Raw genomic sequence first — 52,768 nt, forward strand, 5'->3', positions numbered from 1 at the left:
TGACGAAGGACTGCCAGGCGGTGGAGGAGAAGACGAGCGCCGGGCCGGAGGGGTCCTTGGAGTCACGTACGGGCATGACGCTGGTGAAGCCGTCGGCGACCTCGATGCAGCCGTTCTGCCCGCCGCTGTAGGTGCTCTTGCGCCAGCCAGCGTGGGTCAGGTCAACGTCCATCCTCATAGCCCTTCCGTACCGCACGGATCATCTCCATCGATGCGGCCTGATTCAGTGCTTCGATCTGCAGCCGATCGTAGCCCCTGGACAGGGGAAGAACAGTGTCGATATCGCGATCAAGGTAACCGCGGACTTCGGTCTCACCGTATCCGAGTAGTTTGCGATCCGGCATGGTCAGCAAGGTCACATGGGAGCTGAACGGCCGCTCCTCACCCAGGGAGTACGGCGCCACCTGGATGATGATGTTCGGGGCCGTTGCGAGTTGCTCAAGGCGCAGCAGCTGCTCGATCATGATTTTCGTCCCGCCGACAGGTCGGCGTAGGCAGCTCTCGTCGAGAACAGCGTGAAGTAGCGGAGCAGGCGTGCGGGCCAGAAACTGCTGGCGCGTCATGAGGAAGTTGACCCGTTCCTCGGCCTGTTCGGGGGTTGCGGTGCCACGTCTGACGTTGCCTGCTTCCCAAGCGCTGGCGTATGCCGGAGTCTGCAACAGCCCAGAGACGATGTCGATCGAGAACAGCCGGACCTCTGCGGCCCGGTTCTCGTAGTTGGCGTACTCGGGGAAGCCCGGCACCAGGGCCGTGTGCTTGTGCTGCCACCACATCAGCATCAAAGTCCCGCCCGTTTCCAGGACTTCGTCGGCCTTGGTAGCAAACTTTTCACTCGGCGGGCGGCGTGCAAGTTCAACGAACGAGACGTACGACGCGCTGACCCCGCACTTGCGGGCGAGCTGGTGCTGCAGGAGGCCCTTCGCCCTGCGTGAGTTGCGGAGTTGGACTGCGAAGGGGGCCCAGGGGCCGGAAGCCGGGTCGATTTCCTTGATGTTCACCATGGCTGCTCCAAAACAACGTGCCCGCGAGGTCAAGTCGTTTGACGCTTCCGATGCTAGGTGACGCTGGGCCACCATGTGCACAGAACGTGAAACATCGATCGCGGAGGGTTTCCCCCATGGCTCCTGAACAGGTTCCCCGCTCCCACGGGTACGGGGTGCGGTTCGACCCCGACGCGCAGCGCTACCGGGTCCGTAACGAGATCACGGGGGAGTGGCTGCGCGATGGCGCCACCGGCGAGTTGACCTCGTTCACGTTCTTCGGGGACGCCTACGCCGCGTGGCGCCAGTTCGAGGTGCACCCGAGGCCGGGGGAGCGGTGATGGGATCGATGCTTTCCCGTGCCACCGCCGAGCAGCGGCGGCAGGCGGCCTGCGTCGTGGAAGACCTCGTCTCCGTGCTTGCGCTCGGTGGGGTCACGTTGCCGTCGATCGCCGTGGACTGGGAGTACGGGCGGATCACCGGCAACTACCTGGTCGACCTGGGCTCGGCCCGCCCCCTGGACCTGCTGCGTCTGCTCGACCTGCTCCGCAAGGGGCTGCGTTACGAGCGCCTGACGTATGACGACTGATCACCTCGTCCGCCTCACCTGGCTGGCCTGCTTTGCCCTCCTCCTGTCCCGCACGCTTCGAAAGTGAACCGCCCGATGCGCGACCCCCGCCTTCTCGCCAAGCCGCCGGTGTGCCGGCTCGGCTGTCTCGTCCTCGTGCGCAACCGGCGCGGCGAGGTCCTGCTCGTCGACCCGGACTACCTGGACGGCATGATCCTGCCCGGCGGCTCCGCCAAACCCAACGAGCCGCCGCACGTGGCCGCCGCCCGGCACCTGCACGCCGAGACCGGCCTGCACCTGCGCCTGAACGACGTGATCGCCGTCGACTTCACCCCCGCCGACCGCCACCTGGAACGCCTCAACCTCGTCTTCGACGGCGGCACCGTCCCCGACGGGACCACCCTCACCGTCCCCGCGCAGCAGCGCAGCGGACTGCTCGGCGCCCGCTTCGTCCCCGTCCGCGACCTGCCCGCGCGCATGGCTCCCGCCCAGGCCGCCCGCGTCACCGAAGCCCTCGCCGGCCGCGCCCTGCCCGTCCTCCTCCACGGACAGCGCCCCACCTGAAGCACCTGAAATACCTCTCACTGAGAGCTAAAATGGGGGCCATGGCCGTCACGGAGCCCGCACCACCGTCCACGACGCCGGCCGACGAGTTCTCCGCCCTCCTCGTCGGCATCCAGCGCCTGGTCCGCCGCCGCCTGCGCAAGACGGCCGACCGGCCCCGGCTGCGCGGCGCCCAGGTCGAGCTGCTGCGCCTGGCCACGGAAAGCCCGGGCCTGCGGGTCTCGCAGGCCGCCGAGGAGCTGTGCCTGGCCGGGAACTCGGTGTCCACCCTCGTCAACCAGCTCGCCGCGCAGGGCCTGCTGCGCCGCGAGACGGACCCCGCCGACCGCCGTGCCGCCCTGCTGTTCGCCACCGACGCGGCCGTGGAGCGGATCGAGGCGTGGCGCCGGCGCCGCCGCGCGCTGATGGAGGACCTGGTCGCCGGCCTGCCCGCCGACCAGCAGCAGGCCCTGACCGCCGCCCTGCCCGCGCTGCGCTCCCTCGCCCGGGGCCTGCGCGACCTGCCCGAGGAGCCGTGATGAGCGAAGCGCAGGCCGTGGTGTGTGAGGGCCTGGAGTACACCTTCGGCGGCGGCGGCGGCGGCCGCCGGGGCCGGGGCCGCGGGACGAGGGCCGTGGACGGCATCGACCTCACCGTGCGCACCGGGGAGGTGTTCGGCCTGCTCGGGCCGAACGGCGCGGGCAAGACCACCACGATCCGCGCGATCACCACCCTGCTGCCGGTGGGCGTCGGCATGGTGCGCGTCTTCGGGAACGACGCCGCCCGCCGCCCCATGCAGGTGCGCCGCCTGCTCGGCTACGTGCCCCAGCAGCTGTCCGCGGACTCCGGGCTGACCGGGCGCGAGAACGTCGCCCTGTTCGCCCGGGTCTTCGACGTGCCGCGCGCCGAGCGCGCCGAACGCGTCGCCCAGGCCCTGGCCGCGGTCGACCTCACCGACGCCGCCGACCGGATGGCCGCCACCTACTCCGGCGGCATGGTGCGCCGCCTCGAACTCGCCCAGGCCCTGGTCAGCGCCCCGCGCCTGCTGGTGATGGACGAACCCACCATCGGCCTGGACCCGATCGCCCGCACCGGCGTGTGGGAGCGGGTGGACGCCGTCCGCCGGGCCACCGGCATGACCGTCCTGGTCACCACCCACTACATGGACGAGGCCGACCGCCACTGCGACCGCATCGCCCTGATGGACCGCGGCCGCATCCGTGCGCTGGGCACCCCCGCCGAGCTCAAGGACCGCATCCGCGGGGCGGACCCGCACCACGACGACCCCGCCCACGACGGCTCCTCCCACGACGACCCCACCCTCGACGACGTGTTCCGCCACTACGCCGGCCGCGACCTGGCCGACGCCACGGAAGGAGACTTCGGCGATGTCCGCCGTACCCGCCGCACCGCAGGCCGCGTCGGCTGAACCCCCAGGACATGGCCCCGGACCCGGCCCCGCCGACGGGCCCGACCTGGGCCTGCTGCTGGTGCCCCGCGCGCCCGCACCGGCTGGCGCCTGGTGCCCGCCCGCATCAGCGCGATGTGCGCGGTCGAACTGCAGAAGCTGCGCCACGACCGCACCGAGCTCTACACCCGCGCGATCCAGCCCGCCCTGTGGCTGCTGATCTTCGGCCAGACCTTCACCCGCCTCAAGGCCATCCCCACCGGCGGCATCCCCTACCTCGACTACCTCGCACCCGGCATCATCGCCCAGTCCGCGATGTTCATCGCGATCTTCTACGGCATCATGATCATCTGGGAGCGGGACTCCGGCGTCCTCACCAAACTGCTGGTCACCCCCACCCCCCGCGCCGCCCTGGTGACCGGCAAGGCCTTCGCCGCCGGCGTCAAGGCCGTCCTGCAGGCCGCCGTCGTCGTCCTGATCGCCGCCCTCCTCGGCGTCGCCATGACCTGGAACCCGCTGCGCCTGCTCGGCGTGGTGGTGGCGGTGCTGCTCGGCTCGGCGTTCTTCTCCTGCCTGTCGATGGCCATCGCCGGGATCGTCCTGACCCGCGACCGCCTGATGGGCATCGGCCAGGCCATCACCATGCCGCTGTTCTTCGCCTCCAACGCCCTCTACCCGGTGGAGCTGATGCCGGGCTGGCTGCAGGCCGTCAGCAAGGCCAACCCGCTCAGCTACCAGGTCGACGCGCTGCGCGGCCTGCTCATCGGCACCCCCGCCCACCTGCCGCTGGACTTCGCCGTCCTCACCGCCGCCGCCCTGGCCGGCATCGCCGCCGCCTCCGCGCTCCTCGGCCGCCTGGCCCGCTGACACCCGGCGGGTACGTGCGGCCCGGCGTCCTTGAGGGTTCAACCGCCCCTTCCGCAGCGCCCGTTCCGCAGCGCCCGTTCCCCGGGAGGAACGCGAGCCGAACCGGGTCTAGCGTGGAGAACGGAGAGAACCCGCGCGGACACCGCGCGTCACGACCCGATGGTGCAGGAGGCCCGGCCATGACGGCACAGCACGACGGCGACGGCACCGACTTCACCGACTTCACCACGTTCACGCACTCCCTCGCCTCCGCCCGCTACGAGGACTTCGCGCGCAGCCCGGCGGCGGCCGCCACCAGCGCCGAGGACTTCGCCGCGATGACGGAGTACCTCGGGAACCTCTACCGGGGCATCGAGGTCACCCGCAGCTTCGCCGACGACAACGGGCAGGTCTTCGACTGCGTCCCCATCGGCAGCCAGCCGGCCCTGCGGGGGAACTCCCCCCTGCCCCCCGAGGCCCCCGACCCCCCGCCGGTGGCGCCCGGGCGCCACGGCGGCGCCCAGAGCGTGCCGGTGCGGCCGCAACTGCACTCCGAGCGGCTGGACCGGTACGGCCACCCGATGTCCTGCCCGCCCGGCACGATCGCCATGCGCCGCATCACCCCGGAGGAGATCGCGGCCCGGGGCAGCGTGCGCGACTTCCACCACAAGCACCCGCGGGGCGCGGGCCGGCGCGGTCCGGGCGCACCGGCGGCGGGGCTGCGCCAGCACACCACGGGCGTCCAGGAGGTCGCCAACCTCGGCGGCCACAGCTACGTCAACATCTGGGACCCGCAGGTGACGGGGGCGGCCTTCACGGTCTCCCAGCAGTGGTTCGGCACCGTCGACTCGACACCCGTGCAGACCGTCGAGTGCGGCTACCAGGTGTACCCGGGCAAGTACGGCACCGCCCAGCCCGTCCTCTTCATCTACTGGACGGCCGACGGCTACCAGCACACCGGCTGCTACAACCTCGAATGCACGGCGTTCGTCCAGACGAACAGCGCCTGGCTCCTGGGCGGCACGCTCGGGCAGGCGAGCGTCACGGGCGGCGTGCAGATCGAGCTGGAGGTGGCCTGGTACCTCGCGGGCGGGAACTGGTGGCTCTACCTGGGCGGCGTCCCGGTGGGCTACTACCCGGCCTCGCTGTTCGGCGGCGGGCCGCTCGCCACCGGCGCCGGGCGGATCATCTGCGGCGGCGAGGTCTACAACGTCGCGGGGTGGCCGCCGATGGGCAGCGGCGCGTTCGCCGCGGGCGGCTGGCAGTACGCCGCCTACCACCGCGACGTCCAGTACGTCGCGACGAACAACACCCCCCAGTACGCGAAGCTGACCGCCTACCAGCCGGCGCCGAACTGCTACACCTCGCTCGTCAACAGCGGCCCCACCCCGTGGTACGAGTACGTCTTCTTCGGCGGCCCCGGCGGCAGCTCCTGCTCCTGAACCCCGCCGCCCACACGCGAGCGCGCGCAGCCGGGCATCGGCCGGCTCCGCGCGCCGGAACGTTCGCAGGCGATGAACCAGGCCGGGGCGCAGGCCCGTTGGGGCGAAAGGGGGGGACGTTCACACCCCCGGTCACCATCAGGGCCCCGCTACCGGAGGTTTCTTGCATGACGATCAACCGTAGGACCCTGCTCAGGGGCGCGGCACTCGCGGCCACCACCGGCGCCCTGGGCATCGCCGGCTCGGGCGTGGCCTCCGCCGCACCGGACCGCCTCGTCCACCGCCCCACCAACAAGTGGATGTCGCTGCTGGGCGACAACGTGAAGCTGTCGCAGCTGACGATCCCCGGGACCCACGAGACCTGCGCGCTCTACGACAGCGGCTCCTTCGGCTACGCCCAGTGCCAGGAGTGGCGCATCCCCCAGCAGCTCCAGGCGGGGGTGCGCTTCCTCGACATCCGGTGCCGGATCGCGGGCGACGTCTTCACCATCCACCACGACAAGGTCTACCAGAAGATCAACTTCGGCGACGTGCTGAACCTGTGCATCGACTTCCTGAAGTCGAACCCCGGCGAGACGATCATCATGCGGATCCGCAAGGAGTACACCGAGGGGCAGGACTACCGGTTCAGCGAGATCTTCAACTACTACATGGACGGCTATGACGGGAAGGGCAACTACCGGCCCTGGTTCTGGCTCCCCAAGACCGGCTCGCTCCCCACGGGACTGCCCTCGCTGGGCCAGGTCCGCGGCAAGATCATCCCCATCATGTCGGACTTCACCTGGGGCGACGGCCGCTACGACCCCCTGCGCTGGGGCGACGGCTCCCGGATCTGGCTGCAGGACTACTTCGGCGACAGCTCCAGCCAGAAGGTCCAGCGCGTCAAGTGGGGCCTGGACCAGGCGTTCTACGGCCAGGACGACAAGAGGCTCTACATCCACTTCGCCAGCGCCAGCGCCTTCCCCGAGGACCCGTACAAGATCGCCAAGGTCGTCAACCCCTCCATCCAGGAGTACCTGACGCCGCGCATCTCCCAGCGCGCGCACTACGGCGTGATCGCGATGGACTTCGTCGACGAGCGCAAGGACCTGCTGCAGATGATCGTCGACTGGAACTTCGGCCTCTGACCGCACGGCCCCCTCGAACCCGACGGCGCCGCCCACACGCGAGCGCGCGCGGAACCGGGCGTCGGCCGGCTCCGCGCGCGCAGCGCAGGCAAAGGGCGGGTCAGGAGGAGACGGCGCCCTGGTGGGCCCGCACACTGGACACCAGCTGGTCACGGATCCGCGCCGGCACCTCGGGCGCGAAACGCGCCAGGTAGTGGTTCAGATGGGTCTCGTCACCCGTCAGGAACGGCAGATCGAACACCAGCAGCTTGCGCACCGCCAGCAGCGGCACCGGCGCCCGCAACGGCCGGAACGTCCGGTTCCACAGACCCGGCTCCTCACACACCGGATGGAACTGCCCGATCATCAGGCCCTGCTCGACGAACTCGTCCTTCGCCTTGCGCTGCGCCTCGTCCAGCGCCGTCGAATCGCCGCGGTCCAGCGCGGGCAGCACCAACAGCACCGTCAGCAGCTCACGGTCCGACTCCTCCGTCAGCCCGGCCAGCAACTCGTCGTAACGGGCCCGCAGTTCACCCACCAGCGCCGGAAGATCCCCGTCCCCGTCACCGTCGGCGACCGCGATGTGGAACAGGCCCCGGCGCAGCGACGGCTGGGTGTACGGGCACACCGGGCCGCTGCGCCCCAGGTCGGGGTGGGCGGTGGTGAGGAAGCGGCGGGCCCAGTCGAGGACCTCCACGGCCTCGGGGTGCGCGGCGGCGTGGCCGGCGTCGATGTGCTCGGCGCTGAACAGGCGCAGGGCGCTCTCGGCGGCGGGTGCGGGCGCGGTCATCGGGGCCCCCGCCACACCGGGGCCAGGCGGGGTCCGCCGCCGGGCAGCGCGATGGCCTCGCCGAAGCGGGTGAAGCCGTGGGTCTCGCACAGGCGGGCGCCGCCGGTGGAGCTGGTCTCGGCGTAGGCGGCCTGCCCGGCGGCGTCGACCTCCGCGAGGACGGCCTCCAGCATCGCCTCGCCGGCGCGGGCCGAGCGGGCGTCCGGGTGCACGCCGATGAACGCGAAGTAGTAGTGCGGGCGGTGACGCGGGTGGCGGCGCTGCTGCAGACGGGTGATGGCGTCCAGACGGCGGGCGCACTCGCCGTGCCGTCCGGCGTCGATGGCCTCGGCCAGGGCGCGGGTGGCGGCGCCGTCGGCGTGCCCCGGCTCCTCCCACACCCCCGCGGGCAGGAACAGCAGCGCCCCCAGCAGCGTGCCGGCCTCGTCGGCGGCGACCACGACGCCCCGGTGGGCCAGGCACTGTTCGAGGTGGACACGGAAGAACGCGGGCATCACCCGGGCGCGGTGCTCCGGGTCGGGGAAGGCCCACAGCATCAGCGCGTCGTCGGCGAAGGCCTCGGAGAACAGGGCGGCCAGGGCGGGCGCCTCCTGCGGGCGGGCCCGGCGTACGGCGACGCCGGCAGCCGCGGTGGCGGCGGTGGTATCGGGGGCCCCGGCGGCGGGCCGCGGGGCGGTGCCCGTGGCAGCGGGCAGGGTGGTGACGGTGGTCAACGGGCACTCTCCTCGGGCGAGGTGACGGACGAGGGGGCAGGGCGTGCAGGCGGTACGACAGGCGTGGGGGCAGACGGTACGACGGGCGTGGGGGCAGACGAGGGGAAAGAGGAGGACGAGGGGGCGGGGGAGGGGGCGGGCGCGGCCACCGCTTCGGCGACCGCCTCGGCCGCCAGCTCCGCCACCCGCGCGTGCAACCGCGGCAGCCACGCCTGCGCCTCCGGCTTGATCAGCACACTGCGCAGCACCCGCGCCCCGTCCGCGTCCGCCACCACCCCCCGGTGACGGCGCGCGAAGTCGCCGGCGTCCACCCGCAGCACACTCAGGAACACCGGGTCCTGCTCATCGGCCATGCCCCGGCGCAGCACCCGGTCACTCGCGGCGTCCACCGCCGACAGCGCGGGCACCCCCACCGGGGTCGGGAAGTACGTCACGATGTCCAGCTGCGGCCGCTGGAACAGCGTCAACTCACCACTGGCATCGATCAGATCGGCCCAGGCCAGCGCGGCCCGCCGCCCCGCCACCAGACCGGCACCCAGCCCGTCCACACTCAGCGGCAGCAACTGCAGCGTCAGCCACAGCGCCGCCGCCGAGGCACCCGCCCGCGAACACTCCAGGCTGATCTCACCCAGGTGCAGCTCGGCATCGGTGAAGTAGGTGTACGGCGAGTCATGGGCGAAGTGCCGGCCGATCGCCGGGTCCGCGAACAGCACCGCACCGCACCCGTACGGCTGCAGGCCGTGCTTGTGCGGGTCCACCGTCACCGAGTCGCACCCGGCGATCGCCCGCCACGGCGCCACATCGACACCCAGGTCCGCCGCCACCGCGTCGTCCGCGGCCAGCAGCGCGAAGAACCCGCCGTACGCGGCGTCCACGTGCACCCGCGCCCCGTACCGGCGCGCCAGCGCCAGCACCTCGTGCACCGGATCCACCGCACCCGCCCCGGTGGTCCCGCACGTGACGACCACCGTGCCCACCCGCCCGGTGCGCAGCACCTCCTCCAGCGCCCCCGGATCCATCCGCCCCTCGGCGTCACACGCCACCGCATGACCCGCCACACCCAGCACGTGGCACATCCGGCTGTGCGTGTAGTGCGCCTGCGCGCTGTACGCCACCCCCTTGCCGGGATGGCTCTGCCGCGCCACGTACAGCGCCTCCAGATTGGCGATCGTCCCGCTGCTGGTCAGATGACCCACGTGCGCGGGCAGGCCGAACATCGCGGCCAGCTGCGCCACGCACTCGCGCTCCATGTCGTTGGTCGCCGGCCCGCCCTCGTAGGCGTGGTTGTTCGGGTTGAAACGCATCGCCGTCAGATAGCCCACCACCGCCGCCGGGTGCGGCGGCTTGACCATCTGCCCGGCGTAACGCGGATGGAAGAACGGGTAGTTGTGCTCCAGACGCTTGGCGAAACGCTCGAACGCGGCGGCGAAGTCCGCCTCGTCCACCAGGTGCGAGGGGTGCGCGGTGAAAGCACCGAACCGCTCGCCCCACCGCTCGGCCACCTCGGCCGCCCTCGGCAGCCAGTACCGCAGGTCCACGCTTGGGCCCTTCCCTTCGAGTCCTCTGCGAGCCCACCGGGCCCGGGGCTGCCTCGTGCCGCGAGCCTTCCTCGACCGCACCCCGAGCCACCGTGAAGGCGCCGCGCAACGCGCCCGCAACACCCGCAGCTCACCGCCGCCCGACCCCCCACCGCCCCCACCCGCCCCCGCCCGCACCACCCCCGCCCGCCCCCCGCCCGCCCGCACCGGCCCAAGCCGGACCCAAGCGGCACCCAAGGCGGCGCTGCTGCAATCACCCCCGGACAAGGCCGCCCCGCACCCGCAGGGCAGGCGGGGGAGCACGCGGGAGGAACACGCGATGGTGAGCAGACGCAGGATGATCGGCGCCGCCCTGGCGACCGGAGGAGGGGTCCTGCTCATGCGCACCACGCTGCGCCCGGCCGCCTCCGCCGACGCGGCCTCCGCCGCCTCCGTCCAGGACGCGGCCGCCCACACCCACCCGGCGGGTACCGACGCCCCCGACCCCGGGCCGGACGCCGGCCCCGGCCTGGTCGAGAAGTTCACCACCGCGCTGCCGGTGCCCCCCGTGCTCAGCCCGGTCTCCACCGACGGCGGCGCCGACACCTACTCCGTCACCATGCTCCGCTCCTACGCCCGCATCCTGCCCGGGCACCGCACCGAGGTCCTCACCTACAACGGCGCCTTCCCCGGCCCCGTCATCCGCGCCCGCTCCGGGCGTCCGGTGATCGTGCGCCAGACCAACCTGCTGAACGACGCCGTCTCCGTCCACCTGCACGGCTCCCGGGTGCCCGTCGCCAGCGACGGCGGCCCGATGAACCTGCTGGACTCCGGGGCCAGCCGCACCTACACCTACCCCAACGACCAGCCCCACGCGAGCCTGTGGTTCCACGACCACGCCCACCACATGGAGTCCGAGCACGTCTACCGGGGCCTGGCCGGCACCTACCTGCTCACCGACGAGACCGAACGCGCCCTGCCGCTGCCCACCGGCCGCTACGACCTGCCCATCGCCCTGCGCGACGCGCGCTTCGACGCCTCCGGCAACCTCGTCTACCGCATGGACGACCCCTTCAACCGCACCACCATCCTCGCCAACGGCCGCCCCTGGCCCAAGGCCGAGGTCGCCGCCCGCCGCTACCGGCTGCGCCTGCTCAACTCCTCCAACCTGCGCTTCTTCTCCCTGCGCCTGGCCGACGGCGGCCCGATCACCCAGATCGGCTCCGACGGCGGCCTGCTGGAACGCCCCCACACCACCGACACGATCGACCTGTCGCCCGGCGAGCGCGCCGACGTCGTCATCGACTTCTCCCGCTACAAGGTCGGCTCCACCGTCGTCCTCACCAACTCCATGCCCCCCGGCCCCGCTGAACACGTCGGCCAGGTGATGCGCTTCGACATCGTGCGCTCCGCCGCCGACTCCAGCAGCGTGCCCGACACCCTGCGCACCCTGCCCGCGCCCGGCCCGGCGGTGCGCGAGCGCACCGTGGTGCTGAAGGTCGAGGAGGGCACCGGCGGCGCCGCGCCGCGCGGCACGATCGACGGCAAGGTGTACGACCCGGACCGCGTCGACGCGCAGATCGCCTTCGGCACCTCGGAGATCTGGACGGTCGTCAACGCCAACACCGACGTCCCGCACAACTTCCACCTGCACCTGGTGCAGTTCCGCGTGCTGGAGCGCAACGGCAAGGCGCCCGGCCCCGAGGAGTCCGGCCTCAAGGACACCGTGCGCCTGCTGCCCGGCGAGAGCGTGCGCCTGCACGCCACCTTCGACTCCTACCGCGGCCGCTACCCGTACCACTGCCACCTGCTGGACCACTCGGCGATGGGCATGATGGCGCAGATGGAGATCGGCTGACACCCGGGGCCGGCCGCGCGCGAACGGCGCACGGCCGGCCCCCTGTCCGTCAGACCGGGTGGACGCCCTTGTCCGTCAGGCCGTGTGGATGCCCTGGCCCGGGGCCAGGATCCCCGCCGGGTCGAACCGGCGCTTGGCCCGCACCACCCGCTCCCACAGCCCCCCGTAGTGACGCCGCCAGTCCGCCCCCGTCATCCCCGGCACCGCCCCGATCAGGTACCGCTTGCCGCCCAGCTCCACCGCCCGGTCGTACAGACGCCGGTTGCGCTCCAGCATCGCCGCCGTGTCCGCCCCCGGCCCCGGGAACGCCAGCAGGTCGAAGTGCCAGCCCACCGCACCCTGCGGCAGCACCGCCAGCGGCGCCTTCACCCGCTCGCGCAGGTACGGGTAGAACAGCAGCAGCCCCGCCCCCAGATCCGCCGGCCCCAGCAGCGCGGCCGCCTCCGCCATGAACACCCCCGCCGTCGAAGCCGGCAGGAACACGCTCAGCCACGGCTTCGGCAGCCCCCAGAACCCCGCCGCCCGCAGGTACCCCGCGAACGCGTCCACCCGGAACGCGTACTCGCGCCAGCTCTGCTCCACCACCGACACCCCGCCCGCCGCCGGCCGCAGCCCGGCGAGGAGAGCCTCGCGGTCCACGGCCCGCCCCCCGTCCGCGAACGCCACCAGCTCCGCCTTGTACCGCCACCGCGACCCGTCCGCGCTGCGCTCCACGTCGCCGACCTGCAGGTCGAAGCGGCCCTCGGCCATCACCTTCTCCTGGTCGGCCAGGTAGGCGTCCAGGTCGTCGTAGTACAGCGAGAAGACGTGGGCGCGCTCGCGCACCGGCACCAGCGCCAGCGTCGCCCGCACGATGATCCCCGCCTGCCCGCCGCCGGCCAGCACCGCCTCGAACAGCTCCCGGTTGCGTACGGGCGAGGCCGTCAGCAGCTCGCCGGTGCCGGTCACCACCTCCAGCTCCAGCACCCGGTCCGCCTGCAGGCCGTAGCGCTGCACACCGCCGCCGATCCCGCCCACGCTCAGCGTGCCGCCCACCGACAGGTGCAGGTAGTCCGTCAGGCACGGCGGCACCCAGCCCTGCGCCAGCCCCGCCTCGACGACCTGCGCCCACGTCGCCCCGGCCTCCACCACCGCGCGCCCCGGGCGCACCGACACCACCGTCGACAGGCCGCGCGCGTCGATCGCGATCCCGCCGCGCGCATTGGCCTGCCCGTAGCTGGAGTGCGACTCCAGGCCCGCCTCGCCGACCTGCGCCGCGTCCCCGCTCTGCCCGTTGACGGCCACCGGGATGCGGTGCCTGCTCGCGAACGCCACCACCTGCTGCACGTCGCGCACCGAGCCGGGCCGCAGCACCGCCCGCGGCGCCTGCGCGACCAGGTGCCCGAAGTCGGAGGAGAACCTTTCCAGGCCCGCGCCCTGCAGCGTCACCGACCCGTCCAGCGCGGGCAGTTCGGCGACGTCCGCCCCGGGCTCGGCGGCCCACGCCCGGGCGGAGGTGTCCCAGCCGACGACGACGGCACCGGCCGCGGCGGCCGCCCCGGCCAGGAGGGAACGGCGGGACAGTCCCGACCTGCTCATACTTCTCTCCGATCAATCGTCAAATAGGGATCGTTGTACCGCAACCATCCCGCGACCGCCTACTGTCCCGCACGCCCCACCTGCTGCTCCGTCAGCCGAAGATCCGTCACCGCGTACTCCCACATCCGCCGCTGGTACGCCGGCGCGTCGGCCGGGATGCGGGCCGCCGCCGCCCGGGCCTCCGCCAGCAGCGCCTCCCGCGCCTGCGGCAGGCCCGCCACCCGCGGCCCCTCGGCCGCCTCCCGCAGCACCAGCGCCAGCCGGTAGGCGTACACGTGCGGCGTCACCGCGAACAGCGTCCGGTACACCCACAGCCCCTCCTCGCCGTGCAGCACCCGCTCGTTGTGGCTCAGCAGCCGCACCCGCGCCCTCAGCGCCAGGTCCCCGTGCACGTTCGTCCCGCTCATGTCCTGCGTCCCCCTTCGTCGCTCTGCTCCGCACCACCGCCCCCCCGGGCACGGCGGCAGCACGCACCGGGCTGCCCGCAACGGGGGCGCCGGCACGTCAGGCCGTGGAAGGGGGTGGGATGTTGCACGAGTCTGCGGCCCGCGCCCACCGCGCCGCAAGGGCGAAGAAGGGTGTGCTGAGTCCTACCGGAACCTTGCCTGACCTGGCAGGATGGGGGTCGACAACCTCCCGGCGCCGGTCTTCGGGCCGGTCTTCGGGCCGGCGGAGCGGGGGGACGGAAAACCCTTTGCGGCCCGGCACGGCGCTGCGGCACAGTGGGGACGTACCGCGCCGGACGGCGCCGGACACCACCGCGCAGCGAAAGGGGAGTTCGCCATGACCGCCGTACCGGCCCGTGGCCGCGGTTATCACCGCCCCCCGTACGCCCGCCGCGCCGCCGCCGCCCGCCCGTAGCCGGGCCTGCCCGGTGGCCCGGGCGGCTGCCGTTCTCCTCCTTCCTCCTTCCGTGTCGTGCACGGGTGTCGACGCCCCCCGAGGGCGAGCTGGGCACCGGCGAGCCCACGGGCCTGTAAAGCCCCCGCTTCGGCTGTGGCGGTTCGAATCCGCCCTCGCCCACCCCTGTCGCGACCGCCTTCCCGCCCGGGTCTAGCCTGGGCGCATGTTCGTACTGGAGCTGAGCTACACCGCCCCCATGGAGCAGATCGACGCCGCGCTGGCGCAGCACGTCCAATGGCTGAACGCGCACTACGCGGCCGGCACCTTCCTCGCCTCCGGGCGCAAGGTGCCGCGCGAGGGCGGGGTGATCCTGGCGGTGGGGGAGGACCGGGCCGTGATCGAGGCGCTGGTGGCCACCGACCCGTTCGTGCTCGCCGGGCTGTGCGCCTACCGGGTCACCGAGTTCCTCGCGACCACCACCGCGCCCGCCCTGGAGGGCTACCGCCAGCAGCTGCCGGGCTGAGCGGCAAGACTTCACCGGACCGCCGTGCCCCGGACCGCCCGCCGCGGTTCGGGGCACCGTCGTCTTCTGGCTACGATCGGTGAGCACGGGGCTAGGACTGTGAACGTGGAACCGGACGCAAGTCGGAACTGGCGGGAGAAGACGGATGGCACACGCACGGGCCGGGCAGCCGGCGCAGCCCGGTGACCTGGTGGACGTGGCGCGGCTGGTGACGGCCTACTACGCGCTGCACCCGGACCCGCAGGAGCCCGGGCAGCGGGTGGCGTTCGGGACCTCCGGGCACCGCGGCTCCTCGCTGGACGCGGCGTTCAACGAGGACCACATCGCCGCGACCACCCAGGCGATCTGCGAGTACCGCGCCGAACAGGGCGTGGCCGGGCCGCTGTTCCTCGGCGCCGACACCCACGCCCTCTCCGAGCCGGCGAAGGTCACCGCCCTGGAGGTCCTCGCCGCCAACGGCGTGCACGTGCTGATCGACGCCGCCGACGGCTACACCCCCACCCCGGCGGTCTCGCACGCGATCCTCGCCCACAACCGGCGCAGCCCCCGCGCGCTGGCCGACGGCATCGTGGTCACCCCCTCGCACAACCCGCCGCGCGACGGCGGCTTCAAGTACAACCCGCCCAGCGGCGGGCCGGCCGGGTCCGAGGCCACCGGCTGGATCCAGGACCGCGCCAACGAGCTGATCCGCGAGGGCCTGCGCGGCGTCAAGAAGGTCCCCTACGCCCGCGCCCTGGCCGCGGCCACCACCGCCCGCCACGACTACCTCACCGCCTACGTGGAGGACCTGCCCTCCGTCCTGGACCTGGACGCGGTGCGGGCGGCGGGCCTGCGCATCGGCGCGGACCCCCTCGGCGGCGCGTCGGTGGCCTACTGGGCGCGCATCGCCGACACGCACCGCCTGGACCTGACCGTCGTCAACCCGCTCACCGACCCGACCTGGCGCTTCATGACCCTGGACTGGGACGGGAAGATCCGCATGGACTGCTCCTCCCCGTCCGCGATGGCCTCCCTCATCACCCGCCGCGCCGAGTACGCCATCGCCACCGGCAACGACGCCGACGCCGACCGGCACGGCATCGTCACCCCCGACGGCGGCCTGATGAACCCCAACCACTACCTGGCGGTGGCCGTCGACTACCTCTACCGCCACCGCGCCGAGTGGCCCGCCGACGCGGGCGTCGGCAAGACCCTCGTCTCCTCCTCCATGCTCGACCGCGTCGCCGCCGACCTCGGCCGCACCCTGGTGGAGGTCCCGGTCGGCTTCAAGTGGTTCGTCGACGGCCTGCTGGAGGGCTCGATCGGCTTCGGCGGCGAGGAGAGCGCCGGCGCCTCCTTCCTGCGCCGCGACGGCGGGGTGTGGACCACCGACAAGGACGGCATCCTGCTCGCCCTCCTCGCCTCCGAGATCACCGCCGTCACCGGCACCACCCCCAGCGCCCGCTACGGCGAACTGACCGAGCGCCACGGCGCCCCCGCCTACGCCCGCGTCGACGCCCCCGCCGACCGCGAGCAGAAGGCCCGCCTGGCCCGGCTGTCCCCCGAACGCGTCGGCGCCGGCGAACTCGCCGGAGAGAAGATCACCGCCGTCCTCGCCAACGCCCCCGGCAACGGCGCCGCGATCGGCGGCATCAAGGTCTGCACCGACAACGCCTGGTTCGCCGCCCGCCCCTCGGGCACCGAGGACGTCTACAAGATCTACGCCGAGTCCTTCCACGGCCCCGACCACCTCGCCCGGGTCCAGGACGAGGCCCGCGCCCTGGTCGGCGAGGTCCTCGGGAACTGACGGCCCCTCCCGTACGGCCCCTCCCGCACGGCCGCCCCCGGCACGGGGCGGCCGTGCCGGGGGCGGTGCGGGGGCGCTGCGTCCTACTTCTCCTCCGGCTCCCAGGCGCGGAGCAGGTCCAGCAGCCCCGCGTCGCCGTCGACGCGCAAGGACTCGGCCTTGATGCGGTCGTACAGGTAGAGGACCAGCTCACTGGCCGTGCCGTGGACGGAGGCACCGGCCGCGTCCACGCCCTCGCCGGCCGCGTCCTCGCCGGCCGCGGCAGCGGGCGCGGGGATGCCGGTGATGCGCGCGCCGTCGCCGTCGACCGTCAGGCGCCAGGAGAGGCCCTCGGCGGCGTGGAAGTCGAAGGCCGTCGGCTTGTGCGGCCAGGCACTCGGCGTGGCGCAGACGGTGAACAGGAACTCCTCCACACCGTCGAGCGCCAACTCCACCGGCAGCGGCTGCGGGTCGCCCCCGGCGAGCTGGGCGTCGTACGTGTGCACCGCGCTCTCCTGGACCCGGTGCCGGGCGACACCGCCGGAGGTCTGCGGCGACTGCGACGCGGGCCACCACGTCCAGCAACCGCTCTCCGGTCCCGCCTCGCGCAGGGCGTCCAGCAGAAGCTGCGTCGACGCGTCCAGCCAGGCCAGCAGCGCCTCACGCTCCCGCGGCAGCTCCAGAGCGGCGCGCGCGGCGGCGGCCTCGGCCGGGGGAGCGTCGGCAGGCCCCGCGCCGACGATGGCGGCCCAGAAACGGTCCCCCCCGCCCAGGTGCTTCACCAGATCGAACAGCGTCCACCCGGGGCAGGACGGCACCGGTGCGTCGAGACCGGGCGCGGCGGCGACCGTGGCACGGAAGGCGGTCGACCGTTCGTCGATCAGGCGCAGCAGCTCGGGGAACTCAAGATTCTTTTCCACGCCGGATGTCTTATCACCGCACTCCGATGATCGGACAGCGATTTATGCACCGTCGCCGCCGCCGGTCGGCCGGTTGCGGACGCCGTCCCCGCCTCCCGCCGCCCGGGTGGAAGCCGCGCAATGCTGCTGCGAGGACGCCGGGGTGACGGCACGCCAGGCTTCCTTCCTGCGCGGCCCTTCGGCCTCGTCGCGCGTGGTCGCCGCCGCCACCGCGCACGCCGCCGCCGCCAGCACCGCCGCCGCCAGCGGGAACCACCGCCCGCCCAGCACCGCGACCGCCGCCGAACCCGCCGCACCCCCGGCCGCCGTCCCCAGGTACAGCGCACTGCTGTTCAACGAGATCAGCAGCGGCGCGTTCCCCGGATCGATCGACGCCAGCCGGTGCGGCAGCGCCACCGACACCGCCCACCCCGCCAGCGGCACCACCGCCGCGTACACCAGCGCCCCCGGCATGCTGCGCCCCAGCCACGGCAGGGCCGCGAACGCGCACGCCGCCACGGCCGAGCCGGCCAGCAGCACCCGCCGCACCCCCGCCCGGTCCACCAGGCGCCCGCCCAGCCAGCTGCCGGCCACCGACATCACGCCGGTCGTCAGCAGGATCACGCTGAGGCGGTCCGCGTCGCCGCCGGTGGCCCCGGAGACGGCGGTGGCCAGGTAGATGTAGACGCTCTGGAAGGCGAGGAAGAACACCAGGGTGGTGCCCGCCGCGCCCAGCACCCGGCGCTTGCCCAGCGGCGCCAGCCGGGCCCGCAGGGTGGGGGCGGCGGCGGGTGCGGGCGGCAGGCCGCGCAGCAGCGCCGCCAGGCCCGCCAGTGCGGCCAGGCCGAGCGCGGTCACCAGCCACATGGTCAGCCGCCAGTCGGCGCGCCCCACCCAGGTGCCCAGCGGCACCCCGAGGGCGGTGGCCACCGTCATCCCGCCGAGGACGGTCGCCAGCGCCCGTCCGCGCCGCTCGGGGGCGACCAGGGTGGTGGCCACCGCGTTGGCGGTGGGCGTGTAGAGGGCGGCGCCAGCCGCCGCCAGCACCCGGGTGGCCAGCAGCAGGCCGTAGGTGGGGGCGAGCGCGCTGAGCGCGTTGGCCGCGCTGAACACCGCGAGCGCGGTCAGCAGCAGGCGCCGGCGCGGCCAGCGGGCGGTGAGCGTGGCCAGGACCGGGGCCAGCAGTGCGTAGCCGAGCGCGAAGACGGTGACCAGCTGGCCGGCGGCCGGCACCGACACCCCCAGGTCGGCGGAGACCGGGCCGAGGATGCCGGCGACGACCATCGAGTCGGTGCCCACGGCGAAGGTGCCGAGGGCGAGCAGGAGCAGACGTACGGGCACGGGCGGGCCCTCCGGGGCGGAATGGTTGGATGGACGTGCAACAGTTTGACGCTCGCCAAACATTCGGGGATTGGTGGATGATTGTCAAACCATTCATTCCCCCGCCGTTCCCCGCACCCCGGAGGCCGAGCGCCATGAGCGCCACGAGAACCGCGAGAGCCACCAGCGCCGCGAGAGCCACCAGCGCCGAGCGCACCGAGAAGGCCGACGGTGCCGTGGGCGCCGTGGGCGCCGTGGGTGCCGTGGGTGCCGCGGGTGCTGTGGGCGAGGGCGAGCGGCTGCCCCAGCCCGCCACCGCCGACATCGACCTCGTCACCGTCCTGCACGCCCTCGGCGACCCGGTCCGCCTCACCCTGCTGCTCAGCTACGCCGACGACGCCGAACACTCCTGCGACCCCCGCGGCCTGGGCCTGGAGCACCTGCACAAGTCGACGGTCTCCCACCACATGCGCGTGCTGCGCGAAGCCGGCATCACCACCACCCGCGTCGCCGGCCGCAACCGCTTCGTCCGCCTGCGCCGCGCCGACCTCGACACCCGCTTCCCCGGACTGCTCGACGCCCTCCTGGCAGCCGCCTCGACACACCCTGGGGAAGCAGGAGCCACCCCCTAGCGGGGGCCCGGGCCCGGTCCGGCGGCACACGTAGGGTCCGGGAGCGGAAACGGAAACGGAAACGGAAGCGGAAGCGGAAGCGGGAAGGACGGATCGTGCCGATCAGGGGTGTGCTCTTCGACGTCGACGACACCTTGTTCGACTACTCGGGGTCGGAGGAGGCCGGCATCCTCGCCCGTCTGAGGGAGCTGGGCCTGGCGGAGCGCTTCTCCGGCCCCGCGGCGGCGGTGGCGCTGTGGCGGGACGTCACGCAGGAGCAGTACGCGCGTTTCCTCGCCGGGGAGCTGACCTTCGCGGGCCAGCAGCGCGAGCGCGTCCGGCAGTTCCTGGCCCGCCTCGGGGAGGAGGGCGCCGAGCGGCTGCCGGACGAGCAGGCCGCGGCCTGGTTCGCCGGGTACGCGGCCCACCGCGACGCCGCCCGGGCCGCGTTCCCGGACGCCGCCCCGGTGCTGGCCGCGCTCGCGCCCACCCACCGGCTGGGGATCGTCTCCAACTCCTCGCTGCGCCACCAGCGCGACAAGCTCCGGGCGGTCGGACTGCTGGGCCACTTCGGCGACGAGGTGCTGGTCTGCTCCGACGAGCACGGCGAGGCCAAGCCCGCCCCGGGGATCTTCCGGGCCGGGTGCGAGCGGCTGGGGCTGGAGCCGCACGAGGTCGCCTACGTGGGGGACCGGTACGACCTGGACGCGCTCGGCGCCCGCGACGCGGGCCTGCACGCCTTCTGGCTCGACCGCGCCTCCGCCGGCGCCCCGGTGGCGCCGGGCATCCGCGTCCTGCACTCCCTCGCGGCCCTGCCCGCCGCCCTGGGCGGGCACTGACCCGCCGGGCCCGGGAGCAGGAAGTCGGCCCGGCCGACTTCCTGCTCGCCTGCTTACCCGCTCGCCTGCTTGCCCGTTCGTTCCCCGGTCCGCCGGAGTGTCAGCCGGCGATCCCGAGCAGCTCGCGGCAGCCGTCCGTCAGCCCGGTGGCGGCCACCGGGGTCTGCGCGTGGCGGGCCCAGTCCTCCCGCGACAGGCGCAGGCGCAGGGACTGCACCACCTGCCCGTCCAGCACGTCGCGCTCGATGCCGTCCTCGCGGTAGCCGAGCTTGCGGGACACCGCGAGGGAGGACAGGTTGTCCGTGAACGACAGCGACGTCGCGAACTGCCCGCCCAGCTCGGCGAAGAGCAGGTGGAGCATCGCGGCGCGCATCTCGGTGCCGAAGCCCCGTCCCTGGTGCTCCAGGCCGATCCAGGAACCGGAGACGACCTCGCGCCGGATCCCGAACTCCTTGGCCCGCACGTCCTGGACGCCCACCGGGCGCCCCTCGTGGAAGGCGACCAGGTTCAGCGCCCACTCCTGCGGCGTCCACCGGCCCAGGCGCCGCCAGTGCATCTGCGCCACGTGCCGGGCGCGTTCGGCGGGCGGCAGCTCGCCCCAGGGGAACAGGAACGGGCGGGCGTCCGGCGGGTGGATGCCACGGGCGGCGAGATCGGCCACCTCCGCCAGTTCGTCCTCGGTGGGCAGCCGCAGCTCCAGGCGGGGCGAGATCACGCGCAGCCCGATCAGGGGCCAATGTTCGATGAGCATCGGAACAGTCTGCCCGGCCGCCCCCTGCGTCCGCACCGGAGTTTCCCGCGCCCTCACCACACCACCCCCCGCGGTGACCTGCCGTCATGCCCGCGCGTGCACACACCGGTACGGTCCGGGGCCGGGCTGGGCCGGGGCCCGGGGTCGGGGGGCTACTCCTCGAACCAGACGACCAGGCGGACGTGGTCGTCGCCGTGGACCTCGGCGAGGGTGCGCATGACGCTCCACACCGGCCGCCAGCCGCCGTCGGCGGGCACGGCGTCGCGGCGCCGGTCGCGTTCGGCGCGGAAGACGGTGGTGCCGACGTCCCAGGTGGTGCCCTCGGCCCACAGGTCGCCGATGCGGCCGGGGTCGACGCTGCGGGTGTCGATGCCGCTGGCCCGGGCGAAGCCGCGGCTCCAGTCGTCGCGGTGCCGGAGCGTCAGGGTGCCGTCCGGGTCGCGGCGGTAGCGGGCGATGGTGGTCGCCCGGGGCAGCGCCGGCTCGTCCCAGTCGACGGCCAGCACCTCGTCCCAGGCGAGCCAGGTGGCGCCGAACGCCGCCTCGCCCCACGAGGCGTGCCCGGCGCGGGTGCGCTGCGACACGTCGCCGGGCAGCCCCCGCCCGGCGCCGACCGGCCGCCAGCGCCCGCCGGGGTCGCGGACGCCGAAGAGGCAGGCGAAGGCCGGGTAGTCCCGGGTCATGCCGAGCAGGGAGAGCTCGACGGCGCCGTGCCAGGCCTTCGCGCCGCTGTCGTCCCACGTGCGGCATTCCACGAATCCCCGGATGTCCGTCCCCATGGGGGGTGATTGTGCCCGGCGCCAGCCGGCGCGCCCGCAGCGGGCCCTGCCCCGCGGCCGCCTCGCCGTGGCACCCGCAGCGCCCGGGCGCCCCGGTCCCTCACCGGCCGCCGCGGGCGCAGCCGGCGGAGGTGACCTCGCGCGCGGCGGCGGCGACGGCGCGGAAGTCCTTCTTCAGGATCGCGCCGTGACTGCTCGCCACCTTCGCGCTGATCTCGATGTGCGGGTTGCGGGCGGCCACCGCCGTCAGGCTCGCACGGATGCGCTCCTGCTCGTCGCCGCGGCTGCCCAGCGACGACCCCGAGGCGACCACGTACCGCGTGGGCACGGCGACGGCGTCCAGCACGGGGGCCAGCGCGCGCTCACGGGCGACCCGGCCCAGCTCGATGTTGCACTGCGCCATCTCCTCGCCGTTCATCCGCGGGGTCAGGCCGGTGGGCCGCAGCAGCGGCAGGAACCGGCCCCACCGGCGGAACTGTTCGCGGATGCGCTGCTCCATGGCGTCGTCGAGCCAGTCGTGCGGCTGCGCGCCGTCGACCAGGACCGCGCCCAGGGCGCGCCGCGGGTTGCGGCTCGCCCAGTGCGCGGCGACGAACGCCCCGTAGGACCAGCCGATCACCAGGGCCCGGTCCACGCCCCGGGCGGCGAGGACGGCGTCGACGTCGCGCACGCACGCTTCGAAGGAGTAGTCGGCGGAGCGCCCGGACGTGCGGCCGCGGGCGCGCTCGTCGAAGGTGATGTGCCGGTAGCCGTCGCCGAGTTCGGCGATGACCCGCTTCCAGTAGCCCTGGGTGGCGAACTGGCCGTTGCAGTAGAGGACGGGGGTTCCGCTACCGCCGGTGTCGGTGACGGCGAGGGTGGTGTCGTCGACGGGGACCGTGCCGCTCCAGGCGGACGGGCGGGCGGTCGTCTCGGTGCTCATGGGGTGCCTTCCTGCGGCCGCTGGGGACGGAGGGGGGACGGGGGAGGGGGTCAGAGGCTGCGGGCGGTGATGTCGCCCTGGGCGGTGGTGGCGCGGATGTCGAGGGTGGTGGTGCCGTCGTTGCGCAGGGCGTTGGTGATGCGGCCGTGGCCGGTGGCGGCGTCCAGGGCGGCGGAGGCGCCGGGGGCGGTGTCGACGGTGATGTCGCCGAGCTGGGTGCTGAGTGCGAGGGTGCCGCGGTGGGCTTCGGTGATGCGGATGTCGCCGCGGGCGGTGCTGATCTCGGCGGGGCCGGTGAGGCGGCCGATCTCGACGTCGCCGTCGACGGCGGTGAGGCGCACGCTCGCGGCCTCGTCGATCTCGATCAGGCGGTGGGCGCCGTCGAAGGCGACGTCGCCGAGGCGGCCGGTGGCGTGCAGCGCGCAGGCCTCGGTCCTGGCCTCGACGCGGGAGCCGGCCGGCAGGTGGACGATGACCTCGACGCCGCCGGCGCCGAACAGCGGGTTGTCGGCCGGGGCGCTGCGGACCGTCAGCACGCCGTCGGCGTAGGTGACGGCGGTGCGCTCGGCGGTGCGGGCGTCGCGGTTCCTGGCGGGGTCGGCGGGGCGGACCTCGACGGTGGTGTCGGCGCGGTCGGCGGCGACCAGCCGTACGAGCCCGGCGGGGACGTCCAGGACGGCGGTGATCGCGGCGGGAGTGTCGAAGGTCTGCATCGTGGTCTCCGGTGTTCGGTCGCGGTGTGCACGGTGTCCGGCCGGGGTGTCCGGCCGGTGTTTCTGACATCGGAAACGCTACGTTGCTTTCTGGGAAGCGACAATGCTGTCGTTGCATCAGAATGCCATCGCTGCAGGTGAAGTGCGGGAAAGTGTTGCAACGGTTCTGTCGGTAACGCAACGACATGAGACTTGCTCATTGCAATGGGTGAGAAGTGAACGCTATGGTGGGGATCAAGGACCACCACGAGGCACCACCGAGGAGACCGCGATGCCGGGAGGCCGACTCACCCAGCACGAACGCCAGCAGATCGCGCTGGGACTGGCCGACAGCCTCCCCTACGCCGAGATCGCCCGACGCCTGGAGCGCCCGACCTCGACCGTCACACGCGAGGTGATGCGCAACGGCGGCCCCACCGCCTACCGCGCCGACCTGGCCCACCGCGCCACCGAACGCCGCGCCCACCGGCGCAAGCCCGCCGCCTCCCACGGCCCGGACGCCGCCGCCCGCCCGCAGGGCCGCGACGCCGAGGCCCTGGCCGACTACGAGGAGACGCTCACCACCGTCCTCATGGGCTCGGGCCTGTCCCGGATGACGGCCCGCGTCCTGACCTGCCTGTTCACCACCGACGCGGGCAGCCTCACCGCCTCCGAACTCGCCCGGCGCCTGCAGGTCAGCCCGGCCTCCATCTCCAAGGCCATCGCCTTCCTGGAGAGCCAGAGCCTGGTGCGCCGCGAACGCGACGAACGCCGCCGCGACCGCTACATCGTCGACGACGAACTCTTCTACCAGGCGACCGTCGCCAGCGCCCGCGCCAACGACCAGCTCGTCGCCACCGCCCGCCAGGGCGCCGCGATCCTGGGCGCCGACACCCCCGCCGCCCACCGCCTGGAGAACGTCGCCCGCTTCCTCGACTTCATCAGCGAGAGCATCATCCGCGCCGCCGAACAGGCCCGCGCCGTCCTGCACACCAGGCCCGCCCCCGTTCCCGGCGCCACCGCCGGCAACGACACGGCCGGCGCGGCCCCGGTCGGCGCCGCCGCCGTCAAGAGCCAGGGCGCCGCCGCGAGGTGATCACCCGTCGGGCCGCTCCCGGAAGCCGTCCAGGAGCCGGTGCGCGTACGCGTCCCGCGCACCGAACTCCCGCACCACCCGACGGGCCTGCGCCGCCCGGCCCGTCTCGCCCAGCAGCCGCACGAGCCGGTACAGCGCGCCGCCGTCCCCGGCCGCCGCACGCTCGCGCAGCTGCGCCGCCATCCCGCGCTCGCACAGCGCCCGGGCGAGCCTGCGGCGCGCATGGACGTCCCCGCCGTTCCCGCCGTTCCCGTCGGCCCGGTCGGCCCGGTCGGCCCGGTCGGCCCGGTCGGCCCGGTCGGTCCCGTCGGCGAGGCCGGCGAGCTCTGCGAGGCGCCCGGCGCGGGCCAGCAGGTCCAGGTGCCACAGGTGGTGGGCGTGGGCGAGGTGGTCGGGGGAGTAGCAGACGGCCCGCGCGGCCACCAGGGTGATCGCCGTCTCCCAGTCCTCCCGCTGCTCCGCCTCCAGGGCCCGCGCGTACCAGTCCCCGGGCGGGGCGCTCACGTGGCCGGCGGCAGGTGGCGGGCCGCCGCGAGCCGGGCCACCTCGCGCAGCCGGGCGAAGTAGGCGGCGCAGTACGCCTCGTCGATCAGGGGCACGACCCTGGAGAGGTCGGCGATGCACTGCCACAGGACGGCGATGCCGTCGTCGTCGAGTCCGCCGTTCAGCTCCCGGTGGACGAGCCCGGCGACGTACACGTCCAGGAGGACCAGGTCCGCGCCGTCGACGTCCACCCCGCGGAAGCTCGCCGGGAACGGGGCCCGGGTGTACTCCTGCCACTGGCGGGCGAGGTGCTCCAGGTGCCCGCCCGGGCCGGGCCCCGCCGGCGCGGGCGTCACCGGGCGCAGCGCCAGGGCGACGGCGTCGAACACGGCGCGCAGCAGGACGACGGCCCGCGGCGGGTAGAGGGCGGCGCTGCTCGCCTCGCCCCGGGCGATCCGCTCGCGCAGCCGGACGGCCTGCTCCAGCTCGCCGTCCGGGTCCGCCGGGAGGAGCCCCGCCTCCCCGGCCCGCCGGACGAGCTCGCGCAGCGGGGCGGTGGCGCAGGTGCTGTCGTCGGCGCCGGCGCTGTCGTGGCCGCCGTGGTGGCCGGTCCGCTCGGCGAGGACCTGCTCCAGGGCCAGCAGGGCGTGCGCGACGGCGACGGTGGCGAACTCGTACCGGAAGTAGGAGTGCCGGACGAGCTCGCGGGAGGTGTCCAGCGCGCTCGTCACGGACATCGGCGCGCCCTCGGGCAGCACCAGGTCGGCGACCAGGGCGTGCATGGCGGCGTAGTCGGGCACGACGGTGTGCATGCGCAGGTCCGGTACGGCGGTGTCCACCCGGGCAGTCTCGCCGCCCGGAGCCCGCCCCTGCCACCGGTTTTGCCCGCGGGCCCACCCGCACGCCGGGCCCGGCCGAACAGGGCGCAGCAGGAGCACCGGGCGCAGCCGTGCCCGGCGGCCGTGCTACGACTGCCGGGGGCGCAGCAGGGGCAGCGGGCGCAGGTGCGGCCAGCGGGCGAGCATGGCCCGGCGGACGTCCGCCGCGAGCAGCCCGAGGGCGCGCAGCCCGCCGCCACCGTCACCGCTGCCACCGCTGCCACCGCGACCGCCGCCGGCGGCCCCGTCGGCGGTCAGCCGGGCGACGACGTCGAGGCGGTGGGCGAGCCGCTGGCGGGCGGTGGCCGTGCCCCAGGTCCAGTCCTGCTCCACGGCCCTGGCCAGGTGGTCGACGGTGCCGCGTTCGGCCCGCTGGACCAGCGCGTCGCCCCGCAGCAGCCAGCCCGCGCACGCGTCGGTGAGGTCGTCCCCGGCCTCGGTGCCCGTCGCGGCGCGCCACGCGGCGCGGTAGGCGGCCTCCGCCTCGTCCAGCAGGGCGGCGGGCGGGGCGGTGGAGCACCAGCAGGTCGGGAACCCGATGCGCAGGTAGGCGAGTTCGACCAGGCCGCTGCCGAGCGAGGCCTGCTCGAAGTCGACGAACCGCACGCCGTCGCCGGTGTGCAGGTCGTTGCCGGGGCAGGGGTCGCCGTGCAGCAGCGCGTGGCCCGGTGCGGTGCGCAGACGCTCCGTCAGGGCGTCCATTTCGGCCCGTACGGCGGGCGCCGCCGGGACGCCGAGGGCGGTGGCCAGCGCGAGGAAGGAGTCGGTGTCGCCCGGGCCGGGGGCCGGCCAGGCGGGCAGCGCGCCGCCCGCGTCGGCGGGGCCGGTGGCGGCGTGCAGGCGGGCCAGGGCCGCGGCGTAGTCCACCACCCAGTCCTCGGCGGGCGGCCGGTGCTCCAGGTACTCCAGGACCAGGACCCGCCGGGCGGGGTCGGTGCCCAGCAGCCGCGGCACCACGGGCGGCTCCACCCGGGCGGCGAGGGCCAGCGCGGCCGCCTCGCGGGCGTAGCGCTCGTCGGCCTCCGGGGCGTCGACCAGCTGCTTGACCACCACCGGAGCGCCGGACAGCTCCGCCCGCCACACCCGCGACCGCGGGCTGCTCTCCAGCAGGCGGGCCTGGCGGGGCGTGCCGAGAGCGGCTCGCAGTTCCTCTCCGAACGGCAGTGTCGACTTCATGGCCCCATCCTGGCACAGGAGTGAACGGGGGTTCCCGTGAAGCGAGTTGGCGCCGGAGAGGCTTCGACTTCGGCTGCGTACGGTCAGGCCGGCTGCCACAGTTCGATGCGGTTGCCCTCCGGGTCGGTGACCCAGCCGAAGCGGCCGACGCCCGCCATGTCCTGCGTCTGCTCGGCGACCTGCGCCCCCTTGGCGCGCAGCTGCGCGAGCATCGCGTCCAGGTCGCGGACCCGGAAGTTGAGCATGACCTGCTGGGCGGGGGAGCCGAAGTAGTCGGTGTCGGCGTCGAACGGCGCGAACACCGTCGGCCCGCCCTCCTGGCACCACAGCCCGTTCACGTCGGCGTCCAGCCCCAGGCAGTCGCGGTACCACGCGCCGAGCGCCGCCGGGTCGGCGGACCGCAGGAAGTACCCGCCGATTCCAAGCACACGTTCCATGCCGCCCCATCCTGCCAGCCGGCGGGCCGTACGGACGGGCGGGCGCGCCCGGACCCGCATCTGGCGGTGTATCAGCCCCCTGATATAACGTAGAACCCTCACAGTCCATGACCCGGGGGGAGCCAGGGAGGCGATCACCATGACCGACCACAGCACCGACCCGGCGGGCGAAGCGGCCCCGGCGGCCCCGGCTCCGGCCAACCCCCACGACCGCCTCGGCCACGCCATCAAACGCGCCGAACAGGCCCTCATCGGCGAGAAGACCCGCGCACTGCGCACCGTGGACCTGACGGTGCCCCAGTACGTCACCCTGCTCCTCCTCCAGCAGTCCACCGGCATGTCCGGCGCCCAGCTCGCCCGCGGGTGCATGGTCACCCCGCAGACCATGACCACGGTCCTGGCCAACCTGGAGACCAAGGGCCTGATCACCCGTGAGACCTCCAGCGTCCACCAGAAGGTCCTGGTGGCCAGGCTCACCCGCTCCGGCCACGCCCTGACCAGGAAGGCCGACGCCCTGGCCCGCGGCGTCGAACAGCGCCTCACCGACGCCCTCGACCCGGCCGAACAGGCCCAGCTGCGCAACCTCCTGGACCGCTCCACCGCCGCCCTGCGCGGCACCGACGGAGGCGCCGACCGAGGCACCGACCGAGGCGCCGACTGAGCGTCCACCCGCCACCACCCGCCCGCCACCGCCCACCCGAGGAAGCCCCGATGACCGACCGCCCCGCCCCCTTCGGCCCCGCAACCGCCCCGGGCACCGTCCTGGTGCTGGTCGACCTCCAGCAGTGGATCGTCGACCGCCCCTCCGCCCCGCTGGCCGGCGCCGACGTCGTGCGCAGCGCCGCCCGCCTGAAGGCCGCCTTCGAGGACGCCGGCCGGCCCGTCGTCCTGGTCCGCTACGCCCGCCTCGACGGCAGTGACGGCGGCCCGGACTCCGTGTTCAACCGCTTCGCGCCCGAGGTCGCCGCCGGCCCCGGCAACGAGGTCGTCACCAAGTACGGCATCGACGCCTTCGAGGGCACCGACCTCGCCGAGCGCCTGCGCCGCCTCGGCGCCGCCCGCCTCGTCGTCGCGGGCATCACCACCGAGTACGGCGTCGGCGAGACCGTGCGCACCGCCCTCACCCTCGGCCACCCCGTCGCCGTCCCCGAGGACGCCGTCACCGCGCTCGCCGCCCCCGCCCACACCGCCGCCCTCCACGCGCTGCGCGGCCTGGGCGCCACCGTCACCACCACCGACACCCTCCTGGCCACCGCCCGCAACTGACGGGGCGTCGCGTCGCAGGGTCGCGGAAAACCCGTCGCGCGGGCATCCGGCGCCTTGGTGGGATGACGGGCATGAACTCCCACCGGGCCCCCGCACCCGCCCCCGCCCCCGCCCCCGCCGTCCCCGTGTCCCTCTCCGTCCCCGTCCACGTCCGTGACCTGACGCCCGCCGACCTGCCAGCCTGCACCTGGTCGGGATCCGCGACCCACCTGCGCCAGGTCGCACGGGAGTTGGAACGGGCGGCGGCCGGCGAGGTGGACTACCTCGCCGTGTGCACCGGCACCGGCCTGCCCGTGGCGATCGGCGGCGTCGACTACCGCAGCGCCCCCGGCGCGGGCACGCTGTGGCAGCTCGCCGTGCTCCCGGCCCTGCAGTCCCACGGGCTCGGCTCGCTGCTCGTGCGCTGCGCCGAGGAGCGCATCCGCGCCCGGGGCCTCGGGCGGGCCGAACTCGGCGTGGAGGACGACAACCCGCGGGCCCGCGCCCTGTACGAGCGGCTCGGCTACACGGCCTTCGACCGGCGGCCCGACGCCTGGGACGAGGAGGCGCCCGACGGCTCCATCCGCCGCCGCGAGACCATGTGCACGATCATGCGAAAGGACCTGGCGTAGCGGACACCGGCCCGGCCCCGGGCCCGCCGGTTCAGGGCCCGTCGGTTCAGGGCCGTGTCACCGTCACCTGCACGGTGTCCTGCCCGGGGTCGGCGGTGAGCTGGAGCAGCCGGGCGCCGGGCGCGGACACGACGGTGGCGCCCCGGCTCTCCACCCGGTAGCCGTCGGGAAAGAGGGACTGCGGCAGGAACACCTCGGTGCGGGCGCCGGCGGCGAACGGCGCGCCGGAGTCGGCGCGGCGGGTGCTGTAACCGAGGGTGAACGTCCCGGTGGTGGCGTCGTACCGCCACTGCTGCGGGGTGCCGGCGACCGCCTGCGGATACGGCCGGACGATCGCCGGGTCCATCAGGTTCGGGCCGGTCGGCGGTTCCTGGGGGTGCCCCGGCGTCTGGTCCTGCGCCAGGGACCAGAACATCCAGGACGCCGTGTTCTCGTCGAACCGGTCGGTGAGGCGGGTCAGCCTCGCCGCGTCCGTCGTCGCGCCGAACTCGGTCACCACCCCGACGGCGCCGTCGGCGGCGGCGCGCTCCAGCCCGTTGGTCACACAGGTGTCGACCGGGCCGAAGCAGTAGTCGTGGAAGCTCAGCCCCGCGTCCGGGTCGCCGGTCGGGTTCGGCACGAAGTCCGGCGTGCCGAAGTCGTTGGTCAGGGAAGGCTCGTAGAACAGGAGGTGGCGGCGGTCGACCCCGCGGATCGCCTCCATGGCCTTCGCCTCGAACGGCGCCAGCACACCGCGCTCGAACGCGGGGCAGCCGTCCGGGAAGCACGTCGGGTAGTCCCAGCCGGGCCACGGCTCGTTGATCAGGTCGTAGCCCAGCACCGACGGCTGGTCCGCGAAGCGCTGCGCGACGTGCGCCCACATCGCCGCGTAGTGCTCCTGCACCCCGACGCCGTCGGGCGCGGCGTGGTCGTGCCAGAAGTTCGCCCACGTCTGGTTCTGCGCGGGGCTCGTGAAGTACACCTGCGGGAAGCCGGGATTCGGCTGCACCGGGTAGCCGTCGGCGAACGTCGCCCAGTCGGGGAACCCGTTCCAGCTCGCGCCCACCGACTCGTTGAACGCGTCCTGGTGGGAGTCGACGAGGCTGAGGATGCCGTACCGGGCCAGCAGCTGCTGGGTCCGGCGGATCTGCTCGACGTAGGCGTCGTCGTACACGCCGGGCTGCGGTTCGACCGCGCTCCACGCGAAGCCCAGCCGCACCGCGTTGAAGCCGTTCTCCGCCAGGAACCGCGCGTCCTGCTCGCCGAAACCGCCGGCCGCGGGGAAGTACGGCGGCTTCTTGTCGACCAGGTTCACGCCGTGGACGGTCACCACCCGGCCCTGGTCGTCGGTGAGCCAGCGGCCCGCGTGCCCCAGCGCGCCGGCCTGCGCGGCCGGCTCCGTCCTTGCCGCCGTTGGCGCCGTCGCGGCCGAGGCCGGTGCGGTCAGCCCCAGCACCAGCACGGCCGCCCCGAGACACCGCGCCGCCGAAGAAATGACAGTCATGGCACGAACCTTCCGACGGGAAAGCGCCCGCGGAAATGCCCGCGGCGCCGACGACGGGAACGGAGAAGCTGCGGACCGGTCCGCCGCACAACGGGGCCGTCAACGAACGGTCGACACGGCGGAACTGACGCGCAGATGCTATCCACCGCCGCCCGGAACGGCTCACGACACCCCGCCGGACCGCCCCCGCGCACGGCACCACCGCACGGACGGCCCCGGGGACGGGGACGGGAAGCGCCGGTCATACCCGCGCGGGCATGGCCCCATAGCCGTATTGGTCTTGGAACACACCGGCCCGCCGGTCATAGCGTCGAGGGAGTTCGCACACGAGTCCACAGCGAAGGGAATCCACCATGCCCGCCGACCCGAACAGCAGCCGCAGGCACCTGACGGTCAACCGGCTCCTCGCCGCCACGCTGGCCACCGCCGCGATCGCCGTCGCCGCAGGGGGAACCGCGGACGCCGACACCCCGCGCAGGAGCCACGTCGAGGTCCTCGAACTCAAGATCCACAACGAGCAGTACCAGGCCGTGGACCTCGCCCCCGCCGGGCCCAGCCTGGGCGACCTCGACGTCTACTCCGGCACCGCCCTCAAGGACGGCCGCAGCGTCGGCCGCGGCGGCGGATCGTGCCAGGTCATCCAGGCCGACGACACCGGCGTCACCGCGCAGTGCCTGCTCACCATGGAAGTCGAGGGCGGCTCCCTGACGATGCAGTCCCTCTGGACGAAGGGATCGACCGCCCCGCTCGACATGGCCGTCACCGGAGGCACCGGCACCTACGCCGGCGCCCGCGGCACCATCCGCTTCTGGGACATCGGCACGCCCGACGAGAGGGCGCGGGCCGAGATCCAGCGCTGACCCGCGACCCGGCCCGCGAGGGGATCAGGCAGCGGGGCGGGCAGCGGGTCACGCGACCGGCGAGAGCTGTTCACGCACCCAACCGGGATCGGGGTTGGTGTGCGCCCGGCCCGCCACGAAGACCGTCGGCACCGTCTCGTTGCCGTCGTTCACCGCCCGCACGGCCGCCGCCGCCTCGGGATCGCGCCGGATGTCGACCCAGTGCAGCCGGCCGGCACTGCGCCCCAGCCGCAACCGCAGCCGCAGGCAGTACGTGCACCCCGGCCGCCAGAAGACGACCGGCCGACCGTCGGCCGCACTGCGGCGCTGCGCCTCGGCGGCGCTGACCGACCGCGGGAAGACCAGCGGGGTGTTCACGGCGGCGAGCAGCAGGAACACCAGCAGCAGGGCCGCGGCCGTACCGATGTCCCCGTCGGCGGCCGGCCGCGCCGCAACGACCGCGCCGGACAGGACGATCAGGGCCGGCAGGATCCAAAGGCGTGTCATGGGTCCGCAGACTACCGATGACCCGCCCCGGGCAGGCTTGTGGCGGCTGAGGCTGCGGCGGCTGCCCGGCCACGGTGACGGGCTCCCCGCCCGCGACGGTGACCGGCTCCCCGCCCTCCCCAGCTGCGAGGCGGGCGAGGACGAGGTGCCATGGAAGGGGGAAGCAGCGAAGGAGAAGCGCCATGACGAGGAGCGCCGTGACGAGGAGCGAGCACACCCGCCGCCCGGGGAAGCCGCAGTCCACGCCCCGCAGGGCCAGGCGGTTACCGCGCGGCGGGCGGCTCACAGCGCTGGCCGCCGCCCTGGCCGGCGCGGCCACGCTGCTGTGCGCCGCACCCTCGGGCGCCGCCACCACCGCGGTCCCGCACTACTCCCAGCAGCTGGCCAACGACTGCGAGGCGGCATCGCTGCGCATGGTGCTGGCCTCCCGTGGCGTCCAGGTCGGGGACCAGGCCATCCTCGCCCGGATCGGCGTCGACCGGGTCCACTACCAGTTCGGCGTCTCCGGTCCGCTCTCCGGCGATCCCTACCGCGCCTTCGTGGGCGACCCCAACGGCTCGGAGACGGCCGGCACCGGCTACGGCGTGTACTACCCGCCGGTCGCCCGGGCCGCGGGCTCCTACGGCCTGGCGGTCATGCAGGCGGGGCAGGGCATCAGCCCCTCCGAGCTGCGCGCGCAGGTGGCGGCGGGCCATCCGGCGATCGTCTGGGTCGACTACGGCTGGCGCGACGTCGCGGCCGGCTCGTACACCGCCTACGACGGCCGCCAGGTGCTCTACGCCGGGCCGTCCGAGCACACCGTGGTCGTCTCCGCGGTCCGTGACGGACAGTTCCTGGTCGAGGACCCGGCCCGCGGGGAGTCCTGGATCAGCGAGGGCGCCTTCGACGCCGGCTACGCCACGTACCAGGACATGGCGGTCATCGTCCGGTGACACCGCGCCGCCGCTCCACCCCGGGCGACCCCGGGCGACGGGACGCGAAGTCCGTGCGCCCGGAGGACCGGCCACCGCAGCGCACGACCCCCGGTCCCGGCCAGGCCCCCCGGCCCCGGGACCGGGGGTCGTGTCAGCGCTTGACGATCCGGTCGAGGACGGCGGCGACGGCGGACTTGACCGCGTCACGGTGGGCAAGCGGCTGCGCGGGCTGGTCGGGCGCGGGACGCACGCCCCGGTCGGCGAGGACGTAGAGCAGGCGCAGGGTGCGCAGGCAGTTGCTGAGGTGGGCGGGCACCGGGGTGCTGAGGCGGTCGGCGCCGAAGCGGTCGGCGATCGGCTCCAGCCAGTCGACGGCCTCGCGCTCGGTCAGGTCGGTGCGGGTGAGGACGCGGGCGACGGCCCGGGCCAGGCGGTCGTCCTCCAGCTGGTCGAAGACGTGGTCGGTGGGCGCCGTCAGCCGCGTGGCGGCCAGCTCCAGCATCCGCACCGGCGCCACCTCGCGGTGGCGGCCGAAGGAGGCCAGCAGGTCCGCGCCGTGGGCCACCGCGTGCAGCCAGCCGAGCACGTCGTCGTGGCCGCGCAGGTCGTGCTCCGCCGGGTACCAGCGCTCGAACGCGTCCACCCAGCCGGCCTTGAAGTCCCCGGCGGACACCAGCATGTCGAGGACCAGGGGCGCGAAGGCGCGGGCCTCGATCCGCGGGTCGGTGAAGCGGGCGGCCATCTCGTCCCCCAGCTCCAGCCGCCGGGAGGCCCCGATCACCCCGCGCGATATCCACGTCGCGAGCACGGCGTAGGGCGCGCCGTCGCGCACCAGCGGATCGGGATCCGCCAGCGCGCGGGACAGCTCGTCGACGACGTCGTCCACGGGCGGTCCGGCGGGCACGGCACAGTCGGCGGCCTCGATGCTCTTCCAGTCGATCATGACGCGCAGGATAGGGCGCCGGCGATGCCGTACGCCTGCGAATAACGCCCGGGGGTCCGGCCCTTCCCGGGGAAAGGTGGCACGCCGTCAGGCCGCGGGCCGGGCGCCTGCGGCCGAGTAGTTGACCTCCGGGTCAAATACTCACTACGGTGACGGCATGGGCAGACCGAAGGGCTTCGAACCGGACGTGGCCGTCGCGCAGGCGATGGAGACGTTCTGGACCAAGGGCTACTCGGCCACCTCGCCGGCCGACCTCGCCGAGGCGACCGGAGTGGCCAAGGGCAGCCTGTACCACGCCTTCGGTTCCAAACGGGAGCTGTTCGCCAGGGCGTTGGACCTCTACGGCCGGCTCGGCTCGGGACTGACCGAGGAGTTCCTCTCCCGGCCGGGCACCGCCAGGGAGCGCATCCACGCGTACTTCGTGCTGCTCGTGGACACGGACCTGGACGGGCCGGTGCGGCGCGGATGCCTGGCCCAGAACACGGTCGAGGAGCTCGGCGGGCAGGACGAGGAGGCCGCCCGCGCGGTGCACCGCATCGAGGAGCGCATGATCGCCCTGTTCACCGCCCGCATCGAGCAGGGGCAGCGGGACGGCGACGTCGACCGGAGCGTCGACGCCGGGGCGCAGGCCCTGCTGCTGCAGACCACCCTCGCCGGGCTGCGGGTCATGACCCGGACCTTCGAGCGGCCGGTGCTGCACCGGATCATCGACACGGCCCTGGCCGGCCTCTGAGGCGCTGCGCCGCCGCGGGCGGCGCCTTTTCGCGCCCTGATTTTAGACCTTCAGTTCAAGAACCTGTCATTCCTACAGTGGGGGAGAGCATGGACCTCGGTATCAGCGGGAAGACCGCCCTGATCACCGGCGCGAGTCGCGGCATCGGCCTCGCGATCGCCCGGAACCTGGCCGCGGAGGGGGTCCGGGTGGTGGGTGCCGCCCGGACCGTCACGCCCGAGCTGGAGGAGGTCGCCGTCGCGGCCCTGTCCGTCGACCTGAGCACCCGCGACGGGGCGCGGTCGGTCGTCGACCGGGCGCTGGCCGCGGTCGGCGGGATCGACCTCCTCGTCAACAACGTCGGCGCGGGCGACCCGGAGAACCTGTCCCTGAACGGGTTCGCGGACAGCGACGACGAGCAGTGGCAGCGGATCTTCGACCTCAACCTGTTCAGCGCGATGTGGACCACCAAGGCCGCCCTGCCGAGCATCCTGGAACGCCGGGGCGCGATCGTGAACATCTCCTCGATCAACGCCCGCATGCCCGCCGGCGCGCCGGTCGGCTACGCGGAGGCCAAGGCCGCCCTGACCCAGTTCGGCAAGCGGCTCAGCGAGGAACTGGCCCCGCGCGGCGTGCGCGTGAACACCGTCTCCCCGGGCCCCACGACCAGCCCGCAGTGGACCGACCCGGACCGTCTCGGTGGCAAGGTGGCCGCCGCCGCCGGCGTCGACCACGACGCCCTGCTCGCAGGCCTGCCCGGGAAGTTCGGCATCGCCTCGGGACGCCTCACCGCGCCCGAGGAGGTCGCGGACCTGGTCGCCTTCCTGCTGTCCGAGCGCGCCGCCAACATCCACGGCGCCGACCACGTCATCGACGGCGGCACCATCAAGACCGCCTGACAGCCCCCGGCCGCGGGGGTTCCCTCCGGCCGGGCACCTCGCACAGGAAGTCGGCCCCGCCGACTTCCTACGCGGGGGTGGTGAGGCGGTGGCCGTCGTGGGAGCGGATGCGGGGAGGGCCGGGGTTCAGGGCATCGAGGATGCGCACGGCGTAGACCTCGCCCATGTGGTCGGCGACTTCGTCAGGGGTGAGCCAGGTGATGGCGGTGGATTCGGGAGAGAGCTGTTCGGTGCCGTCTTCGGGGTGGCAGCGGAAGACGAGGGCGACGATGCCGCGGGTCATGTTCTTGTAGACGCCGGTGAGTTGGTCGACGCCCACTTTGAGGCCGGTCTCCTCGTGGATTTCGCGGCGCAGGCCGTCTTCGATGGTCTCGGTGAGTTCGAGGACCCCGCCCGGCGGCTCCCAGGTGCCGTTGTCGGCCCGGCGGATTGCCAGTACACGCCCGTCCTCCCGCACGACCGCTCCTGCGACCGACACGGAGTGAAGGGGCGACGGGCTGGCGTGGCTGCTCATGGGTGCGAGCGTAGGGACTCCGGGAGGCAAAGAAGCAGAAGGCCCGCCCGGCCGCGCCTCGCAGCGGCCGGGCGCCGAAACCCGGTCAGCTGCGGGCATCCGTGCGGATGTCGCTTCCCCGGGACCAGAGTTCCTCGACGTGGTCGGCGAAACGGTCGAACATGCCGTGCTCCTCGCTGCGCCGCAGATGCATCAGCGGCGAGTCGTGGCCGACGGTGCGGGCGAGGTGGGGTGTGACGAGGGCGTGCTCGTCGAAGCGGAAGACGGAGAGGCCGACGTGGTTCGGGCCGTCCTCAGGGGCACTGAACCGGGCCTCGACCCCCGGGACACCGGCGAGCTTGGCGAGGTTCTCCAGCGTGACCCGGATCCGGGTGGACACCGTGAGGGTCACGTCCTCGATCTGCTCACGCTGGCGCGTGGTGTCGGAGTCGGGATCCCCGAGCAGGAAGCGCACCCGGCAGCCACTCTCGGCCTTGTGCCGCAGGGTCTGCAGCAGGGCGGGCTGCTCCAGCCAGACGAAGTAGTTGGTGTACCCGGCGAGGAAGATCTCGGACCGCGCCTCGGCGATCAGCTGTGCCCACACCGAGCGGGGGCAGGCCGATCGGTACGGGTAGACGGCGAACACCTCCCGGTCGTGCCCGGTCTTCACGTTCGCCCGGACGCTGTTGGGCCAGATCACCCGTTCATCAACCCCTAAAGCCGCGCAGACATCGAAGCGGTTCCGCTGATGCGGCACGAGCGACGCATCAGAGAGCCAGCGTTCCACCGCCTTAGGTGTAACACCGACCCGGGCCGCCAGCTGCGAGCTTCCCGCGCGCATGGCTCCCGCCCAGGCCGCCCGCGTCACCGAAGCCTTCGCCAGCCGCGTCCTGCCCGGGCAGTTCAACATTGCCTCGGGACGTCTCACCGCGCCCGAGGAGGTCGCGGACCTGGTCGCCTTCCTGCTGTCTGAGCGCGCCGCCAACATCCACGGCGCCGACCACGTCATCGACGGCGGCACCATCAAGACCGCCTGACACCCCCCGGCCGCGGGAGCCTCCCGAGAGGTCCCCTGCGTAGGAAGTCGGCCCCGCCGACTTCCTACGCGGGGGTGGTGAGGCGGTGGCGCAAGGAGGCCGGTCAGTTACTCCACGGGCGGTGTGCTGTAGCGGCCCAGGGTTTCTTCCGCAGTGGATTTGTCGAGCAGCCGGAGCTCCCAGGGGCCGGTGTTCACGTCGAATTCCTTTCCGAATCCGACCCACTTTCCCGCCATGCGTCGGCCGGTCGGGTCGATCAGCAGCTGAATGGCCCCGTGGTACCGGGCGCCCTGGTAGTAGCCGTCAGGTGCGGTCTGCTCGACCCAGGTGCCAGTCACGATGTTCCGGTCGACGGTCAGGTCGAAGGACAGCGGAGAGTCGGGGTTGGACGAAGCGCCAGGGAGTGAACGCCCCGTGATGCGGTTCCCGCGCTGGGTCAGGACGACGTGGTGAAGGCCGGTGAAGGAGCCGTCGCGGCTGCTGCTGAAGAACTCGTAGCGGCTCAGCCATACCCCGGTGTGATCCTCGCCTGCCGGGACGGGAGCCGCCTGCACCGGTATGCCCGGTTCGCTGTTGGCCATGTCGTGCCCTCCTGTGCCATCCAGGGTCGCCCCGGAAGGTAGCTGCGGTGTTTCGAACCCGAGGCGGTCCACAGGAAGATTGGTGACAGCCTCAAGAGCACGAACGTACACCGGTCGAGGGGCTCGTACCTCCCCGGATTCCCAGCGTTGGACAAGGCGTTTGCTCGCTTCGCCCGCAGAGCCTCGTTGGGCGTCGTCATGGCAACAGGCTAGCTCCAAATCGTTTTCTCCGACGCCTAAATGATGTCTTGTCATGGCTCCGGAGCGACGCCTTCCCGTCATCGCAATGGCTCCGCATCCACCGGCACGATCTGACTGTTCCTGCGGCGCGCGATCTCGTGCCGCAAGTCCGATCGAGATGGTCGAAGTTCGACTGCGGAAGGCTGTTTTCCCATGATTCCTGAACAGGTTCCCCACTCCCACGGGTACGGGGTGCGGTTCGATCCCGACGCGCAGCGTTACCAGGTGCGTAACGAGATCACGGGGGAGTGGCTGCGCTGCGGCGTGACGGGCGAGTTGGCCTCGTTCACGTTCTTCGGGGACGCCTACACCGCGTGGCGCCAGTTCGAGGTGCACCCGAGGCCGGGGGAGTGGTGATGGGATCGATGCTGTCCCGTGCCACGGCCGAGCAGCGGCGGCAGGCGGCCTGCGTCGTGGAGGACCTCGTCTCCGTGCTCGCGCTCGGTGGGGTCACGTTGTCGTCCATCGAAGTCGACTGGGAGTACGGGCGGATCACCGGCAACTACCTGGTCGACCTCGGGTCGGCCCGGCCGCTGGACCTGCTGCGGATGCTCGACCTCCTGCGCAAGGGGCTGCGTTACGAGCGCCTGACGTATGACGACTGATCACCTCGCCCGCCTCACCTGGCTGGCCTGCTTCGCCCTCCTCCTGTCCCGCACGCTTCGAAAGTGAACCGCCCGATGCGCGACCCCCGCCTCCTGGCCAAGCCGCCGGTGTGCCGGCTCGGCTGCCTCGTCCTCGTGCGCAACCGGCGCGGCGACGTCCTGCTCGTCGACCCGGACTACCTGGACGGCATGATCCTGCCCGGCGGCTCCGCCCAACCGAATGAGCCGCCGCACCTGGCCGCCGCCCGGCACCTGCACGCCGAGACCGGCCTGCACCTGCGCCTGAACGACGTGATCGCCGTCGACTTCACCCCCGCCGACCGGCACCTGGAACGCCTCAACCTCGTCTTCGACGGCGGAACCGTCCCCGACGACGTCCTCCTCACCGTCCCCGCGCAGCAGCGCAGCGGACTGCTCGGCGCCCGCTTCGTCCCCGTGCGCGACCTGCCCGCGCGCATGGCTCCCGCCCAGGCCGCCCGCGTCACCGAAGCCCTCGCCGGCCGCGCCCTGCCCGTCCTCCTCCACGGACAGCGACCCACCTGACTCAGGGCGCCCGCATCAGCCGCCCCCGCGCCCGAGCCGGCGGTCCGCCGCACTGGCCAACCGGGCGGCGCTCACTGCGGCTTGGGGGCGGTCACGGCCGCAACCGGCCGGGTGCGGGCTCGTTGTCCCGGGCGGGTCAAACGGCCCGGCCGGCGGCAGCAGGCCGTCCGGCCCCCGAGCGAGAGGACCTTTCATGACCGACACCGACACCCAGGCCGGCGCCGCCGTGCGCAGCGGCAGCCCGGACTCCGCCGTGGACCGGGTCGCCGACTTCTACGGTGCCTACATCGACGCCGTCTCCGACGGCACCGACGACCTGGGCGACCAGCTGCGCGCCCACTACCTCACCGAGGACCTGCGCCGGCGGCTGGCGGCCTGGGAGGAAGCCAACCACGCCGACGGGGTGCTGCGCGCCCAGGACGTGCCGACCCGCTGGGAGGTGCGCTACCACGACTCCGGCGCCGGGCACCTGTTCACCACCGTCACCCTGACCTGGGGCACCGGTCCGGACGCCGGGCACACCCGGCTGGCGGTGCAGAGCGACCTGAGCACCAAGCTGATCTCGGACATCGAGGAAGGCTGAGGCCCCACGCGTGAGCGCCCCCGCCCCGCGCGGAGTCGCCGTCCGGGGGGTGTTCCCTTCCGGCCGGTCCCGTGCACAGGAAGTCGGCGGGGCCTACTTCCTGTGCGGAGCGGGGCGGGGCAGGGTCGGGGTCAGGTGCCGAGGGTGTGGCCGGTGGTGGCGTCCACGTGGTCGGGGATCTCGTCGTGGCGGTCGCCGACGGTCGGGGTGCCGGTCGGTTCGAACATGAGGATCGCGGCGCCGTCCGGGGCGGACGGCCTGTGCTCCGTGCCGCGCGGGACGGTGAAGACCGACCCGCGCGGCAGCACGACGGTGCGCTCGCCGCCGGGTTCGCGCAGGGAGATGCGCAGTTCGCCGTCGAGGACGAGGAAGAACTCGTCGGTGTCGTCGTGGGCGTGCCAGACGTGGTCGCCGTGGACCTTGGCGATGCGGACGTCGTAGTCGTTGACGCGGGTGACGATGCGGGGGCTCCACAGCGCGTCGAAGGAGGCCAGGGCCTCGTCCAGGGGGATGGGCAGGCTGTTCATGGGGCCCATCCTGCGGGTACCGGCCGGCCGGCGGGAGTGCTAGGAATCGCACATGTCGAAAGAATCCTCGCACCGGGGCGGCGCGGCGGGCGTGCACCGGGTGGTCGTGATCGTGGACGAGAACTCCAACCCCTTCGAGCTCGGGTGCGCGACCGAGGTGTTCGGTCTGCGCAGGCCGGAGATCGGCCGCGACCTCTACGACTTCCGGCTGTGCTCGCCCGGGCCCCGCACCCTGATGCGGGACGGGTTCTTCACGCTCACGGGCGTCGCCGGGCTGGAGGCGGCCGATGACGCGGACACCCTGATCGTGCCCAACCGCCCCGACCCCGAGGTGCCCCGCCGCCGCGCGGTGCTGGACGCCGTCCGCCGGGCGCACGCGCGCGGCGCGCGGCTGATGGGCTTCTGCAGCGGGGCGTTCACCCTGGCCGAGGCCGGGGTCCTCGACGGGCGGCGGGCCACCGCGCACTGGCAGTGGGCGGATTCCTTCCGGGCCCGCTTCCCCTCCGTCCGCCTCGAAACGGACGTGCTGTTCGTGGACGACGGCGACATCCTCACCGCTGCGGGCAGCGCGGCCGCGCTCGACCTCGGGCTGCACGTGGTGCGGCGCGACCACGGGGCGGAGGTCGCCAACGCGGTGAGCCGGCGGCTGGTCTTCGCGGCCCACCGGGACGGCGGGCAGCGGCAGTTCGTGGAGCGGCCGATGCCCGACCTGCCGGACCAGTCGCTGGCGCCCGTGCTGGCCTGGGCGCAGGAGAGGCTGGACGCGCCGCTCACGGTGGCCGACCTCGCCGGGCGGGCGGCGGTCAGCCCGGCGACGCTGCACCGCCGCTTCCGGGCGCAGCTGGGAACGACCCCGCTGGCGTGGCTGACGGGGGAGCGGCTCGCCCTGGCCTGCCGGCTGATCGAGCGGGGCGAGCGGCGCTTCGAGGTCGTCGCCCGGCGCAGCGGGCTGGGCACCGCGGCCAACCTGCGGGCGCTGATGCGCCGCGAGACGGGCATCACGCCGTCGGCGTACCAGCGCCGGTTCGGGGCGGGGGCGGGGTGAGGGCCGGTCACCACGCGCGCCCGGCCGGGGAGGCCGGGGCGGTGGCCGGGAGCGGGGCCGGGGCGGCCGGGTAGGTCAGGCGAGGGCGGCGGCGAGGCGTTCGGGCAGGGTGGCGTACGGGCGGCAGTCGAGCACCGGCAGGGCGTGGGCGGCGGCCTGGGCGGCGAGCCAGGCGGAGTAGCGGGCGCTGACGGCGGCGCGTTCGGGCTGGGGGCCGCAGTCGGGCTCGCGGTCGGCGTAGTTGGCGGCGATGCGGGCCGGGTCGTCCTCGTGGAGGAAGACCGCCCGTACCCGCCGCCCCTGCCCGGCGGCCTCGGCGGCGGCGCGGGCGGCGGCGGCCGGGGTCAGGTAGTCGCCCTCGACGACGGCGGGCACGTCGACGGTGAGGCGGTTGCGCACGACGCCGAGCAGGGCCGCCTCCAGGGCGCGGGCGGTGGCGATCTGCAGTTCCAGGACGCGCTCGGCGCCCCCGGCCGGGGCCGGGCCGGTGAAGTGGTGCAGCCCGGGGTGGGTGGCCGCCGTGGTGGCGGCCTGGAGGGCGGCGACGACGTCGTCGAACTCCACCGTGAACGCCCCGTGCCGGGCGGCCAGGCGGGCGGCGGCGCGGCTCTTGCCGACCCCGGAGGCCCCGCCGATCAGCAGGACGTCCCACGGGCTGTCGTCGGTGTGCATACGGCCACGGTAGGCGCCGGGGGCATGCACGAATCCGGCGGGGTGCGGGCGGCGGACCCCCGGGGCGGGTCCCCGGGGGGCGGGTCAGTCCTGGTCGTGGGTGGCGGCGCGGCGGACGGACCAGGGCAGCACGAACCACAGGCCGGTGAAGGTCAGCGCGATGACGCAGGCGATCGGGACGGCCACCGCAGTGCCGAGGACGACGTCGAGGACCAGCAGGACGGCGCCGGTCAGGGCGCTGGCGAGCAGCACCAGGCCGATCTGCGCGATGCGGGTGGAGACGGTGACGATCCGTGTCTTGGCGGGGTGGTGGTACAGGCCGCGGTGCAGGGCGACGGGGGTGGCGAGGACGGCCGCGGCGACGACGGTCAGCAGCAGGGTGGCGATGTAGATGTCCTGCTGGTCGTCGGTGAGTTCGGTGAAGCGCGGGGTGAAGGCGATGCCGAGGAGGAAGGCGAAGACGATCTGCACGCCGGTCTGCAGCACCCGCAGCTCCTGCAGCATCTCCACCAGGCGCCGGTCGGCCCGTACGGCGGGGTTCTCCCAGCCGGGCGGCATCGCCGGGGAGGGCTGCGGGGCGTCCGGGGGCGGCGGTGTGCTGGTCATGGGTCACATTGTCGCCGGGCGGAGGCGTCGGCCCCCGCAGCCGTCGGCCCCCCGCGGGCGTCCGTCCGCGGTCACCGGTCGTGGCGGTCCTGCGCGGTGTCGTCCAGGCGGTCCTGCCAGGTGGTGAGGAGGGTCTGCAGCGCGGCGGCCTCCTCGGGGGCGAGGTGGGCGAGTAGGCGATGCTCGTTGTGGATGTGGGCGGTGAACGCCTCGTCGAACAGGCGCAGGCCGGCCTCGGTGAGGGCGACGACGCGCCCGCGCCGGTCGTCCTCGGCGGGGCGGCGGGCGACCAGCCCGGCGCGCTCCAGGCGGTCGATCCGCTTGGTCATCGCGCCCGTGGTGACCATGGTGTGCGCGGCCAGTTCGCCGGGGGCCCGCTCGTAGGGGGCGCCGGCGCGCCGCAGTGCGGCGAGCACGTCGAACTCGCCTTCGCCGAGGCCGTAGCGCTGGTAGACGAGGGTGAGTTCGGCGGTCAGGCGGGCGGCGAGGCGGTGCAGACGGCCGATGACGGCCAGCGGGGAGACGTCGAGGTCGGGGCGTTCGCGCCGCCAGTCGGCCTGGATCCGCGCGACGTGGTCGGTGCGATCGGCGTTGCCGGTGCGGCGGGCGTGCTGCCCGGGGTCCTGTCCTGGGTGTTCCACGGCATCCACCCTACCCCTATAGCTTCCAGGGAAGCTATATTGTCTTCCATGGAAGTCAATGTGCGATGGGTGCTGCCGACCGCCCTCGCCCCGCTCGCCTGGGGCGCCAACTACTACGTGACCCACGCCTACCTGCCCGCCGACCGCCCCCTGTGGGGCGCCGCACTGCGCGCCCTGCCCGCCGGACTGCTGCTGCTCGCCCTGGCCCGCCGCCGCCCGCACGGGCCGTGGTGGTGGCGCAGCGCGCTGCTCGGCCTGCTCAACACCGCGCTCTTCTTCGTCCTGCTCTACCTCGCCTCCCAGCTGCTGCCCACCAGCGCCGCCGCCACCGTCATGGCCGCCTCCCCGCTGGCGATGCTGCTCACCGCCTGGGCGCTGGCCGGCCGCCGCCCGCACCGCGCCCACCTGGCGGGCTCGCTGGTCGGCCTCGCGGGGGTCGCGCTGACCCTGCTCGGCAGGGGCGGCGCGATCGGCTGGACGGGACTGGCGGCGTCCACCGGGGCGATGCTGGTCTCCTCCGTCGGCTACGTGCTCGCCGCCCGCTGGCGCGAGGGCGCCGACCCGCTGGCCGCCACCGCCTGGCAGCTGACCGCTGGCGCCTTGCTGCTGCTGCCCCTCGCCGCCGCCGCCGAGGGTGCGCCCCCGGCGATGGACGCCCCCGCCCTGCTCGCCTTCGGCTACAGCACCCTGATCGCCACCGCCCTCGCCTTCACCTGCTGGTTCACTGGGCTGCGCCACCTGCCGGCCGGGACGGTGGGGCTGCTCGGCCTGCTCAATCCGCTGGCCGGGGTGCTGCTGGGCACCGTGCTGGACGGGGACCCCTTCGGGGTGCGGCAGGGGGCGGGGCTGGCGCTGGTGGCGGCCGGGATCCTCCTCGGGCGGCCGCGCGCCCGCGCCGACGAGGAGCCCGCCGACGAGCCTGCCGACGGGCCCGCTGCCGAGCTCACCGACGAGCCTGCCGACGGGCCCGCTGCCGTACCCTTCGTCGAGTCCTCCGCCGCGCCTCCCGTGCCGGGGCGTGCTTGCCCGGGCGCGGGGTGACGTGATCTGCTGGCGCCGGCATCGCGTGCCGGTGACGGACTGCGTCAGGCATGGAGGTGCACGACCGAAAGGGACCGCCCCCCGTGGCCTCCCCCTCCGACGGCCGTACGGCCGCCCTCAGCCTTGAACTCTCCCGCGCGCACCAGGACTTGCGCCGCCGTCTCGCCGCCGTCCGCGCCGGCCTCGGGCACCGCCGCCCGGACGGCGACGACACCCTCCTCACCCACTGCCTGGCCTTCTGCACCGCCCTGACCAACCACCACCAGGGCGAGGACGACGGCCTCTTCGCCCAACTCCTGCGCGAGCGGCCCGACGTGGCGCCGACCGTGGCCAAACTCGTCGAGGACCACGGGTTCATCTCCGCCATCCTCACCCGGGTGCGCGACCTCGCCGAACAGGCCGCCGCCCTGCCCGAGCCCGCGAGTGCCACCGACCCCGCCACCGCCCCCGCGAGTACCGCCGCCCCCGCCGACCTGGAGGCCATCGGGCGCGAACTCGACGGACTGGCCGCCATCATGGACTCCCACTTCGGCTACGAGGAACGGGCCATCGGCGCCGCCCTCGACGCCGGGGTGCGCGACGACGGCTGGTCCGAGCCGGTCCTGCGCTTCGGGACACCGGCCCCGTAGAACCCGCCGTAAAACCCGTCGCCAAGGGCGAGCGGCCTTCCCTACACTCGCCACGCGGCCGCGCCCCGACGCGCGGCCCACCGAGCCGACGAACGAGACGAGAGAGGGGGCGAGCGGCCGTGCCGAAGCAGTGCGCCGCCGCCCCCTCTCCCGCGTCGCGGTACGAGGTGATCCTGGTGTCCCCGTCCTTCCGGTGCCCGCTGCGCGGCCGGCACCGGAACGGTGCCGCCACCGTCTGAACCCGGCACAGCCAGGCACAGCCAGGCATGCCCCGGCCGGTCCCCGCCCCCGCGGCCCCCTGCGGCCCCTGCGGGACCACCCGGGTCCGACGGCCCGCCGGCACCGGCAATCGCGCGCCCACCCCGTACCGAAACGCCTCGAAAGGCAACCGGGCCATGCGCACCCACACCACCAGCACCACCACCGCCACCGGCGTAGCCACCATCGCCGCCGTCCGCAACCTCGGCATCCTCGCCCACGTCGACGCCGGCAAGACCACCGTCACCGAGCGGATCCTCTACCTCACCGGCACCACCCACAAGCGCGGCGAGGTCCACGACGGCACCACCGTCACCGACTTCGACCCCCAGGAACGCGACCGCGGCATCACCATCTTCGCCGCCGCCGTCAGCAGCGCCTGGGCCGGCCACCGGATCAACCTCATCGACACCCCCGGCCACGTCGACTTCGCCGACGAGGTCGAACGCTCGCTGCGCGTCCTGGACGGCGCGGTGGCGGTGTTCGACGCGGTCGCCGGCGTCGAGCCGCAGAGCGAGTCCGTCTGGCGCCAGGCCGAACGCCACGGCGTGCCGAGGATCGCCTTCGTCAACAAGCTCGACCGCGCCGGCGCCGACCTGGACACCGCCGTCGCCTCCATCCGCGAACGCCTGCACCCGCGCCCGCTCGCCGTCCAACTGCCCATCGGCACCGAGGAGTCCTTCACCGGCGTCGTCGACCTGCTGCGCCTGCGCGCCCTCACCTGGCACGACGACGGCACCCCGGCCGCCGAGACCCCGGTGCCCGCCGGCCTGGCCGCCGAGGCCGCCGCACGCCGCCGCGCCCTGGAGGAGGCCGTCGCCGAACTGAACCCCGAGGCCCTGGAGGAGTTCTGTGCCCACGGCACCGTCACCGCCGCGACCCTGGCCACCGCCCTGCGCGAACTCACCCGCACCGGCGAGGCCGTGGTCGTGCTGTGCGGCTCCGCCTACCGCAACCGCGGCATCGAACCCCTGCTGGACGCCGCCGTCGCCTACCTTCCCTCCCCGCTCGACGTCCCGCCCGTACGGGCCGCCGACCACGGCGAGGACGGCACCCGACAGCAGCGCACCGCCGACCCCGAACAGCCCCTGACCGCCCTGGCGTTCAAGGTCGTCGCCGCCCCCACCGGCCGCCTGACCTACCTGCGCCTGTACGCCGGCACCCTGCACAAGGGGGCCACCGTGCTCGACACCACCACCGGCCGCACCGAACGCGTCGCCCGCATCCTGCGGGTGATGGCCGACCGCCACAGCGAGACCGACCACGCCCGCGCCGGCGACATCGTCGCCGTCATCGGCCCCAAGGCCGCCCGCGTCGGCGCCACCCTGTGCGACCCCGACCACCCCATCCGCCTGGAGGCACCCGTGAGCGCCGAACCGGTCGTCACCGTCGCCGTCGAGGCCCGCCGCGCCACCGACACCGACAAGCTCGCCGCCGCCCTGGCCCGCCTCGCCGAGGAGGACCCCTCGCTGCGCCTGGCCACCGACCCGGAGACCGGCCAGCGCACCCTGTCGGGCCTGGGCGAGCTGCACCTGGAGGTCGCGGTGGAGAAGGTGCGCCGCGACAGCGGCATCGAGGCGGTCACCGGGGCGCCGACGGTCGCGCTGCGCGAGGCCCTGGTCGAAGGCGTCGGCGGCTTCGTGTACCGGCACGCCAAACAGGACGGCGGCGCAGGCCAGTTCGCGCACCTCGTGCTCGACGTCCGCCCGCTCGCGGACGACGCCGACGGGGAGTTCGCGTTCGCCTCGACCGTCACCGGCGGGCGGGTGCCGCGCGAGTACGTGCAGGCCGTGGAGGCGGGCTGCCGCGACGCCCTCGCCGAGGGCCCGCTCGGCGGCCACCCGGTCACCGGCGTAGCCGTCACCCTCACCGACGGAGCCACCCACCCCAAGGACTCCTCCGAGCTCGCCTTCCGCACCGCCGCCCGCCTCGCCCTGCGCGCGGCGCTGCGGGCCTCGCGGATGCGCCTGCTGGAGCCGGTCGCGGAGGTGACGGTCACCGTGCCCGAGGACGCGCTGGGCACCGTCCTCGGCGACCTCGCCGCCCGCCGCGGCCACGTCCGGGCCACCACGGCCGGACACGGCGGCACCGCCCGGGTGAGCGCGCTGGTGCCGCTGGCCGAACTGTTCGGCTACGCGGGCCGCCTGCGCAGCCGCACCCAGGGCCGCGGCACCTTCACCAGCCGCCCGGCCGGCTACGCGCCCGCACCCGCGAGCGCCGGCTGAGCCCGCTGCCCGGCCCTCCCCGCCCCGGGGAGGGCCGGGTGCGGGTGCGGGTCCGGCGCGCGTGCGGGGCGGTGGCGCGTGCGGCGGCGGTGGCGCGTGCGGCGGCGGGTGCGCGTGAGCGTCCGCTACAGCGCCCCGGCCTCGGCCGCCGCCCACGCCGACGGGTACAGCGGACGCCAGCCCAGCTCCCGGCGCGCCGCCGCCGTCGACACCTGCCCCTCCCACGGGTCGAACGGCGCCTGCGGCGAACCGCCCGGGTGCGTACGGCCGTTGAGCGCGTGCAGGTCCCAGGCCGTCAGCGGCGCGTCGTCGCCCACGTTGTAGGTGCGCCCCTCGATGCCCGGCACGGTCACCGCCCGCCACAGCGCCTGCGCCACGTCCGCGTGGTGCACCACCGCCAGGCGCTGGTGCGCGGGCCAGGACGCCGCCCACTGCAGCGACTGCGCCAGGTGCGGATCGCCCTCCCCGTACACGAACGCCAACCGCGCTACCACCAGCGGCAGTTCGTCCCCGAGCGCGCGCAGACCGGCCTCCGCCTGCGCCTTGGACGCCGCGTACACCCCCCACGCCGGGTCCGGCGCCAGGCGGTCGCCCTCCACCGCGGGGCGCCCCAGCCCCCGCCCGTACACCAGGTTCGTACTGGTGTGGACGAACCGCGCCACCCCCGCCTTCGCGGCCTCGCGCCCCAGCGCCACCGCCGCGTCCCGGTTGACCGCCCACGCCGCCTCGTCCGGCACCCCGCGCAGCGCCGCCGCCACGTTCAGCACCACGTCGGCCCCCGCCAACGCCCGTGCCCGGTCCGCCTCTTCGCACAGGTCGCCGGTCACCACCTGCACGCCGAGGCCCGCCAGGGCGGCCGCCTTCCGCTCGTCGCGCACCAGCACCCGCACCGAGGAGCCCTGCGCCCCGGCCCACCGCACCAGTCGCGGCACCAGCCGGCTGCCCACCGAACCGGTCGCGCCCGTCACCAGGATCGTCGTCATCGTCCGTCCCCTCCAGGGAAGTCACTGCCGTTCTTCGACACCCACCACCCTGCCCGCGCACCGTGTGGCGCGGCAGAGACCTCCCGAACCAGGGACCGGCGGTCCCTGGCTGGGCCCGCTGGCCGGCCGGCGACGGGGATCGCCGACGGGCTCACGGGGCGGTGGCGTCCTCCGACAGCTCCCTGATCGCGTCGAGACGGTGCTCCCACCGGGCGGACCGGACCCGCTCCCCGGGGGCGTTGATCACGATGGTGCGTTCGATCGGGTCGGGGATCACGGGCAGCTTCACCTCGTCCGGGGGTCGCAACCCGAGGGTTGCGGCCCCCGGGCCGTCAGCGGGCCGCTGCGGCCTCCTCGACGATCCGCAGGGCCTGCCCGCCGCTCAACTCGCTGCCGTCGGGGCCCCGCCCGAAGGCGGCCGCCAGGACGGCGGGCAGGTCCGCCGCGGCGACGGCGTCGCGCAGCCGCGCGAGGACGCCGGGGAAGTCGGCGTCCTCGACGGCGCCCGCGTGTTCCCGGCGCAGGCGGTGGACCACCTCCACCAGCCCGGGCCGCAGCCGCATCCAGGCGCGGGAGGTGCGGATCTCCTCCTCGACCTGTTCCACGAACCAGCGCAGCACCTCGAACGGGACGTCCGGGCAGCGCTCCTGGGGATCGAAGCTCACCGTCGGCTCGCGGGCCGGGTCCTCGTCGGGGACGACCGCGACCGCCAGGGTGCGCTGCTCGCGGAGGAACTCCAGTTCCAGGTGCCAGGCGTCCTCGGCCACGGAGTACATCGCGACGACCGCGTAGTCGCGGCCGGGGTGGGTGGCCATCGACTCAGCCCTTTCCGTCGCCCGGTGAAGCGCCGGCAGGTCTTGCGCCGCCCGGTGAAGCGCCGCCCGGTGATGCGCCGGCAGGTCTTGCGCCGGCCGCCCGCGTGAGGTCCGGGCCCTCGTGCAGGTGGGCCCCGGCCGGGCCCGGGTGCCGGTCGTCGGCGATGGTCAACTCGTCGACGAGGGCGAACAGTCGGACGTCCCCGCCGGGGAACCGGAAGGTGAGGCCGGCCGTGAAGGCGACCCGGCCGTCGGCGTAGCCGATCTCCCGCACCGCGCGGACCGGCTGCCCGACGAACCCGGTCAGCGGGACGCCGGGCGGGTCATCGGTCACGCGGACGCTGCCGTACTGCGCCATCGCGTACGGCCCGTGCGGCCGCTCGGCCCGCAGTGACAGGCCGGTCGACGGCGTGTGGAACAGCACCGGGCCCAGGCCCTCCAGATGCAGCCACAGGTGCAGCAGCGACGGCTCGTCGTCGCCGTGGTGGTGCCACGCCGCGGTCACCTTCAGCAGCCGTCTGCCGATCAGGTCGGCGCCGGACGGCTCCTCGATGTCGATCACCCGCCGATGCTCGCACGGCCCCACCGGCGGGGCACCCGGGTTTCCCGGTGGGGGCGCGCGTGCGGCGGGTCCCCGGCCGGCGGGCCGGTCAGCGGGCGGACGGTTCCCGCAGGCCCGGGCGGACGTCGCCGTAGGCGCCGGCCATGGGGGAGGAGCCGGTGGTGAGGAAGGCGTGGATCGCCGCCAGGTAGGCGGCGCGGTCCACGGTGCCGTCGCCGTCGGGGTCCAGGGCGTCGAACGCGGCGTCGGCCCCCTCGGCCGGGTTGCCGCTCGCCGTCCGCAGCCCGGTGAACTCCTCGCGGGTCAGGCGCCCGTCGCCGTCGCCGTCGGCGAGGTCGAACAGCGAGCCCAGGGCGGGCCGGCAGGTCTGCTCGAAGGTCTCGTGACCGGCCCAGTCGCGGTACTCCTCGAAGGTGACACCGCCGTCCCCGTCGCCGTCCATCCGCCCGAACACCTCCCGGTGGGCCGCCCGGGCCGCCGCGACCAGCGGGTCCTGCGGGCCGCGCCCGAAGGCCGCGGCGGCCCGGTCGACCCGGGCGAGGTACTCGCCGCGGGTGATCACACCGTCGCCGTCGGCGTCCAGCATCGCGAAGATGCGCCGCTTCGCCGCATCGGACATTCCATCACCAACCGTTCCGCACAGGGATGTTTGCGTCCGTCACGCTATCGGCGGGACGGGCGCGGGCGGGGGAGCCGCGCGCAGCCGGGGACCGGCGGTCCCTGGCAGCGGCCCGCCCCCGCGGGCCATGCTGGGGGCATGATCGACCGAACGGCGCTGGCCGACTTCCTCACCCGGGCCCGGGCCCGGCTCACCCCCGCCGACCTCGGGCTGCCGCCCGGCGCCCGGCGGCGCACGCCCGGACTGCGGCGCGAGGAGGTCGCGCAGGTGGCCGGGCTGTCGGTGGACTACTACGCGCGCCTGGAGCAGCGGCGCGGCCCGCAGCCCTCGCCGCAGCTGCTGGCGGCACTCGCGCGGGCGCTGCGGCTGAGCGAGGACGAGCGCGACCACCTGTTCCGCCTCGCCGGGCACGAGCCGCCGCGCCGGCACGGGCCGCTCGGACACGTACGCCCGGGGCTGCTGCTGATCCTGGACCGCCTGCACGACACCCCCGCCCAGGTCGTCACCGACCTCGGCGACGTCCTCGCCCAGAACCCGATGGCCGGCGCCGTGTTCGGCGACACCGCGGCCCTGGCGCCCGAGCGGCGCAACCTGCTGCTGCGCTGGTTCACCGAACCCCGCAGCCGGGAGCTGTTCCCGCCCGAGGACCACGAGGACCTGGCCCGCGCCCACGTCGCCGCCCTGCGCGCGGCCCGCTCCGCCCGCCCCGGGGACCGGCGCGCCGCCGAACTGCTGCAGCAACTCCTCGCCACCGGGGAGGAGTTCACCGCGCACTGGGAACGGCACGAGGTCGCCCGGCGGCGCAACGGCCGCAAGCGGGTGCGGCACCCGGTGGTGGGGGAGCTGGAGCTGGAGTGCGAGGTGCTGGCCGCCGGCGGCGAGGACCAGCTGCTGCTGGTGCACACCGCCGCACCCGGCAGCGAGTCCGCCTCCCGCCTGCAGCTGCTGCGCGTCGTCGGCGCACAGGCGCAGGCGCAGGCGCAGGTGTGAGCGCAGGCGCACGCGTCAGCGCGGGTGCAGGCCTGAAGGCCCCCGGCTCCCCTCATCCCCGGGCCCCGGCGCGCCACGCCCGGGGCCGCTGCCCGTAGGCTGGGCGGGCCGCCGACGGCACAGACCGTCACCAGCAGGGCGGAACACGTACGGAACCGGGCAGGCAGGGCATGCAGTTCGACGACCAGGGCGACCTCGACACCTCGCAGGTGGACGACCGGCGCGGCATCCCGGGCGGGAAGATCGCCATCGGCGGCGGGGCCGTGGGCCTGATCGCCGTGCTGATCGCTGTCGTCCTCGGCGTCGACCCGAAGCTGCTCGGTCTGTCCTCCGGCAGCGGCTCCGGCTCCGGTTCCTCCTCCTCGGGCGTGCGCACCGCCGGCGAGGCCCAGCAGGCCTGCAAGACCGGCGCGGACGCCAACAAGCGCCAGGACTGCCGGATCGTGGCGGTCACCAACAGCCTGCAGGAGTTCTGGCGCACCGAACTGCCGCGCCGCACCAACGTCCCGTACAAGAACGCCGAGACGGTGCTGTTCACCGACCGGGTCTCCACCGCCTGCGGGCCGGCGACCTCGGCCGTCGGCCCGTTCTACTGCCCCGGCGACAAGAAGGCCTACGTCGACCTCGGCTTCTTCAACGAGCTCTCCGCCCGCTTCGGCGCCAAGGGCGGCCCCTTCGCCGAGTCCTACGTCGTCGCCCACGAGTACGGCCACCACATCCAGACCCTCACGGGCACGATGCAGAAGGTCGGGAACGACCGCCAGGGCGCGAACAGCGCCTCGGTACGCCTGGAACTGCAGGCCGACTGCTACGCCGGGGTGTGGGCCCACCACGCCACCACCACCCCGCAGCCCTCCACCGGACGCCCGCTGATCGCCTCCCTCACCGACCAGGACATCGCCCAGGGCCTGGACGCGGCCGCGGCCGTCGGCGACGACCGCATCCAGCAGCAGGCCACCGGGCGGATCAACCCGGAGGCCTGGACGCACGGCTCCTCCGAGCAGCGCAAGGCCTGGTTCACCACCGGCTACCGCAGCGGCGACCTCGCGCAGTGCGACACCTTCTCGGCGGCGAAGCTGTAGCGGGACCGGCGGGGCCGGCGGGCGAATCGGCGGGGCCTCACGGGCGGTTCCGGCCGGGTGCGGGTGCGGGTGCGGGTGCCGGCCCCACGCTCAGGCCCTTGCGGGTGCGCTGGAGCATCTGGACCAGCAGCCCCTCCGCCGGGTACCGCCCGGCCAGCAGCCGGTTGCAGTGGAGGTGGACGTAGCTGCCGAGCAGCCGGTCCCGGTTCGTGGTGAGCAACCCGGCGGCCTCCAGGCCGGACAGCCGGCCGACGGCCTCGGCGAGCGCGCCGCGGCGCTGTTCCAGGATCTCCCGCACCGAGCCGCCCAGCAGGGCCGGACCCTGCGGGGTGCCGAGCAGGGCGCGCAGGCGTCGCTGCCGCACGCGGTAGTCCTCGCCGGCCTGGCGGCGGGCGGAGCCGTGGAACTGCCGGGCCTGGTCGGTGTACCAGAGCAGGCGCTCCTCGGCGCCGAG

The 52,768-nt window shown here is 74.3% G+C and carries 64 protein-coding genes, 1 tRNA gene and 1 pseudogene (1 of these 66 cut by a window edge); 33 read left to right on the plus strand and 33 right to left on the minus strand.

From position 1 onward, the window contains the following. Both ABT048_RS01900 and ABT048_RS01905 read right to left on the minus strand, forming a co-directional pair. On the minus strand, positions 1-178 hold a 178-nt coding region (locus ABT048_RS01900; protein ID WP_350519598.1), incomplete at its 3' end, for a DUF397 domain-containing protein. Next, positions 162-1,001 carry a helix-turn-helix domain-containing protein gene (locus ABT048_RS01905; RefSeq protein WP_350519332.1) on the minus strand — a complete coding sequence of 280 codons (840 nt, stop codon included), beginning with the start codon at positions 999-1,001 and terminating at the stop codon, positions 162-164. The genes ABT048_RS01905 and ABT048_RS01900, both read right to left, overlap by 17 nt. Before the next feature lie 116 nt (positions 1,002-1,117). Here ABT048_RS01905 and ABT048_RS01910 point away from each other — a divergent pair, with 116 nt between their 5' ends. The 8 genes and pseudogenes from ABT048_RS01910 (at position 1,118) to ABT048_RS01945 (ending at position 6,914) form a co-directional block, all read left to right on the plus strand. Continuing rightward, positions 1,118-1,321 (plus strand): hypothetical protein, encoded by a 204-nt coding sequence (locus ABT048_RS01910; protein ID WP_350519333.1) that lies wholly within the window; start codon positions 1,118-1,120, stop codon positions 1,319-1,321. Continuing rightward, entirely contained in the window at positions 1,321-1,569 is a 249-nt protein-coding gene (locus ABT048_RS01915; protein WP_350519334.1) for a hypothetical protein, read from the plus strand. The genes ABT048_RS01910 and ABT048_RS01915 overlap by 1 nt, the downstream gene beginning before the upstream one ends. A 75-nt stretch (positions 1,570-1,644) precedes the next feature. Then, on the plus strand, positions 1,645-2,112 hold the full coding sequence (locus tag ABT048_RS01920) for an NUDIX domain-containing protein (protein ID WP_350519335.1): 468 nt from the start codon (positions 1,645-1,647) through the stop codon (positions 2,110-2,112). 41 nt (positions 2,113-2,153) lie between these two features. Continuing rightward, entirely contained in the window at positions 2,154-2,630 is a 477-nt protein-coding gene (locus ABT048_RS01925) for a MarR family winged helix-turn-helix transcriptional regulator (RefSeq protein ID WP_350519336.1), read from the plus strand. Continuing rightward, positions 2,630-3,520, plus strand: coding sequence for an ATP-binding cassette domain-containing protein (locus ABT048_RS01930; protein WP_350519337.1), 891 nt, complete (start codon positions 2,630-2,632; stop codon positions 3,518-3,520). The genes ABT048_RS01925 and ABT048_RS01930 overlap by 1 nt, the downstream gene beginning before the upstream one ends. After that, positions 3,480-4,366: pseudogene (locus ABT048_RS01935) on the plus strand (ABC transporter permease). The gene ABT048_RS01930 and the pseudogene ABT048_RS01935 overlap by 41 nt, the downstream one beginning before the upstream one ends. Positions 4,367-4,545: 179 nt before the next feature. Continuing rightward, a complete protein-coding gene (locus ABT048_RS01940; protein WP_350519338.1) occupies positions 4,546-5,787 on the plus strand; it encodes a neprosin family prolyl endopeptidase in 1,242 nt (413 codons plus the stop codon). Between the two features lie 167 nt (positions 5,788-5,954). Further along, positions 5,955-6,914 carry a phosphatidylinositol-specific phospholipase C gene (locus ABT048_RS01945; protein ID WP_350519339.1) on the plus strand — a complete coding sequence of 320 codons (960 nt, stop codon included), beginning with the start codon at positions 5,955-5,957 and terminating at the stop codon, positions 6,912-6,914. Positions 6,915-7,014: 100 nt separating this feature from the next. Here ABT048_RS01945 and ABT048_RS01950 read toward each other — a convergent pair whose 3' ends face one another. The 3 genes from ABT048_RS01950 to ABT048_RS01960 are packed head-to-tail and all read right to left on the minus strand — an operon-like array spanning position 7,015 to position 9,934. Then, positions 7,015-7,683, minus strand: coding sequence for a DUF6875 domain-containing protein (locus tag ABT048_RS01950; RefSeq protein ID WP_350519340.1), 669 nt, complete (start codon positions 7,681-7,683; stop codon positions 7,015-7,017). Continuing rightward, positions 7,680-8,396, minus strand: a complete 717-nt coding sequence (locus ABT048_RS01955; RefSeq protein WP_350519341.1) for an N-acetyltransferase — start codon at positions 8,394-8,396, stop codon at positions 7,680-7,682. The genes ABT048_RS01950 and ABT048_RS01955 overlap by 4 nt, the downstream gene beginning before the upstream one ends. Then, the gene (locus tag ABT048_RS01960; RefSeq protein WP_350519342.1) at positions 8,393-9,934 is read right to left on the minus strand and encodes a pyridoxal phosphate-dependent decarboxylase family protein; all 1,542 of its coding nucleotides are present in this window, start codon (positions 9,932-9,934) and stop codon (positions 8,393-8,395) included. The genes ABT048_RS01955 and ABT048_RS01960 overlap by 4 nt, the downstream gene beginning before the upstream one ends. 319 nt (positions 9,935-10,253) lie before the next feature. Between ABT048_RS01960 and ABT048_RS01965 the strand changes: the two genes are divergently transcribed. After that, on the plus strand, positions 10,254-11,771 hold the full coding sequence (locus ABT048_RS01965) for a multicopper oxidase family protein (protein WP_350519343.1): 1,518 nt from the start codon (positions 10,254-10,256) through the stop codon (positions 11,769-11,771). A 75-nt stretch (positions 11,772-11,846) separates the two neighbouring features. Here ABT048_RS01965 and ABT048_RS01970 read toward each other — a convergent pair whose 3' ends face one another. Together ABT048_RS01970 and ABT048_RS01975 are read right to left on the minus strand one after the other, a co-directional pair. After that, positions 11,847-13,349, minus strand: a complete 1,503-nt coding sequence (locus tag ABT048_RS01970) for an FAD-binding protein (RefSeq protein ID WP_350519344.1) — start codon at positions 13,347-13,349, stop codon at positions 11,847-11,849. 59 nt (positions 13,350-13,408) lie between these two features. Continuing rightward, positions 13,409-13,756: a hypothetical protein gene (locus ABT048_RS01975; protein WP_350519345.1), complete on the minus strand. Its 348-nt coding sequence runs from the start codon at positions 13,754-13,756 to the stop codon at positions 13,409-13,411. A 536-nt stretch (positions 13,757-14,292) separates the two neighbouring features. Between ABT048_RS01975 and ABT048_RS01980 the strand changes: the two genes are divergently transcribed. The 3 genes from ABT048_RS01980 (at position 14,293) to pgm (ending at position 16,501) form a co-directional block, all read left to right on the plus strand. Further along, positions 14,293-14,372, plus strand: a tRNA-Tyr gene (locus ABT048_RS01980). Positions 14,373-14,415: 43 nt separating this feature from the next. After that, positions 14,416-14,715: a YciI family protein gene (locus ABT048_RS01985; protein ID WP_350519346.1), complete on the plus strand. Its 300-nt coding sequence runs from the start codon at positions 14,416-14,418 to the stop codon at positions 14,713-14,715. A 145-nt stretch (positions 14,716-14,860) separates the two neighbouring features. Beyond that, complete coding sequence (gene pgm / locus ABT048_RS01990) at positions 14,861-16,501, plus strand: phosphoglucomutase (alpha-D-glucose-1,6-bisphosphate-dependent) (RefSeq protein WP_350519347.1); 1,641 nt, start codon at positions 14,861-14,863, stop codon at positions 16,499-16,501. 83 nt (positions 16,502-16,584) lie between these two features. Here pgm and ABT048_RS01995 read toward each other — a convergent pair whose 3' ends face one another. Further along, positions 16,585-17,400 (minus strand): maleylpyruvate isomerase family mycothiol-dependent enzyme, encoded by an 816-nt coding sequence (locus ABT048_RS01995; protein WP_350519348.1) that lies wholly within the window; start codon positions 17,398-17,400, stop codon positions 16,585-16,587. Positions 17,401-17,442: 42 nt separating this feature from the next. Continuing rightward, positions 17,443-18,720, minus strand: coding sequence for an MFS transporter (locus ABT048_RS02000; protein WP_350519349.1), 1,278 nt, complete (start codon positions 18,718-18,720; stop codon positions 17,443-17,445). Positions 18,721-18,854: 134 nt separating this feature from the next. Between ABT048_RS02000 and ABT048_RS02005 the strand changes: the two genes are divergently transcribed. Beyond that, positions 18,855-19,331, plus strand: coding sequence for an ArsR/SmtB family transcription factor (locus ABT048_RS02005; RefSeq protein ID WP_350519350.1), 477 nt, complete (start codon positions 18,855-18,857; stop codon positions 19,329-19,331). A gap of 95 nt (positions 19,332-19,426) precedes the next feature. Beyond that, the gene (locus ABT048_RS02010; protein WP_350519351.1) at positions 19,427-20,149 is read left to right on the plus strand and encodes an HAD family hydrolase; all 723 of its coding nucleotides are present in this window, start codon (positions 19,427-19,429) and stop codon (positions 20,147-20,149) included. 100 nt (positions 20,150-20,249) lie between these two features. Here ABT048_RS02010 and ABT048_RS02015 read toward each other — a convergent pair whose 3' ends face one another. The 4 genes from ABT048_RS02015 to ABT048_RS02030 form a co-directional block, all read right to left on the minus strand. Next, positions 20,250-20,900 (minus strand): GNAT family N-acetyltransferase, encoded by a 651-nt coding sequence (locus tag ABT048_RS02015; RefSeq protein ID WP_350519352.1) that lies wholly within the window; start codon positions 20,898-20,900, stop codon positions 20,250-20,252. Between the two features lie 152 nt (positions 20,901-21,052). Then, on the minus strand, positions 21,053-21,679 hold the full coding sequence (locus tag ABT048_RS02020; RefSeq protein WP_350519353.1) for a hypothetical protein: 627 nt from the start codon (positions 21,677-21,679) through the stop codon (positions 21,053-21,055). Positions 21,680-21,779: 100 nt separating this feature from the next. Continuing rightward, positions 21,780-22,601 (minus strand): alpha/beta fold hydrolase, encoded by an 822-nt coding sequence (locus tag ABT048_RS02025; RefSeq protein WP_350519354.1) that lies wholly within the window; start codon positions 22,599-22,601, stop codon positions 21,780-21,782. 50 nt (positions 22,602-22,651) lie between these two features. Continuing rightward, entirely contained in the window at positions 22,652-23,314 is a 663-nt protein-coding gene (locus ABT048_RS02030; protein WP_350519355.1) for a DUF4097 family beta strand repeat-containing protein, read from the minus strand. Between the two features lie 271 nt (positions 23,315-23,585). Here ABT048_RS02030 and ABT048_RS02035 point away from each other — a divergent pair, with 271 nt between their 5' ends. Further along, positions 23,586-24,389: a helix-turn-helix domain-containing protein gene (locus ABT048_RS02035; RefSeq protein WP_350519356.1), complete on the plus strand. Its 804-nt coding sequence runs from the start codon at positions 23,586-23,588 to the stop codon at positions 24,387-24,389. On the opposite strand, the gene ABT048_RS02040 is transcribed toward ABT048_RS02035, so the two are convergent. From ABT048_RS02040 to ABT048_RS02055, 4 genes are all read right to left on the minus strand, one after another. Beyond that, positions 24,390-24,893, minus strand: a complete 504-nt coding sequence (locus ABT048_RS02040; protein WP_350519357.1) for a hypothetical protein — start codon at positions 24,891-24,893, stop codon at positions 24,390-24,392. Beyond that, positions 24,890-25,711, minus strand: coding sequence for a hypothetical protein (locus ABT048_RS02045; RefSeq protein WP_350519358.1), 822 nt, complete (start codon positions 25,709-25,711; stop codon positions 24,890-24,892). Before ABT048_RS02045 ends, ABT048_RS02040 begins: the two co-directional genes overlap by 4 nt. A gap of 126 nt (positions 25,712-25,837) precedes the next feature. Beyond that, positions 25,838-26,926 (minus strand): phosphotransferase, encoded by a 1,089-nt coding sequence (locus tag ABT048_RS02050; protein WP_350519359.1) that lies wholly within the window; start codon positions 26,924-26,926, stop codon positions 25,838-25,840. 83 nt (positions 26,927-27,009) lie between these two features. After that, on the minus strand, positions 27,010-27,363 hold the full coding sequence (locus ABT048_RS02055; protein WP_350519360.1) for a VOC family protein: 354 nt from the start codon (positions 27,361-27,363) through the stop codon (positions 27,010-27,012). A 139-nt stretch (positions 27,364-27,502) separates the two neighbouring features. Here ABT048_RS02055 and ABT048_RS02060 point away from each other — a divergent pair, with 139 nt between their 5' ends. The 3 genes from ABT048_RS02060 (at position 27,503) to ABT048_RS02070 (ending at position 29,240) form a co-directional block, all read left to right on the plus strand. Further along, positions 27,503-28,024 carry a MarR family winged helix-turn-helix transcriptional regulator gene (locus ABT048_RS02060; RefSeq protein ID WP_350519361.1) on the plus strand — a complete coding sequence of 174 codons (522 nt, stop codon included), beginning with the start codon at positions 27,503-27,505 and terminating at the stop codon, positions 28,022-28,024. Positions 28,025-28,074: 50 nt separating this feature from the next. Further along, a complete protein-coding gene (locus ABT048_RS02065; protein ID WP_350519362.1) occupies positions 28,075-28,629 on the plus strand; it encodes a cysteine hydrolase family protein in 555 nt (184 codons plus the stop codon). A gap of 71 nt (positions 28,630-28,700) precedes the next feature. Next, positions 28,701-29,240 carry a GNAT family N-acetyltransferase gene (locus ABT048_RS02070; protein WP_350519363.1) on the plus strand — a complete coding sequence of 180 codons (540 nt, stop codon included), beginning with the start codon at positions 28,701-28,703 and terminating at the stop codon, positions 29,238-29,240. Positions 29,241-29,286: 46 nt separating this feature from the next. On the opposite strand, the gene ABT048_RS02075 is transcribed toward ABT048_RS02070, so the two are convergent. Continuing rightward, positions 29,287-30,723, minus strand: a complete 1,437-nt coding sequence (locus tag ABT048_RS02075) for a cellulase family glycosylhydrolase (protein WP_350519364.1) — start codon at positions 30,721-30,723, stop codon at positions 29,287-29,289. A gap of 353 nt (positions 30,724-31,076) precedes the next feature. Here ABT048_RS02075 and ABT048_RS02080 point away from each other — a divergent pair, with 353 nt between their 5' ends. Continuing rightward, a complete protein-coding gene (locus ABT048_RS02080; RefSeq protein WP_350519365.1) occupies positions 31,077-31,583 on the plus strand; it encodes an allene oxide cyclase barrel-like domain-containing protein in 507 nt (168 codons plus the stop codon). A 48-nt stretch (positions 31,584-31,631) separates the two neighbouring features. Here the strand turns inward: ABT048_RS02080 and ABT048_RS02085 are convergent, their stop codons facing one another. After that, positions 31,632-32,069 carry a glutaredoxin domain-containing protein gene (locus tag ABT048_RS02085; protein ID WP_350519366.1) on the minus strand — a complete coding sequence of 146 codons (438 nt, stop codon included), beginning with the start codon at positions 32,067-32,069 and terminating at the stop codon, positions 31,632-31,634. Positions 32,070-32,251: 182 nt separating this feature from the next. Between ABT048_RS02085 and ABT048_RS02090 the strand changes: the two genes are divergently transcribed. Beyond that, the gene (locus ABT048_RS02090) at positions 32,252-33,001 is read left to right on the plus strand and encodes a C39 family peptidase (RefSeq protein ID WP_350519367.1); all 750 of its coding nucleotides are present in this window, start codon (positions 32,252-32,254) and stop codon (positions 32,999-33,001) included. Positions 33,002-33,134: 133 nt separating this feature from the next. Here the strand turns inward: ABT048_RS02090 and ABT048_RS02095 are convergent, their stop codons facing one another. After that, positions 33,135-33,926 carry a DUF2785 domain-containing protein gene (locus ABT048_RS02095; protein WP_350519368.1) on the minus strand — a complete coding sequence of 264 codons (792 nt, stop codon included), beginning with the start codon at positions 33,924-33,926 and terminating at the stop codon, positions 33,135-33,137. A gap of 157 nt (positions 33,927-34,083) precedes the next feature. Here ABT048_RS02095 and ABT048_RS02100 point away from each other — a divergent pair, with 157 nt between their 5' ends. Continuing rightward, positions 34,084-34,659 (plus strand): TetR/AcrR family transcriptional regulator, encoded by a 576-nt coding sequence (locus ABT048_RS02100; protein WP_350519369.1) that lies wholly within the window; start codon positions 34,084-34,086, stop codon positions 34,657-34,659. An 89-nt stretch (positions 34,660-34,748) separates the two neighbouring features. Continuing rightward, positions 34,749-35,537, plus strand: coding sequence for an SDR family oxidoreductase (locus ABT048_RS02105; protein WP_350519370.1), 789 nt, complete (start codon positions 34,749-34,751; stop codon positions 35,535-35,537). 67 nt (positions 35,538-35,604) lie between these two features. Here the strand turns inward: ABT048_RS02105 and ABT048_RS02110 are convergent, their stop codons facing one another. Continuing rightward, a complete protein-coding gene (locus ABT048_RS02110) occupies positions 35,605-36,051 on the minus strand; it encodes an NUDIX hydrolase (protein WP_350519371.1) in 447 nt (148 codons plus the stop codon). 85 nt (positions 36,052-36,136) lie between these two features. Next, a complete protein-coding gene (locus ABT048_RS02115; protein ID WP_350519372.1) occupies positions 36,137-36,730 on the minus strand; it encodes a DUF5919 domain-containing protein in 594 nt (197 codons plus the stop codon). 139 nt (positions 36,731-36,869) lie between these two features. On the opposite strand from ABT048_RS02115, the gene ABT048_RS02120 reads away from it, so the two are divergent. Next, complete coding sequence (locus ABT048_RS02120) at positions 36,870-37,067, plus strand: SDR family oxidoreductase (RefSeq protein ID WP_502893959.1); 198 nt, start codon at positions 36,870-36,872, stop codon at positions 37,065-37,067. A 107-nt stretch (positions 37,068-37,174) separates the two neighbouring features. Here the strand turns inward: ABT048_RS02120 and ABT048_RS02125 are convergent, their stop codons facing one another. Further along, a complete protein-coding gene (locus tag ABT048_RS02125) occupies positions 37,175-37,930 on the minus strand; it encodes an XRE family transcriptional regulator (RefSeq protein ID WP_502893960.1) in 756 nt (251 codons plus the stop codon). Between the two features lie 183 nt (positions 37,931-38,113). On the opposite strand from ABT048_RS02125, the gene ABT048_RS02130 reads away from it, so the two are divergent. The 4 genes from ABT048_RS02130 (at position 38,114) to ABT048_RS02145 (ending at position 39,619) form a co-directional block, all read left to right on the plus strand. Beyond that, on the plus strand, positions 38,114-38,245 hold the full coding sequence (locus tag ABT048_RS02130; RefSeq protein WP_350519373.1) for a hypothetical protein: 132 nt from the start codon (positions 38,114-38,116) through the stop codon (positions 38,243-38,245). Further along, positions 38,245-38,493 carry a hypothetical protein gene (locus ABT048_RS02135; protein ID WP_350519374.1) on the plus strand — a complete coding sequence of 83 codons (249 nt, stop codon included), beginning with the start codon at positions 38,245-38,247 and terminating at the stop codon, positions 38,491-38,493. Before ABT048_RS02130 ends, ABT048_RS02135 begins: the two co-directional genes overlap by 1 nt. 75 nt (positions 38,494-38,568) lie before the next feature. Next, on the plus strand, positions 38,569-39,036 hold the full coding sequence (locus tag ABT048_RS02140; RefSeq protein ID WP_350519375.1) for an NUDIX domain-containing protein: 468 nt from the start codon (positions 38,569-38,571) through the stop codon (positions 39,034-39,036). A gap of 193 nt (positions 39,037-39,229) precedes the next feature. After that, on the plus strand, positions 39,230-39,619 hold the full coding sequence (locus tag ABT048_RS02145) for a hypothetical protein (RefSeq protein ID WP_350519376.1): 390 nt from the start codon (positions 39,230-39,232) through the stop codon (positions 39,617-39,619). A 131-nt stretch (positions 39,620-39,750) separates the two neighbouring features. On the opposite strand, the gene ABT048_RS02150 is transcribed toward ABT048_RS02145, so the two are convergent. Continuing rightward, positions 39,751-40,146 (minus strand): cupin domain-containing protein, encoded by a 396-nt coding sequence (locus tag ABT048_RS02150; protein WP_350519377.1) that lies wholly within the window; start codon positions 40,144-40,146, stop codon positions 39,751-39,753. A 52-nt stretch (positions 40,147-40,198) separates the two neighbouring features. On the opposite strand from ABT048_RS02150, the gene ABT048_RS02155 reads away from it, so the two are divergent. Then, on the plus strand, positions 40,199-41,191 hold the full coding sequence (locus ABT048_RS02155; protein ID WP_350519378.1) for a GlxA family transcriptional regulator: 993 nt from the start codon (positions 40,199-40,201) through the stop codon (positions 41,189-41,191). A gap of 75 nt (positions 41,192-41,266) precedes the next feature. Here ABT048_RS02155 and ABT048_RS02160 read toward each other — a convergent pair whose 3' ends face one another. The 3 genes from ABT048_RS02160 to ABT048_RS02170 form a co-directional block, all read right to left on the minus strand. After that, positions 41,267-41,863 (minus strand): AAA family ATPase, encoded by a 597-nt coding sequence (locus ABT048_RS02160; RefSeq protein ID WP_350519379.1) that lies wholly within the window; start codon positions 41,861-41,863, stop codon positions 41,267-41,269. Between the two features lie 84 nt (positions 41,864-41,947). Then, positions 41,948-42,469: a DUF6328 family protein gene (locus tag ABT048_RS02165; protein WP_350519380.1), complete on the minus strand. Its 522-nt coding sequence runs from the start codon at positions 42,467-42,469 to the stop codon at positions 41,948-41,950. Between the two features lie 71 nt (positions 42,470-42,540). Then, a complete protein-coding gene (locus tag ABT048_RS02170) occupies positions 42,541-43,032 on the minus strand; it encodes a MarR family winged helix-turn-helix transcriptional regulator (RefSeq protein ID WP_350519599.1) in 492 nt (163 codons plus the stop codon). Positions 43,033-43,158: 126 nt separating this feature from the next. On the opposite strand from ABT048_RS02170, the gene ABT048_RS02175 reads away from it, so the two are divergent. From ABT048_RS02175 to fusA, 3 genes are all read left to right on the plus strand, one after another. Continuing rightward, positions 43,159-44,151: a DMT family transporter gene (locus ABT048_RS02175; RefSeq protein WP_350519381.1), complete on the plus strand. Its 993-nt coding sequence runs from the start codon at positions 43,159-43,161 to the stop codon at positions 44,149-44,151. Positions 44,152-44,234: 83 nt separating this feature from the next. Continuing rightward, entirely contained in the window at positions 44,235-44,780 is a 546-nt protein-coding gene (locus ABT048_RS02180; RefSeq protein ID WP_350519382.1) for a hemerythrin domain-containing protein, read from the plus strand. A gap of 395 nt (positions 44,781-45,175) precedes the next feature. Then, positions 45,176-47,263 carry an elongation factor G gene (fusA, locus tag ABT048_RS02185; RefSeq protein ID WP_350519383.1) on the plus strand — a complete coding sequence of 696 codons (2,088 nt, stop codon included), beginning with the start codon at positions 45,176-45,178 and terminating at the stop codon, positions 47,261-47,263. Positions 47,264-47,388: 125 nt separating this feature from the next. Here the strand turns inward: fusA and ABT048_RS02190 are convergent, their stop codons facing one another. From ABT048_RS02190 to ABT048_RS02210, 5 genes are all read right to left on the minus strand, one after another. Next, positions 47,389-48,246 (minus strand): NAD-dependent epimerase/dehydratase family protein, encoded by an 858-nt coding sequence (locus ABT048_RS02190; RefSeq protein WP_350519384.1) that lies wholly within the window; start codon positions 48,244-48,246, stop codon positions 47,389-47,391. 151 nt (positions 48,247-48,397) lie between these two features. Continuing rightward, on the minus strand, positions 48,398-48,523 hold the full coding sequence (locus ABT048_RS02195; RefSeq protein WP_350519385.1) for a hypothetical protein: 126 nt from the start codon (positions 48,521-48,523) through the stop codon (positions 48,398-48,400). Between the two features lie 55 nt (positions 48,524-48,578). Further along, positions 48,579-49,061 (minus strand): hypothetical protein, encoded by a 483-nt coding sequence (locus tag ABT048_RS02200; RefSeq protein ID WP_350519386.1) that lies wholly within the window; start codon positions 49,059-49,061, stop codon positions 48,579-48,581. Between the two features lie 4 nt (positions 49,062-49,065). Then, positions 49,066-49,623, minus strand: coding sequence for a hypothetical protein (locus tag ABT048_RS02205; RefSeq protein WP_350519387.1), 558 nt, complete (start codon positions 49,621-49,623; stop codon positions 49,066-49,068). 88 nt (positions 49,624-49,711) lie between these two features. After that, on the minus strand, positions 49,712-50,242 hold the full coding sequence (locus ABT048_RS02210; RefSeq protein WP_350519388.1) for an EF-hand domain-containing protein: 531 nt from the start codon (positions 50,240-50,242) through the stop codon (positions 49,712-49,714). Positions 50,243-50,383: 141 nt separating this feature from the next. On the opposite strand from ABT048_RS02210, the gene ABT048_RS02215 reads away from it, so the two are divergent. Together ABT048_RS02215 and ypfJ are read left to right on the plus strand one after the other, a co-directional pair. Beyond that, positions 50,384-51,232, plus strand: a complete 849-nt coding sequence (locus ABT048_RS02215) for a helix-turn-helix transcriptional regulator (protein ID WP_350519600.1) — start codon at positions 50,384-50,386, stop codon at positions 51,230-51,232. A gap of 170 nt (positions 51,233-51,402) precedes the next feature. Then, positions 51,403-52,314 (plus strand): KPN_02809 family neutral zinc metallopeptidase, encoded by a 912-nt coding sequence (ypfJ, locus tag ABT048_RS02220; RefSeq protein ID WP_350519389.1) that lies wholly within the window; start codon positions 51,403-51,405, stop codon positions 52,312-52,314. A 37-nt stretch (positions 52,315-52,351) separates the two neighbouring features. Here the strand turns inward: ypfJ and ABT048_RS02225 are convergent, their stop codons facing one another. Further along, positions 52,352-52,768, minus strand: the 3' end of a protein-coding gene (locus ABT048_RS02225) for a lantibiotic dehydratase (protein WP_350519390.1). 3,036 nt of this gene lie beyond the right edge of the window; only the last 417 of its 3,453 coding nucleotides appear in the window; its start codon lies off the right edge, out of view; the stop codon is at positions 52,352-52,354.

The organism is Kitasatospora sp. NPDC096140 (assembly GCF_040303045.1).
In the GTDB taxonomy this organism is placed as follows: domain Bacteria; phylum Actinomycetota; class Actinomycetes; order Streptomycetales; family Streptomycetaceae; genus Kitasatospora.

What these genes read in the sequence shown, in the direction of transcription:
- ABT048_RS01905 (WP_350519332.1), bottom strand. Translation starts at nt 1,001, where the DNA reads ATGGTGAACATCAAGGAAATCGACCCGGCTTCCGGCCCCTGGGCCCCC.
- ABT048_RS01910 (WP_350519333.1), top strand. Translation starts at nt 1,118, where the DNA reads ATGGCTCCTGAACAGGTTCCCCGCTCCCACGGGTACGGGGTGCGGTTC.
- ABT048_RS01915 (WP_350519334.1), top strand. Translation starts at nt 1,321, where the DNA reads ATGGGATCGATGCTTTCCCGTGCCACCGCCGAGCAGCGGCGGCAGGCG.
- ABT048_RS01920 (WP_350519335.1), top strand. Translation starts at nt 1,645, where the DNA reads ATGCGCGACCCCCGCCTTCTCGCCAAGCCGCCGGTGTGCCGGCTCGGC.
- ABT048_RS01925 (WP_350519336.1), top strand. Translation starts at nt 2,154, where the DNA reads ATGGCCGTCACGGAGCCCGCACCACCGTCCACGACGCCGGCCGACGAG.
- ABT048_RS01930 (WP_350519337.1), top strand. Translation starts at nt 2,630, where the DNA reads ATGAGCGAAGCGCAGGCCGTGGTGTGTGAGGGCCTGGAGTACACCTTC.
- ABT048_RS01940 (WP_350519338.1), top strand. Translation starts at nt 4,546, where the DNA reads ATGACGGCACAGCACGACGGCGACGGCACCGACTTCACCGACTTCACC.
- ABT048_RS01945 (WP_350519339.1), top strand. Translation starts at nt 5,955, where the DNA reads ATGACGATCAACCGTAGGACCCTGCTCAGGGGCGCGGCACTCGCGGCC.
- ABT048_RS01950 (WP_350519340.1), bottom strand. Translation starts at nt 7,683, where the DNA reads ATGACCGCGCCCGCACCCGCCGCCGAGAGCGCCCTGCGCCTGTTCAGC.
- ABT048_RS01965 (WP_350519343.1), top strand. Translation starts at nt 10,254, where the DNA reads ATGGTGAGCAGACGCAGGATGATCGGCGCCGCCCTGGCGACCGGAGGA.
- ABT048_RS01970 (WP_350519344.1), bottom strand. Translation starts at nt 13,349, where the DNA reads ATGAGCAGGTCGGGACTGTCCCGCCGTTCCCTCCTGGCCGGGGCGGCC.
- ABT048_RS01975 (WP_350519345.1), bottom strand. Translation starts at nt 13,756, where the DNA reads ATGAGCGGGACGAACGTGCACGGGGACCTGGCGCTGAGGGCGCGGGTG.
- ABT048_RS01985 (WP_350519346.1), top strand. Translation starts at nt 14,416, where the DNA reads ATGTTCGTACTGGAGCTGAGCTACACCGCCCCCATGGAGCAGATCGAC.
- pgm (WP_350519347.1), top strand. Translation starts at nt 14,861, where the DNA reads ATGGCACACGCACGGGCCGGGCAGCCGGCGCAGCCCGGTGACCTGGTG.
- ABT048_RS02005 (WP_350519350.1), top strand. Translation starts at nt 18,855, where the DNA reads ATGAGCGCCACGAGAACCGCGAGAGCCACCAGCGCCGCGAGAGCCACC.
- ABT048_RS02015 (WP_350519352.1), bottom strand. Translation starts at nt 20,900, where the DNA reads ATGCTCATCGAACATTGGCCCCTGATCGGGCTGCGCGTGATCTCGCCC.
- ABT048_RS02020 (WP_350519353.1), bottom strand. Translation starts at nt 21,679, where the DNA reads ATGGGGACGGACATCCGGGGATTCGTGGAATGCCGCACGTGGGACGAC.
- ABT048_RS02025 (WP_350519354.1), bottom strand. Translation starts at nt 22,601, where the DNA reads ATGAGCACCGAGACGACCGCCCGCCCGTCCGCCTGGAGCGGCACGGTC.
- ABT048_RS02030 (WP_350519355.1), bottom strand. Translation starts at nt 23,314, where the DNA reads ATGCAGACCTTCGACACTCCCGCCGCGATCACCGCCGTCCTGGACGTC.
- ABT048_RS02035 (WP_350519356.1), top strand. Translation starts at nt 23,586, where the DNA reads ATGCCGGGAGGCCGACTCACCCAGCACGAACGCCAGCAGATCGCGCTG.
- ABT048_RS02050 (WP_350519359.1), bottom strand. Translation starts at nt 26,926, where the DNA reads ATGAAGTCGACACTGCCGTTCGGAGAGGAACTGCGAGCCGCTCTCGGC.
- ABT048_RS02055 (WP_350519360.1), bottom strand. Translation starts at nt 27,363, where the DNA reads ATGGAACGTGTGCTTGGAATCGGCGGGTACTTCCTGCGGTCCGCCGAC.
- ABT048_RS02060 (WP_350519361.1), top strand. Translation starts at nt 27,503, where the DNA reads ATGACCGACCACAGCACCGACCCGGCGGGCGAAGCGGCCCCGGCGGCC.
- ABT048_RS02065 (WP_350519362.1), top strand. Translation starts at nt 28,075, where the DNA reads ATGACCGACCGCCCCGCCCCCTTCGGCCCCGCAACCGCCCCGGGCACC.
- ABT048_RS02070 (WP_350519363.1), top strand. Translation starts at nt 28,701, where the DNA reads ATGAACTCCCACCGGGCCCCCGCACCCGCCCCCGCCCCCGCCCCCGCC.
- ABT048_RS02075 (WP_350519364.1), bottom strand. Translation starts at nt 30,723, where the DNA reads ATGACTGTCATTTCTTCGGCGGCGCGGTGTCTCGGGGCGGCCGTGCTG.
- ABT048_RS02080 (WP_350519365.1), top strand. Translation starts at nt 31,077, where the DNA reads ATGCCCGCCGACCCGAACAGCAGCCGCAGGCACCTGACGGTCAACCGG.
- ABT048_RS02085 (WP_350519366.1), bottom strand. Translation starts at nt 32,069, where the DNA reads ATGACACGCCTTTGGATCCTGCCGGCCCTGATCGTCCTGTCCGGCGCG.
- ABT048_RS02090 (WP_350519367.1), top strand. Translation starts at nt 32,252, where the DNA reads ATGACGAGGAGCGCCGTGACGAGGAGCGAGCACACCCGCCGCCCGGGG.
- ABT048_RS02095 (WP_350519368.1), bottom strand. Translation starts at nt 33,926, where the DNA reads ATGATCGACTGGAAGAGCATCGAGGCCGCCGACTGTGCCGTGCCCGCC.
- ABT048_RS02100 (WP_350519369.1), top strand. Translation starts at nt 34,084, where the DNA reads ATGGGCAGACCGAAGGGCTTCGAACCGGACGTGGCCGTCGCGCAGGCG.
- ABT048_RS02105 (WP_350519370.1), top strand. Translation starts at nt 34,749, where the DNA reads ATGGACCTCGGTATCAGCGGGAAGACCGCCCTGATCACCGGCGCGAGT.
- ABT048_RS02110 (WP_350519371.1), bottom strand. Translation starts at nt 36,051, where the DNA reads ATGAGCAGCCACGCCAGCCCGTCGCCCCTTCACTCCGTGTCGGTCGCA.
- ABT048_RS02120 (WP_502893959.1), top strand. Translation starts at nt 36,870, where the DNA reads ATGGCTCCCGCCCAGGCCGCCCGCGTCACCGAAGCCTTCGCCAGCCGC.
- ABT048_RS02125 (WP_502893960.1), bottom strand. Translation starts at nt 37,930, where the DNA reads ATGACGGGAAGGCGTCGCTCCGGAGCCATGACAAGACATCATTTAGGC.
- ABT048_RS02135 (WP_350519374.1), top strand. Translation starts at nt 38,245, where the DNA reads ATGGGATCGATGCTGTCCCGTGCCACGGCCGAGCAGCGGCGGCAGGCG.
- ABT048_RS02140 (WP_350519375.1), top strand. Translation starts at nt 38,569, where the DNA reads ATGCGCGACCCCCGCCTCCTGGCCAAGCCGCCGGTGTGCCGGCTCGGC.
- ABT048_RS02145 (WP_350519376.1), top strand. Translation starts at nt 39,230, where the DNA reads ATGACCGACACCGACACCCAGGCCGGCGCCGCCGTGCGCAGCGGCAGC.
- ABT048_RS02150 (WP_350519377.1), bottom strand. Translation starts at nt 40,146, where the DNA reads ATGAACAGCCTGCCCATCCCCCTGGACGAGGCCCTGGCCTCCTTCGAC.
- ABT048_RS02155 (WP_350519378.1), top strand. Translation starts at nt 40,199, where the DNA reads ATGTCGAAAGAATCCTCGCACCGGGGCGGCGCGGCGGGCGTGCACCGG.
- ABT048_RS02160 (WP_350519379.1), bottom strand. Translation starts at nt 41,863, where the DNA reads ATGCACACCGACGACAGCCCGTGGGACGTCCTGCTGATCGGCGGGGCC.
- ABT048_RS02165 (WP_350519380.1), bottom strand. Translation starts at nt 42,469, where the DNA reads ATGACCAGCACACCGCCGCCCCCGGACGCCCCGCAGCCCTCCCCGGCG.
- ABT048_RS02175 (WP_350519381.1), top strand. Translation starts at nt 43,159, where the DNA reads ATGGAAGTCAATGTGCGATGGGTGCTGCCGACCGCCCTCGCCCCGCTC.
- fusA (WP_350519383.1), top strand. Translation starts at nt 45,176, where the DNA reads ATGCGCACCCACACCACCAGCACCACCACCGCCACCGGCGTAGCCACC.
- ABT048_RS02190 (WP_350519384.1), bottom strand. Translation starts at nt 48,246, where the DNA reads ATGACGACGATCCTGGTGACGGGCGCGACCGGTTCGGTGGGCAGCCGG.
- ABT048_RS02200 (WP_350519386.1), bottom strand. Translation starts at nt 49,061, where the DNA reads ATGGCCACCCACCCCGGCCGCGACTACGCGGTCGTCGCGATGTACTCC.
- ABT048_RS02210 (WP_350519388.1), bottom strand. Translation starts at nt 50,242, where the DNA reads ATGTCCGATGCGGCGAAGCGGCGCATCTTCGCGATGCTGGACGCCGAC.
- ypfJ (WP_350519389.1), top strand. Translation starts at nt 51,403, where the DNA reads ATGCAGTTCGACGACCAGGGCGACCTCGACACCTCGCAGGTGGACGAC.